This is a genomic window from Methylocystis silviterrae, from assembly GCF_013350005.1.
GTDB classification, from domain to species: Bacteria; Pseudomonadota; Alphaproteobacteria; order Rhizobiales; family Beijerinckiaceae; genus Methylocystis; species Methylocystis silviterrae.
The window spans coordinates 110074-167087 of the sequence record NZ_JABVWW010000002.1; the positions used below are offsets into that span (position 1 = coordinate 110074).

Consider the following 57014-nt stretch of genomic DNA (forward strand, 5'->3'; position numbering starts at 1 on the left):
ACGAAGCTGCTCAATCAGGCGCAGGCCGACGTCGCGGTCTTCGGCGAGAAGGATTACCAGCAGCTCCTGGTGATCAAGCGTCTCGCGCGCGATCTCGACATCGCGACCGAAATTGTCGGCGCGCCGACTCTGCGCGAGGCCGACGGCCTCGCCATGTCGTCGCGCAACGTCTATCTCTCCCGCGAGGACCGCCAGCGCGCAAAGCAATTGCACGGCGAAATGAGCGAAGCGGCCCGGCAAATCCTAAAGGGCGAGAACATCGGCGCTGCGACGGGCGCGGCGCGGGACGCCCTTACCGCTGCCGGATTCGAGGTCGACTATCTCGAAGCGCGGCATGCCGAGACGCTCGCCCCGGTCTCCTCTCTCGCGGATGGTCCCATTCGTCTGCTCGTCGCGGCGAAGCTCGGCGCGACGCGGCTCATCGACAATATCGCGGTTCAATCATGAGCGATCGGGAGACCATACGCCTTTTCATCGAAGGCCGGGTGCAGGGCGTCGGTTACCGCGCCTTTCTCGTCCGCGAGGCGCTCGCGCTCGATCTCACCGGCTGGGCGCGCAACCGGCGCGACGGCGCGGTCGAGTCGGTCGTCTCGGGGCCGCGCCCGGCGCTCGACGCGCTGATCGCTGCGGCGCGCCGGGGTCCACGGCTCGCGCGAGTCGACGCGCTGCGCGAGGAGCCGGCGGATGAAGCCGCGCTCGTCGTGTTTTGCGGCGCGGGATTTTCCGTCGCGCCTGACGCCTGAGCTGGAGATGAGAAGATGACGAACGGCCATCGCTTTGTTCTCGCCGGAGTCATGGGCTGGCCGATCGCGCATTCGCGCTCGCCGAAAATCCATAATCACTGGTTCGCGCAATATGGGATCGAGGGCTGCTACGCGCCGCTGCCGGTCGAGCCCGGCCGGCTGGAGGCGGCGTTGCGCGCCATGCCGGCGCTCGGCTTCGCCGGCTGCAATCTCACGATTCCGCATAAGGAGGCGGCGCTCCGTTTTCTCGATCATGTCGATGACTCGGCGGCGCGGATCGGGGCGGTCAACTGTATCGTCGTCGAAAAGAATGGCGCTTTGACCGGCCGCAATTACGACGGTTACGGTTTCATCGCGTCGCTTTATGAGGCGGCGCGCGCTTGGCGCCCTGAGAGCGCGCCCTGCGTCATCATCGGCGCCGGCGGCGGAGCGCGCGCGATCGTCCACGGCTTGCTTGAGGCGGGCGCGCGCGAGATTCGTCTGTTCAACCGCACACTGGCGCGCGCGGAAATTCTCGCCGCCGACTTTGGCCCGCGCGTGTCGGCCCTGCGCTGGGAAGAACGCGAGGCGGGGCTCGCCGGAGCGGGGCTTCTCGTCAATGCGACGAGCCAGGGCATGGTCGGCCAGCCGCCGCTGGATCTGTCGCTCGCGGCATTGCCGAAATCGGCGCTCGTCGCCGATATTGTTTATGCGCCGCTGGAGACGCGATTATTGGCGGCTGCCCGCAAACATGGCGCGACTCCCGTCGATGGGCTCGGCATGCTGTTGCATCAGGCGCGCCCGGCGTTCCGCGACTGGACCGGCGTGATGCCGGACGTGACGCCGGCGCTGCGCGCCAAGATCGTCGCAACGCTGTAAAAGATCGTCGCAACGCTATAAAGAAAGAGCGCCGCGACATCGCCCGCGGCGCTCTTCTTACATCAACTCAATTTTTGCGTTACGCCGCGCGCGCGCCGTAGATCGGCGCGATGGAAAAGTTCAGCAGACGTTGCGCGAGCGTCATCAATTCGGTCGACTGCCGCAGCAGCGCGTCAATCCGTTCGCTCACGAAACGCGACTGAAGAGTCGTCGCCTCGTCGATCGTCTTGGCGTTGGCGAGCCGCTCGGCGAAGTCGAGGAACGCAGTGGCGTTTTCCGCCCAGAGATCGATGGACTTCTGCTGCCAGAGGGCAGGGTCGAATCCTTCGGCCTCGCTTTCGGCGGGCTTTGGCGGTTCGGAGATCGCGAGGGCTGTAGACGGAGCCGCCACGACCACCGGCGTCTGCGTTTCAACAGGGGCGGGCGCCGGCTCTGCGCTGACAGCTTCGCTCACCGTCGGAGCCGTCTCAGTCCCCGGAACGCTGGGGGCCGGACGTTTCGTTTCGGGGACCTTTGGCTTGGGGGAAACGTTCTGCGGATTGGCCATTGAGCTTCTCCCCGTTAGGACTTCGTCGTCGTGCGCTGAAGGCTCGCGCCAAGCTCCGTAGTCTGCTCCTGGATCGCTCGCAGCTGCGCCTGCACGAACTCCGACTGAAGCTTGAAGACTTCCTGCGGGTCCTTGGCGTGGACGAGCTTCTGGGCCAGATCGAAGGCCGCGTTGACATTGGCCTCCGCAAAAGACAGGGCCTTGGCGCTAACGTCCTTGGCGCTCGGCAGCCCGAACGGCATGTCCGCCGAAGTGTCCAGCGCCTTCTGCGCGGCTCCGGCGAAACCTTCAAAGGCCTTGCGCGCCTGTTCGACGCTCTTCTCCGCAAAATCGCGGACTTCAGTGGGAATTTGATAGACAGCTTCGACCATGGCGCACCTCCGTGCGGTGAAAATCAAACAAGCCCCGCGCTAAACCATATGTAACCCGCGCCGCGCCCGGCCCCAACGACGATCCGGCGCTCAGTCATACTGCCCGATTTGATGTTGCAATGCAACAAATTTGTGCGCCGCAGCAGATCGAGGGCGGAAGCGCCGATCGGGGACGGAAGTGCTGGAAGCGTAGAAATACTAAGAAAAGCGCGCGACAATCATAGACCTTGCGCGCGGCGGCGACTAATTTGCTTTCATCCGTTAGCGTCGAGCCGACGAGACGCCTGGGAAGCGCGCGGCGAGCGAGACCGTCGGTTGAGGCGGTAGGCAATGGGCGGTTCGCAGCAGGACCTTGAGGAAGACGCGCGAGCAGCCGCTTGCGTGGCGGTGGATCCTGTTTTTTCCGCGCTCGACGCCTCCGGCGCGCCGATTATCGCTGCCAGCGGCGATCCCCTGCGCATTGCGTTTCTGAACGATCCGGCGCGCGCCGTCTTTGGCGAAGACGCCGGCGGGCTCGCCGAGCGGCTGTTTCTCGGCGACGATCCAGGCCCACGACGGCTGGCCGAGCTTGTCGGCGAACTGCGCCGCCGCCCAGGTCTTCGTCTTGAGCGGCTACGCTTTCGTGTTTCCGGGCAGGCGCAATCGGTCACCTTTCTCTGCCGCAGCCTCGCAGCGGAAAGCGGCGACTGTTTCGTTATCGCGGCGCTTGGCGTGCGCGCAGATTCGCCAGCTCAGGACCGGCGCGCGGCCGACGCTGCGGTTGAAGCGCGGGTCAGCGACGCGACGGCCGCCCTCCGCCGCAGGCTTGCGGCGCGACACGGCGCTCGTTCGCCGCGCTTTTTATGGAAGACCGACGCGGCAGGACGGTTCACCGACGTGACCCACACGCTCGCCGACGTGGTGGGCGAAAAGGCCGCCGACATCCTCGGCCGCTCAGTGCAGGATGCGACGCAGGCCCTTACGCTCGACGCCGCATTTGCCCGCGCCGTCGCCTCGCGCCGCGCGTGGAGCGGCGTCGAGGTCGAGTGGCCCTTGGAAGGCGATGCCGGATGTGTGCCGACGACGCTCGGCGCTCTGCAGATGACCGATTCCGCGGGGCGGTTTCTCGGCTATCAGGGCTATGGCGTGTTGCACATTGATCGCGGGCGAGTCGCCGAACCCGCAGCGGCGACGCGTTCCGGTTCGAGTTCTGAAGAGAAATCCTTCGAGCCGTCGCTCGACAATGTCGTGATGCTGCGCGCGCCGGCTTCGGCGCGCGTCGATGTGAGAGAGGCGCTCAGTTCGAGCGAACGCCTGGCGTTTGACGAAATCGCGCGGGCGCTCACGGAAGGCGATCTCGTCATCCCCGCAGCGGAGGCCGCCGCGCCGTCGGAGCCCGAGCCTGACGAGCAAGCGGCGCCGACACGTCGCAATCTCGAATTCATCGAGCCGGGCCCGGAGCAAAGCGCCCTGGCGCTCGCTCGCGCGCTCGAAGAAAAGCTTGCGCGGGCGAAGTCCGAGAACGCGCTGCTTGGCGCGGCTTTCGACCTCTCGCGCGCGCCGCTTGCGATCGTGGCGGCCGACGGGATGATCGTGAGAGCCAACGCGCAATTCGCGGCTTGCTTCGGGACGGAGGCGCCTGCGCTTGAGAGCCGCAACCTGACGTCATTTCTCAGTCCATCCGACGCGCAAATCCTCAGTCGGCGTTTTTCTGACGACCAGCCGCATGCTCACGCGCGAGTGTCGCTGACGACAGCGCCGCTGCGCGGGGGCGTCCCCGTCGATCTCATCCTGCGCCGGGTCTCCGTCGATGGAAAGCAGATGATGTTGGTTTCCGCCGAGCCTCGGGAGGCCGCATCCGCGGATGACCGCGCGCTTGAAGCGGCGCGTTTTGCCGCCGAAAGCGCCAATGCGGCGAAGTCCGATTTCCTGACCCGCGTATCGCATGAGATTCGCACCCCGTTGAACGCGATCATGGGCTTTGCGGAAGTGATGATGGAGGAGCGTCTCGGGCCGATCGGCTCTCCTCGCTACAAGGAATATTTGAAAGACATCCGCGCTTCCGGCGCGCATGTCTTATCCCTCGTCAACGATCTTTTGGATCTCTCGAAGATCGAAGCTGGCAAGATGGAGCTTTCCTTCTCGCGCGTTGACGCCAATGCAGCCATCGCCGAATGCGCTTCGATCATGCAGGCCCAGGCCAATCAGGGTCGCGTCGTCATGCGTCTCGCGCTTGCGGCGGGCCTGCCGCCGCTGCGCGCCGATGCGCGCTCGCTCAAACAGATTCTTCTCAATCTTCTGTCGAATGCGGTGAAGTTCAACGAGCCTGGTGGTCAGGTCATCGTGTCAAGCGCGCTGAACGACGCCGGCTCTGTCGTCATCCGCGTCAAAGACACTGGGGTCGGCATGTCGGAGGAGGATGTCGCAACCGCCTTGGAGCCGTTCCGGCAGGTCGGCGCTTCGCGTAAGGCGAGCGGAACGGGGCTTGGACTGCCGCTGACAAAGGCCTTGATCGAGGCGAATCACGCCTCATTCAGCATTAAGAGCCGTCACAATGAGGGCACGCTGATCGAAATCGCGTTTCCGTCGCCGCAAGCGCTCGCGGCGGAGTAGTCCGAAAGTCGATGGAAGAGGGGGTCGGAGGAAACGAGCTGAACCGGAGCAGCTCAGTCCGTTGGCGCAATAACGCCGGCGCTTACGCCAGGCCGCTGCCCGCCAACGGACCGTATAGGACGTAAAACGCCCTGATTTCTTGAGCTTACTTGCCGATCCGCATCGCGACGAGAGCGCCGCCGACAACGATAGCAAGCATAAGTCCCGGGATAAGATACTGCATTTTTATTTCCTCCCACGTTGCGCCAGCCAGTGGCTATTTTTTCCGGCTTCGCCGCGATACAGCTTCACCAAAGGGCACAGTCTTTGTCAAGCGCCGCCTTGCTCTATTCGTGCGGGTTGGGCCGATCTTCGCCGCGGCGGATCGCCCTTTTATAGGCCCGAAATCGAGGCGCTGAAGCCAGCAGGCGCGTCGAGGGCGGGCGCAGCGTGAGCATGGTTCGGATTGCCCGCGTGGCGCGGTTGCGCCAATCTCGCGGCCCCTCTTCAACGGCGACTCGCATTTCTCATGACTTCCGCCTCTCGCGCCATCGATCTTAACGCCGACCTCGGGGAAGGTTTCGGCCATTGGCGCATGGGCGACGACGACGCCATGCTCGACATCGTGACGAGCGCCAATGTCGCTTGCGGCTTCCACGCCGGCGACCCCGACATCATGGCGACGACATTTGCGCACGCCAAAGAAAAGGGAGTCGCCGTCGGCGCCCACGTCGCCTTTCCGGACCTCGCAGGTTTCGGGCGGCGCACTTTGCCGATGAGCGCGCGGGAGATCGAGCGCGCGGTCGCCTATCAGCTCGGCGCGGCGCAGGCGCTCGCGGCTTTGAGCGGACATCGGATCACCCATGTGAAGGCGCATGGCGCGCTCGCCAATATCGCCGAGCGCGACGCCGACGTCGCGAACGCCATCGCCCGCACGGTCCGCGGCGTCGATTCGTCGCTCGCGCTGCTCGCGATTGCGCTCTCCGAGCAAACGCTCGCCGGCGCGCGCGCGGGGCTGCGCGTCGTGAATGAAATTTTCGCCGACCGCGCCTATATGGACGACGGACGCCTGCAGCCGAGATCGCAAGAAGGCGCGGTTATCGAGGATATCGAACGAGCCAGCGCCCGCGTGCGCGACATGCTCGCCAGCGGCGGTCTGAGAACCATTAGCGGCGGACTCTTGCCGACGCAGATCGACTCGGTCTGCGTCCACGGCGATTCGCCGCTTGCGGTTGAAATGGCCCGGAGCCTGCGCGCGGCGCTCGAAGGCGACGGCTGGAAGCTGCGCGCCTTCGCAGGAGCATGATCGCGATGGACGATGAGACGCCGCGCTTTCTCGACTGCGGCGAGGCGGCGCTCTCAGTGGAATTTGGCGACAGCGTCGATCCCGCCGTCAATGCGCGCGTGCTGGCCCTCGACGAGCGTCTTCGCGCCGCGTCGCTGGCCGGCCTGCGCGAAACGACGCCCACCTACCGCGCGCTGTTCCTGCGCTACGAGCCGCTTGAAATTTCGCGCGCCGCGCTCATTGCGGCGATCGAAGCTCTGGTCGGGCCTGCGGGCGTTGAGGCGTCGCAGCCGGCCGTGCGCTGGACCATTCCCTGCTGCTATGATCCAGAGTTTGCTGAGGATATTGGCGAAGCCGCCGCGCTGCTCGGGCAAACGGCGCAATCGCTGGCGAAGCTGCACGCCGGCGCCGACTATCGCGCCTACATGTATGGTTTCGCGCCGGGGTGGTGCTATCTCGGCGGGCTGCCTCAGGCGCTCGCGATCCCGCGGCGCGTCAGCCCGCGCGGTCCGACGCCGCCGGGCGCCACGCTGATCGGCGGCGCGCTCTCTCTGATCGCCGCCAATCCCATGCCGACCGGTTGGTATGTCGTCGGGCGCACGCCTGAGCGCATGTTCGCGCTGAACCGCGCCCCGCCTTTTCTCGTCGCGCCGGGCGACGCCGTGCGCTTCGAGACGATCGACGCAAAGACATTTCTGGCGCTCGACGCGCGCGCTTGCGCCGGCGAGACGGTGGCGCGCCGGGAGACGCTGCTTTGAACGCGCGGCTCTTTATCGAGGCCGCCGGACCCGGCGTCACCATTCAGGACGAGGGGCGCTTCGGACTGTCGCGTTACGGCGTGACGCCGGCGGGGCCGATGGATCTTGGCGCTTATCTCGCCGCGACGCGCGCCGCCGGCGCCGACAGCGCAATCGAAGTTTCGCTCGGGGGCGTGACGCTTCGGGCGGAAGGCGCGACGCTTTGCGTCGCCGTGGCGGGCGGAGATTTCGACATCCGGCTCGACGGGCGGCCAATGCCGCCGGCGTGCCTGCTGCCGCTTGCCGAGGGCGCACGGCTCGCGCTGCGCGCGGGCCCCTCAGGGGCCTGGTGCTATGTCGCCGTCGGCGGAACGCTCGCTTTCGCGCCGACGCTGGGTTCGCGCGCCACGCACGCCCGGTCCGGCCTCGGTCCAAAGCCGCTCGCCGCCGACGACGCCTTGACGCTCGCCGAGACGGCGGCGCCGCCGCTCGAGCCGCTGGCCTTGGCGGCGCCTTGGCTTGCCGCAAGCGACGCGCCGATCCGCCTGGTTCTCGGGCCTCAGGCGGATTATTTCGCTTGCGATGAGATCGACGCCTTTCTGAACGCACGCTGGCGCATCGGCGCCCGCAGCGATCGCATGGCCTATCGGCTCGAGGGGCCGGCGATCCGCCATCGGCGTGGACATGACATCGTCTCCGACGGCGTCGCCATGGGCGCAATCCAGATTCCCGGCGACGGCGCGCCGCTCGCGCTGATGGCGGACCGACAGCCGACCGGCGGCTATCCGAAAATCGCGACGGTGATCGGGGCGGACCTCGGCCGGCTGGCGCAATTGCGTCCCGGCGAAGACCTGTCCTTCCGCGCCGTGGACTGGGAGGAGGCGGTCGCCGCCCGCCGCGCCTATTTTGCGGCCGTCGAGGCCGGCGCGACGCGCGAGCCTCTCGGCGCCGAGATGACCACCGAGTCGCTGCTGGCGGAAAATCTCGTCGGCGGCGTTGTCAACGCGCGAGACTGATTATTCCGCTGGCTCTTTGACCTCGGTGAGGAGAGCGACCGGCTCGGCCGGCTGCGGCGCCGCCGCGGCGAGGGCCGCCTTTGCCGCCGCTTTGCGCCGCTTCCACCATTTGATCAGCATCATCCACCACGGATCGCCGACGTGCAGGTGATAGCGCAGCGGCGTCTTGATGATGGCGAGCACGAGTCCGATCGAGAACAGACACCAGACCGCCGGCCATTCATTGATGTTGCTGGTCGTCAGGCCGGCAAGAAACGGTCCGGCAAGCCAGGAGAACAGGATGAAGCGCCAGCTGCCGAAGAGCGCTGGGATGTAGAAGGCCATCAGCGGATATTCGATGTAGCCGCGGCCGAGATAGGCGTTATCGACCATGGAATTGCCAAGGCCATTCGTCGGCAGCAGCCAAGCGATGTGCCATTCGCCGCGGACCGTGCACAGCATGTCGCCGCACAGCGGGCGTCCGGCGGCGCAGTGGCCAGCCCAGGCGAAGGGATAGAGCTGGAGCAGCATGGCGATAGCCGCGACGAAGCAGCCGAAATAGGCCCAGGGCGCGATGATGCGGGCGCTGTCCTTGGGCATGAAATAGAGCGCGACGGCGTTAATGAAGAAGGGCTGGAATGTGATGTGGAGATAACCAAACATGGTCATCAATTGGTTGAGCGGCGAGTCGCACTGATTCAAGACCGAATAGGCGACCGCCTGGAGCGACTCCATGCTGGCGAAGTAGAGAAGGCAGACCCAGAGGGCGAGCGGTTCGGGGTCCTTTTTGAGCGCCGAATAGGCCGCGCCGGCGATCCCCGCCGTCGCCAACACCGCTGACGCCTCTCCACTCCAACACATTCGGACATTTCCTCATTTTTATTGTCTGCGACCCGATACACTATCCGCCGGGTCGGTCAAAGCCCCCGATCGGCTGAAAAGCCCTTGAGTTCAGGCTGGAACGTCAGGGGAGAAGTCCGCCGGCGCCAGCTCGAAGCCGGCGAATTCAAAGCCCGGCGCGACCGTGCACCCGACGAGGGTCCATTCGCTCGCCCCCCGGCCGAGGCTTTTCGCCGACTGCCACACGCCCGCGGGGACGACGGCTTGCGGCCGCTCCCCCGCCGCGAGTTCGGCGCCCAGGCGCAAGACTTCGGTCGGGGCGCCCTGCGCCGCGATCTTAAGCTCCAGCGCCGCGCCCGCGTAAAAGTGCCAGACTTCGGCGGCGTCGACCCGATGCCAGTGGGAGACCCCGCCGCCAGGGAGCAGATAGTAGATCGCCGTCGAGGCGGCGCGGGGGCCGCCGATCGACCGGGGATCGCGAAAATTCTCGCGAAAGAAGCCACCTTCGGGATGGGGCGAGAGGTCGAGAAGCCGCACGACCTCCTGCGTCGAGAGCCCGTTGGTCATGCGGCGAAGCTGTTCTTGCGCTCGCGCATCGCCGCGAACACGGCGAAAGGATCGGCGCCCTTCATGCCCATCGCGGCCTTCACGCTCGGGTCCTCGACCCGCAGAAACGGGTTGGTGGCGTTTTCGAGCGCGATGGTCGTCGGCAGCGTGAATTTTCCGTCCTTGCGCAGCTCGGCGACCGTTTGCGCCCGTTCGCGCAGCACCGGATTGTCGGGATCGACAGTGAGCGCGAATTTGGCGTTAGCCTGCGTATATTCGTGTCCGCAATACACCTGTGTTTCGCCGGGCAGATTGGCGAGCGTTTCGAGCGTGAGGCGCATCATGTCCATGGTGCCCTCGAAAACGCGGCCGCAGCCGAGCGAGAACAGCGTGTCGCCAACAAACACAATTTCATCGTCGCCGAAATAATAGGCGATGTGTCCAAGCGTATGGCCGGGCGTTTCAATGACGCGCGCGCGCGCCTCGCCGACTTCCACGATATCGCCTTCCGAAACCGCGCGATCGAGCGGCGGCAGCCGATGCGCGTCCTTGGCCGCGCCGATCACCTTCATGTGCGGAAAGCGCGCCTTGAGCGTCTGCGTTCCCTGAACGTGATCGGCGTGGTGATGGGTCAGCAGCAAATGCGTCAGCGGCCAGCCGCGTCGCTCGGCCTCTTTGGCGATCGCTTCGCCGTCGGGCGCGTCGACGCTCGCGGTCGCGCCGAGCTCCGGCTCATGAGCGAGCAAGCCGAAATTATCGTTGAGGCAGATGAACTGCGCGACTTCCAATGCCATCGGGCTTGTCTCCTCGGGCGGTCCCTATCATAAACGCGCTTCGCCAAAAAACGCGACTGCAACGTGCGAATGATTGCAGCGTCTTGCGCCATTGCTCGATTGCGCCGATGATCCGCGCCATGCTCGACGTTGTCGAATTGCGCGCGTTTTACGATACGGCGCTGGGCGGGGTCGCCCGACGCCTTGTGTCGCGGCTGGTGCGCGCGCGCTGGCAGGACCACGCCGGCCTGCGCGTGCTCGGCCTTGGCTACGCGACCCCTTATCTCGACGGTTTTCGCGAGAAAGCGCAGCGGGTTCTTGCATTTATGCCGGCCACCCAGGGCGTCGTCCATTGGCCGCTCGACGGGCGCTCCGCCTCCGCTCTGGTCGAGCCGTCGATGACGCCGCTGCCCGACGCCAGCATGGATCGCATCCTGATCGTGCATGCGCTCGAGACCGACGAACACCCGCATGATCTACTCGAAGAGGTCTGGCGCATTCTTGCGCCGGGCGGCCGGGTGCTGATCGTCGCGCCGAGCCGCACGGGGCTTTGGGCGCGCGTCGACACGACGCCCTTTGGACAGGGCCACCCCTATTCGCGCGGCCAGCTGCAGCAATTGTTGCAGGCGGCGCAGTTTCTGCCGCTCTATTGGGACGAGGCGCTTTATGTGCCGCCGTTCCAGCGTGCTTCGCTGCTGCGCTCCGCGCCGGCCTTCGAGCGAATCGCCGGCCGCTTTTCGCTGCCCGGCGGCGGCGTGCATATCGTGGAGGCGACGAAGCAGCTCTATCGCCCGGTTATGCGCCGCGCCGTGCGTCGCCTGCCGATCGAACTTGAGCCGGCGATGGAGCCCGCCGGCGCCGAGGCGGGGCTGGAAGGAATAAGTTAGAGCGTTGCACCAAAACGCCGAGCCATCGCGCGCGACGATGCGATGGGCGACAATTGCGATCGGCGGCAATATCGTCTTCACGCGCCGATGGCGCCCGCCCCATAACTTCGCGCGTCAACGTCGGCGAAGTTCGACGGCGACGCCGAACGACTGCGCCAGGAACAGGGCGCCATGGATCAATCCGGTTTCGTCGATTCCATGGCCAAGCCGCGCCGAGAGGTGCCATTGGGTCGGCACGCCGGAGTCGGCAAGCGCATTGGCGGACATGAGCAGCGCCTCGACCGGGATCATTTCGTCTTCTTCGCCGTGAGCCAAAAGGACGGCCGGCGGTTTCTCATAGGCCAGCGGCGCTTCGTCCGCCTGCGCCGGCCCGAGCACATAGACTCCCGAATAGCCGAGAATCGCGCGCGGCGCGCGCTTGCGGCGCAGTCCCGTATGCAGCGCCATCATCGTGCCCTGGCTGAATCCGACCAGCGCCAGCGCGCGATCGTCGAACCCGCGCTTGGCGAGTTCGTCGTCCAGAAAGGCGTCGAGCGTCGGACGCGCCGCGACGCAGCCGCGCCAGCGCTCTTCGGGATCGCGCATGGTGAGCGGAAACCATTGTCGTCCGGTCGGCGATGCGGCGCATCGCTCAGGCGCATGCGGCGCGACGAAATCGGCGTCGGGAAGGAAGGCGCGCCATTGGCGGCCGATCTCGATGAGATCGGCGCCGTCGGCGCCGTAGCCGTGAAGAAAAACGACGAGCTGCTTTGGCTTGCCGGAACGCGCCTGCACTCTCGGACCATCAATCGCCGCCATGAACCTGCGCCCTTCCGTCGCATAGATGCGTGGCGAGGTTTATGCGCGAAGCGCGGCGCCGGCGCAACGGCGCGCGAAACTATAATGTCTTGACGAAAAATGAGACGATCTTGAACGCATAGATGCAAGCGGCGGCCAGCGTGCTGTGCTTGACCATGGTCATGGCGAGATAAATGTGATCAGGCCTCATGAAAACCCTCATAGTCGCGCGCAAACGCTGCGCGCCGGCGATCGCATCAGGAGCGATCCATTCAGTGGGACGGTTGCTTTGCAGAGCGTCGCGCGGCTTGCGTCTCGAACAGGTTCCCGCAAGAGCCGCGCCATGCGCCGTCGGTTCGATTGCGTCCGTTCGCCGCAGGCGATGTAATGACGTCGAACCCTTCGCCGGCACCTACACTTCGACGACGCGCCTGGTCAAGCGAAGCGCGCTGAGATTCCTGGGTTTGCGACAATGTGTCACCTGGAACGGCAATCGTGACAACGCGCCGGCGCTGCTGGCGATTTTCCCAAGACGCACGAAATAGCAATGATGGACGTCACCGATCAGCAACGTGATGAAAGGCTGACCCTATGGCCAAGTTTCTCATCATTGCAGGGCTCGTCATGGTCGGGTTCGGCCTTCTGTGGATGGTCGGCGAGAGATTCGGCCTCGGGCGCCTGCCAGGCGATATCGTCGTCGAGCGTGGCAATTTTAAATTCTATTTCCCGCTCGCCACGTCGCTCATTTTAAGCGTCGTCATCAGTCTGCTCATGTGGCTGTTCAGTCGATGAGCCTTTTGACAATGCTGACGCGGTCGTCTCCTAATGCCGCCGAAAAGGAGGCGCCGGTGCCGCAGTCGTTCAAAAGTTTGTCCGTCCCGCAAATGGCCGCTCTGTTCTGCCTCGGCTCGGTCGCCGTGACGTGGCTCGGCGTTTTTCTTTTCAATCGGCTCGCGCATCGGTGGATTCACGGGCGTCGCAACGCCAATGAAATGATCGGGCTGACGTTGGCCGCCTTTTCGACGCTTTACGGAATTTTGCTGGGATTGCTCGCAGTCGAAGCCTATCAGGATTTTTCTACCGTACAGGACATCCTCTCTAAGGAGGCGTTGACGATCGCCACGCTTCACCGAGATTTCGACGGCTTCCCGCAGCCGACGCGGGGCGCGCTTCAGGACAATCTGCGCAACTATGCGCGCGAGGCGATCGACGCTATCCATCCGCCGCCCAATGTTCCTCAGGACCCCCATTCGCGTTCGCCTGGATTGACGGCGCTCTTCGCGCAGGTGATGGGTTTTCAGGCCAAGCTGAAAAGCGAGGAAATCGTTCAGACCGAGACGTTCAGTCGCCTGAACACGCTTGTCGAGCATCGCCGCTATCTCATCGCCGCCGGCGCGAACGGCATTCCCAAGGAGCTGTGGCTGGTGGTCTGCCTCGGCGGCTTTTTGTTGCTTGGCCTGATATGCATCTTTGACATGGAGTTCCATGTCCATCTGATCCTGAGCGGCGCGATGGCGCTGTTTCTCGGCTCGGTGATCTTTCTGATCGCCGCGATGGACAATCCATTTAACGGCGGCATGACGGTCGATTCAGGGCCGCTTGAAGCGGTGCTGGCGACCTTCCCGGAGGCGCGCTGAGACCGCTCATCAATCGCTGCGCTTTTTTTCGAACCGCCATTCGTCCGCCAGCCGAGCGGCGGATGGGGCTTTGGAAGCCAAACGCAACAAGGCCGAAGAAGACGACAGAGCGCCCTGGTGGCGCAAGCGATTCGTGGCGCGGCGACGGTGATCTGATTCGGCGGCGTCGACGTTCCGCCGAATTCGCCGCAGCTCCATACGCCTCGACTGTTGGCCAGGGCGATTTACTGAAATCGGAAAGCCGCTTGAATAAATTGGAATTATTTGATTCGAATGAGGCTTCTCTGATATGGAGAGCCTGCCATAAAGCTGAGAACGGTCTTGCAGAACGTGCCCGATCCTCGCGGCAAGCAGGGGCAGGACTAACGCAGACCGCCTCGCTGTGATCATACACTCGGCGAATGCGTCAGGCCGGTTGGTTTCCGGAGTTCGTCTAGATTCCCCCGGCGGGCAACTTTACGAGGGGGTGAAGCTAGCGGATACTATACGCACCGCAAAAATCGCGACTGTTGTCCAGAACGGCGCAAGCTGTGCGTCAGCCTGCTTCGTGGCGTTCGCCGCTGGCGCTGAGAAATATGTCAGCTATCAGGCTTCGGTGGGCGTGCATGGCGCATCAGACCGCTCTTTCCCTTTGGCGATAACCCGATCTGGTTCAAGCTCCTGATCGTCTCCATCCGCCTTTATTTCCTCGGTCACTCCATGCGCAGCGAACGCTTTTACAAGATCGGAAGTTTCGTGCGCTCGTTGGGGATCATCGCATTACTTCTATCGGGGTTCGCCTTTCTTTTTTCGCTTACCTCCTTTTGACGCCGAGTGGCATGAACAATCCGGCCAACAACCCGATCAAGGCTCCTGTCGGCCCTGTGACGAAGGCAGATGTCATCGCGATCTCAAGATCCTTATCGTGCAGGTTGCCAGAGAAAAGCGAGACGAGGGCTGCTCCAAGGGCTGCTCCAGCGGCATACCCGGCCAGCAGGCCCAACATGGCGAAGATGACTCTACGCATTCTTGCTTTCTCCTCTGGCCTGCGTTCGATGGACGTCTCCAGCTATTAGATGAGCGCCGGCACGCGAGGGCGGCCGCAAAATCAGAATTGGGTTGCTGGTCATCATTCCGCCCGCCGACATGATCGTGTATCGCGCCGCGCGATCTGGGTTCGATCGCGAGCGTCGATTTACCCTGAGTTTCCGCTTTTAGCTTACCGAGCGCTTACCAGAAGGCGTGGCTTGTCAACTTGCTGGATTTTTCTGACTATAAGTTATTGATTGCATTGGCGGTCCCGAAGGGATTCGAACCCCTGACCTTCGGTTTAGGAAACCGCTGCTCTATCCTGCTGAGCTACGGGACCGTGCGAGCTTCTTTAGCACGGCGCGCGCTTTAAAAAAATTCCGTGCGTGCGCCGGCCGGCATTACTCCTCAGGAAATATTCCGCGCCACTTCCTCGAGCTGCGTAATGCATGCGCTCCAGCCATCGTAGAAGCCCAATTCTTCATGGCGTCGGCGTTCGGCGGCGTCCTTGTGCATGACGCGCGCAACGTAGCGCGTGCCGGAGCCCTCGTCGGCCATGGTCAGAATTGCCGTAAATGCGAGCCAGGGCGAGGCGGGACGCCAGCCGCCGACCAGCATCGAGGTGAAGACGATGCGCTCCTGTGGCGTGACGTCAAGGAAGCAGCCGGGATTGTCGCTTTCTCCGCCATCCGGCCCGCTCATGAACGTGTGGAAGCCGCCGCCGGGACGAAAGTCGAAGGCGCGAACCTCGGTTTTCCAGGGCCGCGGGCACCACCATTCCTTGAGGAGGGCCGGGTCGGTCCAAGCCTTCCAGACGCGCGCGCGAGGGGCGGCCACGAAGCGGGAAATTTCAAGATCCAGTTTTTGATCGCCCATCCTTAATCCTCGCTTTTCTCCAGGAACGCGTCCAAACGATCGAAGCGCGCCTCCCAATGCGCGCGTTGCCGCGCGAGCCACGCCTGCGCGGCGTCGAATCTTTTTGGCTGGATGCGGCAGGTGCGCACGCGCCCCGTCTTTCGGCTCGTCACAAGCCCGCTCCGCTCCAGAGTCTGCAGATGCTGCATCACCGCTGGAAGCGACATGTTGAGCGGCCCGGCCAATTCGCTGACATTCGCCGGCCCGCGCGCAAGGCGCTCGACCATGGCGCGTCGCGTCGGATCGGCGAGCGCCGAGAACATGCGATCGAGGCTCTCAGAACGCTTAGGCATGTGCTTAAGTATCATCGCGCAGCGTAAGCGGCGACAGAAACTTCACAAACCGCTTAAGTGTTGGACGGACGCATTCCTGCGCTGTATCAGCCGCCGCGCGCCATGAGGCGCTTTTCCCACTCCAGAGCTTGGCGAACGATCTCGTCGAGATTGTCATGCTGCGGCGTCCAACCGAGCGTCCGGCGGATTCTTTCGTTCGCCGCGACGATCGCGGCAGGGTCGCCTGGCCGGCGCGGGGCGATTTCGACGTCGAAATCGACGCCCGAAACCCGCTTCACCGATTCGATCACCTCGAGCACGGAAAAGCCGCGCTCATAGCCGCAATTGGCGGTGAGATTGGCGCCGCCGTCGCGCAGATAGCGCAAGGCGTCGAGATGGGCGCGCGAGAGATCGGTGACCTGGATATAGTCGCGCACGCATGTGCCGTCCGGCGTCGGGTAATCGTCGCCGAAGACCTGCAGCTTCGGGCGCAGGCCGAGCGCCGCCTGCACGGCGACCTTGATGAGATGCGTGGCCTCGGGCGTCGATTCCCCCGAACGCCCCTTCGGATCCGCGCCGGCGACGTTGAAATAGCGTAGAGCGACATAGGCAAGGCCGTGCGCGCGCGCCGTATCCTCCAACATCCACTCGACCATGAGCTTCGATCGCCCATAGGGCGAAACCGGCTTCAACGGCTCGTCCTCGCTGACCGGATTTTGCAGCGGGTCGCCGTAGACCGCGGCGGTCGAAGAAAAAATGAAGCGCTTGACGCGACGCGCCACCGACGTCGCGAGCAGGGTGCGCGCTTTCGCCGTATTGTTGAGATAATAGCCGAGAGGATCGGCGACGGAGTCAGGAACGACAAGCTTTGCGGCGAAGTGAATGATCTCATCGACGCCATGGCGCTCGATCAGATCGGCGACGAGATCCGCGTCGCCAAAATCGCCGACCACGAGCGGCGTCCCCTCTGGAACCGACCAGCGGAAGCCGGTCGAGAGATCGTCGAGCACGACGGGCGGACCTTCGCCGGCGTCGAGCAGTTCGAGAACCGTATGACTGCCGATATAGCCGGCGCCGCCCGTAACCAGAACCGTCATGCCACAACCTTCCTCTCGCATCTTCGACTGATGTTAACGCCGCAGTCCTGACGCCTCATGTCTTTTGCGCCGTTCGCGTCTCGAACTCTACGATCCAGCCAAATCGTGCTAAACGGCCCGGTTTCAAGAAGCCTTCCCTCGTTCACGCGGCGAGTCGCTTCCGGAACAATTCGCCGCTATCACCGCTTCGCCGTCTCACCTCTCAATGGGCCCATCCATGAGCAAACGCATTCGCAAGGCTGTTTTCCCCGTCGCCGGTCTCGGCACGCGCTTTCTGCCCGCCACCAAGGCCGTGCCGAAGGAGATGCTGACCGTCGTCGACCGCCCGGTCGTGCAGCATGTCGTGGACGAAGCGCGAGAAGCCGGAATAGAGCATTTCATTTTCGTCACCGGGCGCGGCAAGGGGGCCATCGAAGATCACTTCGACATGGCCTATGAGCTTGAGGACACGCTGCGCCGCCGCAACAAGACCAAGGAATATGAAGCGCTGATGTCGGACCTGCCGGCCGCGGGCGCGACGAGCTTCACCCGCCAGCAGGCGCCGCTTGGCCTCGGCCACGCCGTATGGTGCGCGCGCGACATCGTCGGCGACGAGCCCTTCGCGGTGCTCCTGCCCGACATGATCACGCTTCCCGCGCGAGGCAAAAGCGCGCGCTGTCTCGCAGAAGCGGTCGCGGCTTACGAAACACATGGCGGCAATATCATCGCGGTCGAGGAAGTGAAGCCGGAAGAGACGCATCAATACGGCATTGTGGCGCGCGGCAAGGATTACGGGGCGACGTTCGAAATCACCGGCATGGTCGAGAAGCCGCCGCAGGGGACGGCGCCGAGCAATTTCATCATTTCCGGTCGCTATATTCTGGAGCCGGAAATTTTCGGGCTGCTCGAAAAGCATGAACAAGGCGCTGGCGGCGAAATCCAGCTCACCGACGCCATGATCCATCTTGCGAAGACGCGGCCCTTCCACGCCGTACGCTTCGACGGACGCACCCATGACACGGGCTCGAAGCTTGGCTTTCTCGTGGCCAATGTGGCTTTTGGCCTGGCGCGGCCGGACGTCGCGGAGGGCCTGCGCGCCGAGCTGAAGAAGATGCTCGATTAGAGTGTATATCCAAAAAAAGACAGTGGTTTGTGGGCGTCTTGAGCGAACGGCGGCTTTTGTCTGCGTGCGGTCCCTCGTTTGACGCCGGCGCGCCAGTCATTAAACCTTCAAACGATTCTTAAGATCGGCGCGTGGCCGCGCGTGGTTGAAAGCAAGCAAGGGATTGAACACTGATGCCGCAACAAGGCGCCGCGCGCAGAATCGTCATTACCGGAATGGGCGCGGTGTCGGCCGCCGGCGTTGGCGCGACGCCGCTGTGGCGCGCGGCGCGTGACGGCGCGTCTTGCGTGCGCCCGCTGAGATCGGAGCGCCCCTATGTGGGGCGAATTAAGATCGCTGCGCAGGTCCCGGATTTCAATCCGGCGGCGCATATCGAAGCCGAACTGCTTCCCTACTGCGATCCCTTCACCCAATTTTCCATCGTCGCGGCCGACGAGGCGCTGGCGCAGGCGGGGTTTGAGCGCAAGGCGGTCGGCGGGCCGCGCACCGCGGTCATCATTGGCACCGGCATCGGCGGCGCCACGACCATCGATAACAACGCCTATCTTGAATATAAGCTCGACGGCCGTCCGGATACGCTGACCGTGCCGCGCCTGATACCGAGCGCCGCGCCGACGACTCTCGGCATGCGCTACGGCGCCAAGGGACCGACCTTCGCGCTCGCCTCCGCCTGTTCCTCGGCGGCGCAGGCCATCGGCGAAGCCTTTGAAATGCTGCGCGCCGGCCGCGCCGACCGGGCCATCGCCGGCGGGGCGGAAGCCTGCGTGATCAACGGTTCGATTCGTTCGTGGGAGGCGCTGCGCGTTCTCACGCCGGATCTCTGCCGCCCGTTCTCGCAAAAGCGCAACGGCATGACGCTTGGCGAAGGCGCCGCCGTCGTCATCCTGGAAACGCTGGAAGGCGCGCTGGCGCGCGGCGCGACACCGCTCTGCGAACTCGCCGGCTATGGCACGACGAGCGACGCTTTCGATCCGCTGCGCGCCGATGTCGAAGGCCCGTCGCGCTGCATGCGGCTTGCGCTCGAAAGCGCCGGACTGAATCCAGAAGACGTCGATTATCTCAACGCCCATGGCACCGCGACCTACGCCAATGACATCACCGAGTCGCAGGCGATGCGCGCCGTCTTCGGCGACACGCCGCCGCCGGTTTCGTCAACGAAACCCGTGCACGGCCATGCGCTCGGCGCGAGCGGCGGGCTGGAGCTCGTCGTGACGATTTCCGCGCTGCGCGATCAGATCGCGCCGCCGACGATCAATTTTCTTGAGCCAGACCCCAAATGCGCGGTCGACGCCATCCCCAATGTCGCGCGCGAAATGCCGATTCGCGTCGCGCTCTCGAATTCTTTCGCCTTTGGCGGCATCAACGCCACGCTCGCCGTGCGGGCGATGACTTGATCGGATAGGGCCCTAGAATTGCAGTAGTTTCGCAAGAAGGGCGGTCGACCGCGATGACAGGGAACGACGAGGAGGGCAGGGGCGGCGCCCCAAAAGGGGCGGATTTTAGCCCGAAGTCTAACGGCGAGCCGAAGAAGAAGGCGGCGCTTGCCGCCGCCTTGCGCGCCAATCTTGCCCGTCGCAAGGCGCGCGAACGCGCGCTGCGGAACCAGGCGCCAGCGAAAAACGGCGGGAACTCGAAAACCCACAGCGAGGGGTGATGGATAAGATCAAGATCGTCGGCGGGACCAGGCTGAATGGCGTGATTCCGATCTCCGGCGCGAAGAACGCCGCCTTGCCGCTGATGATCGCATCGCTCCTGACGCGCGAAACCGTGACGCTCGCCAATATGCCGCTCCTCGCGGACGTGATGCTTCTCGAGCGCATCCTTGGCAATCATGGCGTGGATTACGCCATTGCCGGCAAGCGCACCGGCGAGTCCGTCGACGCCGGCCGCACCGTTCATCTCACCGCGCGCGAAATCGTCGACACCACCGCGCCCTATGATCTCGTCTCGCGCATGCGCGCCAGCTTCTGGGTGCTCGCGCCGCTCGTCGCGCGTTGCGGAGAGGCGCGCGTGTCGCTGCCGGGCGGCTGCGCCATCGGCACGCGGCCCGTCGATCTGCTGCTCATGGCGCTGGAGAAGCTCGGCGCCAAACTCGACATCGAAAATGGTTACGTCGTCGCCTCGGCGAAGAACGGTCTGGTCGGCGCCGAGATCGACTTTCCCAAAGTCACGGTCGGCGGCACGCATACGGCGCTGATGGCGGCGTCGCTCGCGCGCGGAACCACCGTGCTGCGCAACGCCGCGCGCGAACCCGAAGTCGTCGATCTTGCCGACTGCCTCATAAAAATGGGCGCGCGCATCAAGGGCGCCGGCCAGTCGACGATCGAGATCGAGGGCGTGGGTTCGCTTTTCGGAGCCAGACATGCGGTCATGCCTGATCGCATTGAGGCTGGCACCTACGCCATGGCGGTGGCGATGACGGGGGGCGACGTTCTGCTCGCCGGCGCGCGCGCCGATCTTCTGCAGGCGGGGCTCGACGCCCTCGTGCAGGCCGGCGCCAGCATCACCGAGACGAATGAAGGACTGCGGGTGACGCGTAACGGCGCGGGCATTTCGCCGGTCAATGTCGCGACGGCGCCGTTCCCGGCTTTCCCGACCGATCTGCAGGCGCAGTTCATGGCGCTGATGACGCGCGCCAAGGGCGTTTCGCGCATCACCGAGACGATTTTCGAGAACCGCTTCATGCATGTGCAGGAGCTCGCGCGGCTTGGCGCCCGTATCAAGCTCGAAGGCGATACTGCGATCGTGACGGGAGCGGATCACCTCGATGGCGCGCCGGTGATGGCGACAGATCTGCGCGCTTCCGTCTCGCTCGTTATTGCGGCGCTCGCCGCGCGCGGCGAGACGACGATCAACCGCGTCTATCATCTCGATCGCGGTTTCGAGCGTCTGGAGAAGAAACTGCGCGGCTGCGGCGCCGAAATCGAGCGCATCAGCGCGACGGGTTGAGCGAGGCGTAGCAATTCGTTCGGGGCCTTCGAACTCAATCGATTCTCTTGAATCGAGGTTGCTCAGTCCGGCAGCGACCGTGTACGCGATGTTCCGGAGAACATCGTGGCGATCCACTGAGTTGACGGAAACTGCGCGCAGAGGGTGAGAAAAGCGATCGCCAGCGGGACCCCGATGAAGGCTCCTGGAAGGCCCCACAGAAAAGTCCACAGAACGACCGCAAATGTCACGACGGATGGTGAAATCGCCAACGCTGAACCCGAAAGCAGCGGCTCGAGATAGCTGCCAATGACAAATTGCATCACAGCGAGAGTCACGAACACGAACATCGCGGTTTGCCAGGATTCGAATTGAACAAGAGCAAACAACGCCGGTAAAACGGTAACGATTAACGCCCCGATATACGGTAGATAGTTAAGCGCGAAGGCCAGGATTCCCCAGGCGGCCGCAAGCTCAAGTCCCAGGAGCAGAGCAAAACCGCCGACCGCGACGCCCGTAACGACGCTCGCAATTGTGCGCACAATCATATATTTGCGGAATTTCCGCGCGATCGACTGGCTGGCCATCAACAAACGACGACTTGTTTCTTGGTCTTTCAACGTCGCGATATGATTTTGAAAATCTTCTGTTTCGACAAGGCCCATGACCAAGAAGATGAAGACCAGAAGAGAGAAGCCAACAAGAACGTTGATCCTTGTCGCGACTGCTCGCAGAAAGCCTATCAACCAAGCAGCATCGAAATTTTCCGTCACATGCGACATCACGAATATGTCGTGATCCTCCAGCCACTTCGTGGAGTTGCGGAATGTCGTTCCAATCTTCACGAGATTGTGACGTATCCAGTCCGCGATTTCGCCGGCGCCCCAGACGATCATCGACGTCAGCGCGACAACGACGCCAAGCGTCACGACAATGGTGATCAGGAGCGCCAAAGCTTTTGGCATTCTGGACGCGAGGGCTTTCTGCAGCGGCCATATCAGCGCGAAGATGAATATCGCAAAGATCACCGGCTCGAACACAACCTGAGCCATGGAAGACGCTGCAAGCACAACGAACGCTATGACGAGCCCGGCCATAATGCTCACGACTTTGTTGTCCATGGCGCACCGGTCAATGTTCAATCGCTAATTGGCGATCAATCTAGCGCTGCAACTGAGAACCATCTACTTCGATTCACGCATTTGGCGATTTTGCGCCTGCATGGGTTGAAACGACGGTTTCCCGGATATGTCCGTTCACTCGATCACAACCTTCACCGTGCGCGACGCGACCGGGGCGAGCGCCAGCCGCGCCTGAATGCGATGTCGGCCGGGCGTCATCGGCCAGAACACCGTCTCGTTCGCCTGCGCCGTGGCGAAAGGCTCGCCGTCGATCGTCCAGACGATCTGCGCATCTGCGCCTGTTGGCGCGAGCTTCAATGCGAGTCGGTTGAAGCGCTCCGGCTGCTCCGGGTTTCGCCAGATATGCGTGTTGTGCTCCGGCGTCGCGATCACGAGCGGCGTGGCGACTGTCGCCTGAGAGTCCGGCGCGGACGCCATGCTCTCGCCTTGAGCAGGACTCCTCTCATAGGTCTCGGCCTCTCGCCGTTCCGCCGGCTTCACCCATTCGCGCAACGTCTGCGCGCAGTCGGCGCCGCCGTCGGCGCGACAGAGATCGATGGCGATGCGTCCCGGCGGCGGCGCAAAAACTTCCGGCGCGATGTCTCCGGGCTTGGCGTCATGCAGCTTCGCCAGCACGGCGTGGGCGATCCGCGCCGCCGATGAAACGCCCGTCATCGAACGCATTGGGCCAGCATCGCCGCGCCCGAGCCACACGCCGACGATGAATTTATGCGAAAAGGCGATCGTCCAGGCGTCGCGATAGGCTTGCGACGTGCCGGTCTTCACGGCGACCGCGAACGGATATTCGAGCGCCCCGTAGCGTGGAAAAGAGGGAAGCCGCGCCTGCGGGTCGGAGAGCATCGAGGCGATCAGCCGCGCGCTGTCGACTGACAATACGCGCCGCGCCGGACGTCGCGCGTCGTCGCGGGTGAACGCAAGTTCGCGCATGATCCCGTCGTCGGCGAGCGCGGCATAGGCGCGCATCACGTCTTCAAGCCGCGCCGGCAAGGCGCCGATCGCCATCGAAATTCCGAAACTCTCCGCCGGCGTTTCGAGATCGTGCAGGCCGAGGTCGCGAAGGAAGTTGAAATTCGCCTCAAGCCCGACGCGCCGCAGCAGATTTGTCGCCGGCACGTTGCGCGAATTGGCGAGCGCCTGACGCGGCGTCAGCGGTCCAAGATAGAGCCCGTCGGCGTTCGATACGCCCGAGGCGCCTTCGGGAATGTCGTTTAAGAGGTCTGTGGTCTTGAGAACGCCGCGCTCGAACGCCAGCGCATAGATAAAGGGTTTTAGCGTCGAGCCGGGCGAACGCCGCACGCGAGTGAAATCGAATGCGCCTGCCTGCGGATCATTATAATCCGATGAGCCGACGTCGGCGATGACGGCGTTGGTTCCTCGCTCAATGACCATCACCGCGACCTGCCGTGCGCCGCGGCGGCGGAAGTTCGAAAGATAGCGGCGGGCGAGCCGCAGCACGTCCTGTTCGACCGCCAAATCGATCGTCGCATTGATGCGTCGGTCGCCCTCCGCGGCGGGCCGCGCCAAGCCCTCGCGCGCGAGCGTTTCATAGCGCAGCGCCAGATGCAGCGTCTCGGGACGACGCTTGGCGTCGAGCGGCCGCATATGATCGAGCTCGGCGCGCGCCAGCGCCGCCTGCGCGGCGTCGAGCGCGCCTTCCTTTTCGAGCCGGGCGATCGCATGCCGCGCGCGCGCCGTCGCCAGTGTCAGACCGCTCTCGCGAGAGATGTTCATCCGGCCCGGCGATTGCGGAATGGCGGCGAGCAGCGCCGCCTGCGCCCAGGAGAGGTCTTCGACAGGCTTGTCGAAATAAAAGCGCGCGGCATGGGCGACGCCATGGCCGTTCAATCCGTAAGGGGCGAGGCGCAGATAATGCGCCAGCGTCGCCTCATGTCCATTGCGCGCGACGATGGCGAGCGCCGTCGCCGCCTGCATCAGCTTTTCGGCGAATGAGCGCGGCCGCTCGCCTTGCATGCGCGCGACCTGCATCGCGATCGTCGAGGCGCCTTCGCGTCTGCCGCGCGTCGTCAGATTGCGCCATGCGGCGCGCAGCAGCGCGCGGACGTCAACGCCGGGATGATCATAAAAGCGGCGGTCTTCGAGAGCGAGCGTCGCGCGCGCCATGCGCTGCGGAATTGAGGCGAGCGGCCAATAGCCGTAATCGACGCGCGGGGTTTTGGTCGCAGGATCGCGCGTCTTCTCGCCGATCTGCGTGAGAAAGGCGCCGTTGCGATCGTAGACGATGGCGCTGGCGCGCGGAGAAATAAGCGCGGCGCGCGACAGCGCCTCATGCGAGAGCCAGGCGGCTCCTGCGATGAACGCTGCAGTGAGAGCGAGAAAAATTCCGCGCGCGAACCCTCTCCCGCACGCGGGAGAGGGTGGCCCCGCGAAGCGGGGTCGGGTGAGGGTGAACCAAGCGACCCTCATCCGTCATGCTCCGCATGACACCTTCTCCCGCGAGCGGGAGAAGGGGCGCGTCGGCGCAGCGTCACCAACAGTCATTACTTCCCAATCTCCACCCGCGCGCCGGCGCTCGTCGCCCGAAGACCTTTCTTGTACATCGCTTCGACAAGCGCCGGCGGCTGCGTATAGGCGCCCGCCGTTTGCGCGCGCAGGCGAAAGGCGAAGCGATAGGTTCCCTTCGGCAGCGAATCGTAGGCGTAGAACACCCGGTCGTCGCCATAAGAGACCCAGCTCGGCGGCAGCGTCGGCGCCATTGAGGGCTGCGCTTCGGCAGGCGCCGTGGCGAGATTGGGATTGAGCGGCTCGAAGCCCGCGGCGAGCGGAATCGAAATGGCGACATGGGTGCGATCCTCGGGATTGACCACTTCCGCCGTCTCTTCGACGAGGTCGCCCTGCTTCACCTGCAAAACGCCGTCGCGAACGTCGATCTTTTCCGGCGCCTTGCCGCTTTCGATGCGCCAGCCCTGCCGCGTGATCGTAAAGCCGTCGCTCGTCGGTTGCGCCTTTGCGCCAGGCTCGACCGGCATGTAGCTGGTCTCGATCATCGCGACGAGCGGCGCGTTGGAGCCGTTGACGATCTTCAGCGGCGCGTCGCTGCTGGAAACATGGCGGACGACCGGCGTATTGGCGTCGAGCGTCAGCGCGCGATCCTGTCCGCCATCATTGAAGGTCACGCCGATCGATGCGGTGGGCCGCCGCCACCCCTCGGCCAGCGCTTCGATGGCGGCGGCGTCGGCGTTGGTCGTTCCCCAGCCGTCGCCTTCGCCAAGCCGCAGCAGCGCATCGCGTAGCGCATTGGCGCGCGGATCGCCCGAGGCGGAAAGCGCCGCGGCGCGCACCATTTCGGCGACGCTGCGCGTTTCGGAAGGCAGAATGATCGGCGAGGCGCTCTCCGCCGCCTGTCCGGCATAGACCTGCACGCCATTGCGGCTGGCGAATTTCACGCGGCTCCACATCGTATCGATCAGCGCGGCGAGCGCGCGCTGATCGACATTGGGCAGAAGCGCGGCGGCGGAGGCCATCTGCGCGACGCTGATATTGGGCAGGAAGTCGGCGCGGCGCGAAAATTCCGCGACATAGGAATCGTCGAGCTTGCCGCCTTCCGCCAGCGCCGAAAGCGCCTCGACTCGTTCGCGCAATTCGTCGCCCGACAGCAGTCGCGGATAATCGGAGCGCAATGACAATTTGAGGATATTGGCGAGACGATCCAAAAGGGTCTTGTCGATCGGCTCTCCGGCGCGCTCCGCCCGCGCGAGGAAATCGTAAGACCAGGCGGTCAGCGAGACCGTGCCGCGCGAACGCGGCCAGAAGGCGACGAGCCCGTCGGCGTCGATCGATTGGTCGATGATCTGCTCCGTTGATTTGACGTTGGCGGAGACGCGATCCTCGAGCCCCGCCGCCGCGAGAATTGGCCCGAAGCTCTTCAGCGCCAGCCCGCCGCGCGCGAGCGACAGCCGTTGCTCGGTGCAGCCATAGGGATATTCGACGAGCGCATTCAATCCGGCGACGAGCCTTACGAGCGAGGGGTCGGCGGCGACGATCGCTTCGCGCGAGAAACTTCCCGGTCGCGCCTGCTCGCCAGCAGGAGCAAGCGTCTTCGTTTCGCCGGGCGCGATCTCAACCAATTCGAAGCGGCGCGTCGCCTCGCGATCCTCTTTCACCGGCAGAGCGATTTCGACCGCGTCTTTCGTGCGGTCGGCGTCGCGCTCGATGCGGAAGCCGAGCGTCGCTTCGCCGGCGAGTTGGGCCGGCGCTGCCGCGCGCAGATCGATGCGCACAGGCTTGTTCTGCGTCCATTCGATTTTGCGGCTCGTCTCGCCCGAGAGCGTCAGCGCCGGCGCCGTGATCGACGCCTTGCCGGCGCCGCCGGGTCCTTCGACGATCCGCGCGACAAGGCCGATGTCGAAGGAATCGCCTGGCCGAATGAAGCGTGGCAGCGCCGGCTGCGCGACGAGCGCCTGACGGATCAGCAATTCGCCGCCGGCCGCGCCGAAGCGATCCGGCCCGCTGACCGCCTTGGCGCGCAGCTTGAACACGGTCAGCGTATCGGGAAGCTGCACCTTGATTTTGGCGACGCCGTCGGGGCCGATCTTCACGCTCGGCAGATAGATCGGCACGGGCGTGAAATTCTTGCGCACGGAAATATTGTTCTCAGCGCCCCATTCCTGCAGTTCGTCGCCGTCGCCGCCGGCGATCTCTTCGAGCGGAATGACGCCAAACGCCATGTTGCGCGTGTCCCGCGCCGCCATTTTGGTTTCGCGCTCGACGATGAAGTCGGGCAACGGATCGAGCGGGCGTTCCTTTGCAAGCGACAGCACCGCCTGATCGACCATCCAGAAGGTCGCTTCGCCGGCGAGTGGCTTGCCGGCGTCGTCGGAAAGGCGTAGCGCGACCTCGATCGCGTCGCCGGGGCGCGCCTTGGCCGGATGTTCGATCTTCACATTGACGATGTTCTTGACCGGCGTCACCTCGATCCATTTCGTCGCTGCGATGGTGACAGGCTTGCCTTGGTCGAAACTCGCCGTCGGCTGCGGCGGCGCATCCTTCAGCCGTCCCCGCATGATCAGAAAATGCACGGCGAGCTTTGGCGTCTGCTCTTTTCTGACCGGCAGAGCATAGCGGCCGAAGCCATTGGCGATGTCGACGAACTCATAATCATAGACGCCGCTCGGCTGTTCGACGATGGCGAGCGCGCGCGCATTCTGGAATGGCGACTGGATAATCAGCGTCGCCGTTTCGCCCGGCGCATATTTGTCCTTGTCGGTCGTGATTGTCGCGGATTCGGCTGGCGGCCGCGCGAAAGTGACGGGCGTATCGCCGCCGACGAAGAAGTCGACGCTCACCTGCTGACGGCGCTTGAGCCTGTCATAGGCCTCAAGCTGCACGACATAGACGCCGGCGTCGCGCGTCGCCAATTCGAGTTTCTGCGCCTCCTTGGCGCTCGTCACCTTGCGTTCGATCAGAACGTCGTCCTGCGTCTGCGTGACATATTTCGCCGCGCCCTGCGCGAAGTCGGAGGCCTGCAGCGTCGAAATCCAGTTGCGTTTGATGAGCCGCAGCGTCATCTCGAGACCGACAACCGCGTCGCCCTTGCCGTCAATGGCGATGAACTCCGGCGTCACGGCGCCGGGACGCTCCACATAGCGCGGCGTCTTCACGCCGAGCACGAAAGGCGGCAGCGCGATGACGTTCTGCACATTGCGCACTTCTATGCCGTCGTCGCCGGTCACCGTCGCTTCGATGGAGTAGCGGCGCGGCTGCGCCGTCGGCTCGATCGCGGTGTCGAAGGTCATGCGGGCGGCGCCGCCGGCGTCGGTACGCTGATCGCGCTCCAGCACAGCCGTCGATTTGAACTTGCCGTCGCCGGAGAAGCGCGCGTCGGTCGAAAAGAGGAAGCCTTCGCGCCCCGGCGGCGTGAAGACATGCGGAAATTGCGCGGCCCGCCATTTGATGGGGCGCTCCGCCGCAAGTCCGCCAGCGAAATAACGGGCAAGGAGGTCGACGTCGAAGGTCCCGTCGAGCGCAACGGTCTGCGGCGCATTGAGCACGACCTCAAACGTCGGCAGTCGATAGGCTTCTTTCTTGAACGTGAACTGGCCGCAGGAAATGTCCTGAGTGGGCTCGGCCGCTTCGCTCTCTCCCTCGGCGGCTTCTTCCGTTTCGGTCTTCTGCGCTTCCGGCTTCTTCGCCTTTTTCGGCGTATCCGGCTCGAACCGCGCCGAATAGTCGCCGGTCGCCTGAGTTTGCGCGTCGAATTTGTGATAGAAGCCGCCGCTCGCGTCGAGCTTCACCGGAATGCGCCACTCCTGATTGGCGGGCCCTGTCACGACAAGCGTTCCGCCGGTCTTCGTCAGGCTCAGCGCCCCGCCGCGATAGCTGCGCACGAAGCCCTTGATGTGCGCGAATTCTTCCGGCCGATAGATCGGCCGCTCGGAGAAGAGATGGCAGAGCGTGCGCGGCTTTTCGGCGCGCGGCTGGTCAGCCTCGCTTGTCCAGGCGAGCCATTCCGACTCCGGCTTCGACCAGATTTCCCGCGAATATTCCGAGGGCGCGCTGTTGGGGTCGATGACGAGCGTATCGAGCCCCTTGTTCACGACGACGCGGCGCGCTTCGCCGGCGCCGCGCTTGTCGGGCGTCCACGAAAAGAAGCCCGAAGCGTCGGTGGTTCCGCTCGCGAGCGTGACGAATTTTTCGTCCTTGATCCCTTCGACGCGGATTTGAGCGCCGCTCAGGGGCTGCGTCGTCGACAGCGAAGTGACGGTGAAGCGCACCCGCGTCGGCTCTTCGATGGCGGACAGCGAGAGATCGGTGATCTGCACGCGCAGCCAGCGGCGCTTGTCGTCATCGACCGCGCGCAGGCCGACGAGATAGGTCCCCGGTTGGTCGCGGCCGCTGACTTTGGCGAAATCTTCTTTGAGGTCGACGCCGAATTTCGCGTCGGGGCCATTGCGGCGGATCGGCAGATCGACGAGTCGCGACACCGCGGGAGATCCGAGCGATTTGATGCGCTGCTTGATCGCCTCAGCCTCGATGTTTGCGGTCTCGCTCCACGACTTTGGCTCGTTGCCGGGCAGGGGCGGCGCGTCGGAATCGCTCGTTTCGACGCCATGCGCCGGGAAGGGAAAGAAGTCGCGCGACAGCGGATCGATGGCGTGGATGCGGATGTCGGCGCGGTCATAGCCGCGGCCGCGCAGCGGCAGAAGCTGCGGACCGAGCCGTTCGGCGACGCCATAGCCCGCGTCCCATTGCAGCGCCGGCGCGTCGCGGGTGAAGGCGAAGCGCTGCGAGAAGGCGCTCGCCAGCGCGCGTCCTTGCGAGTCTTTCAGCGCGCCTTGCGCGATGGAGAGTTCGTAAATCTGGTCCGACAGGAATTTCGCGACCATGCGCACTCGCCTGCCGTCGGTTTCGACGGCAAGATCGTCGACGGGCGGCGTGATGCGCAGCGCCTCGCGCGCACGCAGAATGTCGATCGTCTCGGGCGTCGCGTTGAAAGAGAGCGTAAGCTGGCGCTTGCTCGCCGGCGCATAGGGGATGGCGGCGGCTTCGCCTTCCTCGTCGCCGCTCTCCGGGGACATGAGATAGGACGCGCAACGCAACACGTTTTCGCCGCGGTCGTCGCTCCAGCCACGGCCGCAGCTCGCCTCAGTCGCCGCGAAGGGCGGCGCGGTGCGCAGCCGCAATTCATAGGTCTGGTCGTCGAGTCCGGCTTCGTCGGAAAGGCGAAGCCGCAGGATCGCGACGCGGCCGTCGGCGATCCGTTCACGGAAACGGATGACGTAGGTCTGTTCCTCGGCGCGCTCGCCCCGCTCCAGCGCGCGGATCTCATAGGCCGAAGCGCTGAGCATTTGTCCGCCCTGCGGCGAGACGCCGGGAGAGGGACGAATTTCGATCGACAGCAGCCGCGCCAGCGCGGCGACGTCGACCGGCTCGGCGAAGGTGAGGGCGATCTGCGTCAGTTCGAGCTGCGGATCGGCGCCTTCGGCGGGATTGGTGGAACGCGGCGTCGGCAGCAGCGCGACGAGTCTGGTCTCCGCCGCGCCGAGTTTCACGCTCACGCGCGACAGCGGCTTCCAGGCGTCGGCGGGACGAAATTGCAGCGCGCGCGGACCGAGCCAGCGCCATTCGCCGGCAGGCTGCGGGGTCATCGTCACATATTTTTGCGGCGTGTCTTCCGCTCCGCCGGCCTTCGGCCCCGTGTCGCTAGAGAAGAAGACCGTCACCGGATCATAAGCGCGCAAAAACCTATCCGGCGCGACGCGCGCGCCGTCGGCGCGTTGCGCGCGATCGAACACGGGCGGGGCCTCGGCGCGCAGCGGCGCCGCTGCGCCAAGAAACGCGCCAAGAAATGCGCAAAGAGAGAGAAGCAGAAGTTTTTTCATCGCCGCGCCTTTCGCAATCATTGCGCCTTGCTTTTCTTCATGCCGGCCTTGTCGAGCAGCTCGGCGACGATCTCCGCCGGCGGCGCGTTCACAGGCGGCGACAGCCCGACGATCGCGACGCGGACCGTCGTCGCCGGCGCGTCGGCGGGCGTTCGCGCCTCGATAAAATAGCGGCCGGGCGAAAGCGTCATCGTCTGCGCGACGCCTTCACCGAGCGTCTTGCCTTGCGCATCCATCAGCCGCGCACTGATGCGGTCGGGTTCCGCGCGCAGGCCGAGGCCGATGTTGCGCGCGTCCTTCACCTCGAAGCTGAAGAGCGCGCTTGCGCCGGGCGAAACCGCCACCGCGTCATTCACGCCTTCATGCGCCTCAGTAACGGGCTGCGTCGAAATATCGAGCATGCCGGACAGCGCGCCGTCATAAGGCGCGTAAATGTCGAGCGTCGCTTCGCCCGGCGTCATGTAGCGATGAAGATCGACGCCATTGGCGAAAGCGAGCGTCTCCCGCCTGCCATTTTGCGTGAAACCGACGATCGCCGGCGCGCCGCCCGTCGCTCTCAACAGCGCGGGCTTATCGCTCTTGATCGAAAAGCGCATCGCCGCGCCCTCCAGCGCGGCGCGCTGCGGTAGATTGAGCGCGCGCGCCGTGGCCGCAGGCCAGGGCGAAACGCCGGCGCGCTCGATCCATAAGGCGACAAGCCCGGGTCCATGTTTGATGATCGCTTCGCCCGCGCCGTCCAGCGCAATGTTCTCGCCGCGCGTGATCCGGCCGCTGTTCGCAATGACGGTCGCCTGCGCGCCGCTGACGATCAGCCTGTCATTCTTCTGCGCGTCGAGCGGCTGCGAAATCTGTCCGGCCGCGGGGAAGAACCGCGTGAATGCGCGCGTTGCGTCGAGCCGTCTGTTCTCGCCAGTCTCGCGCGCGATGCGCGCCGGCAGCGGCGCTTGCGTCAGATTGACGAGAAGCACGCGCGATTTGACGCCGTGCAGAATGCGCGACGTGGCGGCGCCATCGCTAAAGACGACGCGCGGCTGCGCAAAAGCGGCGAGCCCTCCGGCGAGGTCGAGCGCGAGCGGCCCTGCGGCGTCATCCATGTCGACAGGCTGCGCGCTCATCGGCGCGATGATCCCCGAAAACAGCGCGCCGCCTTTCACCGCCGGCAGTGTCTCGACGTCGATCGCGCTCAGCGCGACGCGCATCGCCGCGCTTCCTTCACCGTTCCAGAGCGCAAGCGGCGTATCGCCAGCGAGCGCCAGCGCCGCGCCCTTTGCCACGCCGACGCCGTGTCCGCCGTCGAGCGCCGGCTGCGCGAAGGCGGACCGGGCGAGCCACAGCCGCAACTTGCCGGCGGCTGGCGCGAGCGGAACGAGATGAGCGCGCTCGCCTTCGCCGATGTCGAGCGAAATCTCGGCGCCCTTCCAGTCGAAAGCGGCGACCCCGGCCCGGGAGGCGCAGTCGCCGCGCCCCATCAGCCACAGTTCCTGCGCTTGCGGCGCGAGCGGTCCGGAGCGCGCCGCGCGCAATAATGTCCCCGCCATCGAGCCGGCGGCGATATTCTCTTGCGTCGCCAGCGTCACGAGGGCCGCGTCGGGTGTTGCAACCTTGGCGACGCAGACTCCTGCGACGCCGTCGACCGGATCAAGGGCGACTTCGCCAAGCCTGCGCGCGCGCCGTTCGACCGCGCGGGCGGCGAGCGTGATCGGCGTGTCTTCACCGCCGATCGCCCAGACCACCGCGCGCAGTTCGCCGTCGTTGGCCGCTGGCCATGCCGCGACGGGCGAGCGTCCGCGCTCGACGCCGATCGCGCGCCATTGGCCGTTGGGCTCGCGCCGCTCGATTGAGATGGCGACGTCGCCTTCGGAGCGCGCCGCGATCAGCGCGAGACTCCCGGCGGGCGCCGGCGCGAGGGAAAGAACATGCGCGCCGGCGCCGTTCAGCGTCTTCTCGCCCGAGAACGTCAGCGCGCCGTCATTCTTCTCAACGGGCAGCGCCAGGCGAAGCTCGACGCCGCTGAGAGGCGCGTCCTCGCTTTCCGCGGCTTCTCCTTCATTGGAAACGTCTTCGGTTTCCTCGCTGGGCGCTTCTTCAACCTCCGCAGGGGCGCGCGGCTCAGCGCCAAGCTTTTCGAGTTCCAGCCGGTAATTTCCCGCTGGCAGGCGTCGCGACAACGCGACGTTCCAATCATCGGCGCGCGGCTGCAGGCGCTCGATCACATCGCCCCCGCCGTCTTTCAGCACGCCGATCGTTTCGATGTCCCCGAAGCTCGAAAGGTCGACGACGCTGTCCTTCGCCAGCGAAAAATCGACGCGAGTCGGAGGTTCGACGACGCGCCGCGCATCGGGCTGCAACTCTTTCGAGTCGAGCGAAACTTCGTAGTCGAGACGGTCGTCATGGGCGAGGCTTCGCGCCTCGATCCGATATTCGCCGGCGGTCAGTTTCGACTTGAACGGCCTGCCCGCAGCGACTTTGCCGACGCTGTCCTTCTCGCCTTTGAAGATTTCGCCAATCATGCCTTCGCCGATCGAAAGATCGATCTTTGCGTCGCCATAGAGCGCGAAGCGCCAGACATCGGGCGTGCGCGGCGCATCGCGCGCCTGCGGTTCGCGCCATTGCAGCCTCTGCGCTTTGCCGAAGGGCAGGGGATGCGGACCATGCCCTTCCAGCGCCTTCGCGGCGACGACTGGCGTCAGTCGGGCCGCCATGCGCGCTTCGACGTCTCTCGGCAGGACGACCAGCCGATAGACGCCTTTCTCGAACCGCCGCGTGACTCGCTGCATTTCGCCCGGCGCCGCGAGCGGCCAGCCGTCGGCGTCCTCCAATCTCGCGCGCCATTTCTGCTTCAGGCCGAGAAGTTCGATACGATATTCGCCGTAGCGGGTGATCTCGATCGGCACGATCGCGCCCTTGCCGGAATCGAGCGTCGCCCGCGCGATTCCCGCATCGACAAGTTTCGCCGTCGGCGCGAGAGTCGCAGGCGAAACGGCAAGGCCCAAATGGCCGGAAGAGTCCTTCGCGGTGACGGCCGCGCGATAGCCGCCGGCGCGCAGAAATGCCGTCACCAGCGCATTGTCGCCGGGTCCATTCGCGTCGCCTTCGCCAAGCCGCGGCGAAACAGTCGCGCCGACGCGCAGCGCCGTCTTCATGCGCCCGAGCGTTTCGACCCGGTAGAGCCCGCCTTGCGGCACGTCGAAGCGCATGCGTTTCGTTTCGTCGCGGCCAAGATCAAAAAAAGCCGGACGCGCGAGCGTGGCGGAAAGCGCCGTTGGCGCGGGCTTGCCTGCTTCATCCACCTTTGCCGGCGTCGGTTCGGGAACGAAGATGAGTCCCAGCGCGCGCGGTTTTTCCGACGCCGCGATCTTTATTGTCGCGAGACGCTGCGCGTTCTCTTCCTTTTGATCGGCGAGGGTCAGCGCGACATCGGCGTTATGCCAGTCGCGTGCAATCGCCTTGCCGGTCTTGGGAAGCCGCACCGGCAACGTGACGTCCTTGCCTGCATCCTGCCAGAGCGCCAATGGCGCCTTGTCGAGTTCAATGGGCAGCGCGACGACGCGCGGCCCGGTTAGGAGTTGCGGCGCGACATTCGTCAGGATGAGATAGGAGCCGTCCCGTTCGAGAGTCTGCGTCCCGAAGGCAATTGTGGGGCGCGAAGGCGCCGCCGCAGGCGCTGATACAGAGAGTCCGGGCGGGCCGAGCGTCACGTCGATCACGCCGCCGGAATCGCCCTTCGGCTCGAGCTTGAGAAAATAATAGCCTGCCTGGAGATCGTAGCGCGCCGGGTTCTTTCCGTCCGCGCGGGGCGCCAGCGCGCCAAGCGCCGGTTCGATCGAAGCGTCGACCTTGACGCCTTTAGCATCGATCGCGACGAGTCCGTCGCGCGTCGCCTCGAAGAGAATCGACGTCGGCCCGAACAGGTTGAATTTTCCGCGCCACGCTTTTCCGGCGCCGATGCGCGGCGCGTCCGAGGCGATCACCCGCGCCTTGCCATCCTTCTCTATGCGCGCGAAGAGCGCCGTGGCAGGGGCTTCGTCGCCGCCGTCGCCAGCAAGATCGACGCCGACAAGATGCGGTCCAGACGCTTCGAATGTTTCGCGGTCCGACTGACGCAGACCGCGCAGCGTGAACGCCTGACCCTCGTAGCCGGAGACTTCAAGATGCGCGTTCGTCTTGCCGTCGGACGCGAGCCGAAGGTTCGCGGAGGGCGTGCGGCTGTTCTTCGAGATCGTCGCGATCTCTTTCGATGCGTTGCGCCGCGCTTCAAGCCGCGCCGGCGTCGTCTCCGCGAGGTCAAGACGGAAAGCGTCATAGCTTGCCGGCGCGTCAAAGCGCGCGGCGCCAAAGGGGCCGATCACGCCCTCGGCGACGCCCGCCGCGAGCAGCGCCGGCTGTTCGAGCCGCAGCAAGAAGGGCTGCGCCGCATCGCCTTGCGCCCAGACCAGCTTCTCGCCGCCATAGGCGGTGACGACATAGCGCCCGGGCTCCAGCGCGCCTTCAACACGCAGCCGATTCATCGCGCGGCCCGGCTTTGTTTCGACCGTCTCCTGCTCGAAGGCGAGATCGACGAGTTCGCCGTCGCTACGCCAGACGCGCAGGTCGCTGAGCGCCCGGCCGATCGCTTCAAGGCTCACGCGACCCTCGGCGCCGACGTCGAAGGAATAGGAGCGTTGCTGCAGATCGCCGAGTTCGCCGCTTTGGATGCGCCCTGGCGCGAGCGTCGGCTTTGACGGGCTGGCTTCGACGAACGCCTGCGCGGAGAGCGCGGTCTTGCCGCTCGCGCCTTTCACGCCGAAAACCCGTATCTTGTAGACGCCCTTATCGAGCAACGCGTCGATGCGTCCGTCGCGCAGGCCGGGCGCGCCGCTTGAGTCAAGCGGGCCGGCGATCATGTCGACGAGTTCGATGCGCGCGCCGGAGGGACTTTTTGCACGAATCGCATAGCGGCCTGGCGCCGGCACGGCGATGAGGCTCGCGCCGTCGCGATCCGCGGCCAACTCGCCTGGCGTAATGCTGATCGAGCTTGGTTTGGCTCTTGTTTCGGCGATTGCGTTCTGTGTGGCGCGCCACAACGGCTGCGCAAAATACGCCGCAAAGGCGGCGACAAGAGAAAACGCGATCCGCCGCATGAGCGCACCGTAAGCCGGCGGCGGACTTGCCGGAAAGGCCGCGCCGCCGCTGGAGGCAAGCATAGGCCGCGCGCCGCGCCTGAGTCGAGAGCCACGCGCCTCTCGTTGCGCCGACGATTCGTCCATGCCGCTGTCCCATGCGCTTGTTTGGCCGACGCCATTTGGAGCCGGCGGGAATATCTTTTAGGCTAGGTTCTGCGTCTGGGGATTGCGCGAGCGCACATCAAAACCAGGGAAGTCGGCATGCGTCGGTCGCTATTTGCCTTTGTTCTTTTCGGCGCGCTCTCCTGCGGTCAGCAGGCGGCGGCGATAAAGCTGACGCTCGCCTACCCGGCGGTGCTGCGCGCCGGTCCAGAGGAGAATTACGCGGCGATCACGACCGCGCCGGCGGGAACAGAAGTCAAAATCTTGCGCGACGATCCAAGCTGGACGCGCATCGCCATCGACAAGAGGCGTTTTTTCGTCGCGACCCTAGAGCTTGTGTTCATGTCGTCTAGGGTCACCCAGACGTCCGGCTGCGATTTCGGCTATCCCTATTCGGGCAGCAGCCAATATTTCGCCTCGCCGTTAGCGGAGTTGCGCCACAGCTGGCCGCTTGGCGACCTGCTCGGCTATCATAACCGCTTTCCTTGCTAGATCACAGGCTATCGCCGGCGCGGGCCAGTTCGACTTGTGGCGACCGCGTTCCCGTATCCTCGAACTTCGCCCGATAGACGACGAAATTCTCCATCACCCGCTGCACGTAATTGCGCGTTTCGGTGATCGGAATCCGCTCGACCCAGTCGATCGGATCGACATTGGGCTTGCGTGGATCGCCATAGGCGTCGATCCATTGCTTCACCCGACCGCCGCCAGCGTTGTAGGCGGCGAAGGTGAGGAGATAGGCGCCCCGATATTCGCCCAGCAGAATGCCGAGGTGCGCCGCGCCGAGCTGGGCGTTGAAGGGCGGGTCGCTCAGCATCCGCGACATGTCGAAGCTGATGCCGCGCATATAGGCGGTGTGCCGCGCCGTCGAGGCGATCATCTGCATCAGGCCCATGGCGCCGGCGGAGGAGACGGCCTTGGGATCGAAGGCGCTTTCCTGGCGTGCGACGGCGAAGACCATCGAACGGGACGCGGAGCCTGGAAGCGCGTTGAAATCCGGAACGCCATAGGCGGGGAAGGCGACGTCATCGAGCGCGATTCCCCTATAGGAGGCGGCCTTGCCGTAAATGAGCGAGAGTTTCGCGTCGCCCTGGCGCGCAATGACTTCTCCGAGCGCTGCGACCTGCGCCTCGTCCTGCAAGTATTTTGCGCTGTCGAGCGCAAGCGGCGCCGCGACCTGCTTCTCGCCCACGGCGAACAGAAGCTCCGCAACGCGAACCGCTTCGGCTCGGCTGTCGTCGGAGGCGGCTGTCGGTGGCCGGCGAAGCGGGCGCTCGTCGGCGCCGAGGCGGGAATTGGCGAGCTGCCCGTAGAACGTCGTCGAATGCGTGGCCGCCTGGAGATAGAAATTGCGCGCTTTGGAGTCATCCTCGGCGTGCGCGGATTCCGCCGCGCGTCCCAGCCAATAATACGCGCGAGACTTTTGCAGCGGAGTCTCGGCGACCTGTGCGAGCCGCGTGAAATGGCGCTCGGCCTTGATCGGGTCGTTCAAGAACCGCAGAGCAATCCAGCCGGCGTTGAATTCGGCGTCGACCTTGTTGCTGGTCTTGGCGGCGGCATGATCCGCGCAAAGCTTGTATGCGGTCTGCGGATCTCCCTGGTCGAGAAGCTTGCGGGCGACGATGCGCCGCTCCTCCCACCAGGCGTCGCCGTCAACGACCTGCTCGATGTCGCGCGGCGCATTGCGCAGCAGCGCGCCCGCTTCAGCGAATTTCTTGTCGTTGCGCAGCTTGTGCACGCGTCCGTAAAGCAGTCCGGGATCGTTCTGCACAGACGCCGGCAAAGCGGCCGCCAGCTTTTCGACGCCGGAAATGCGCGCGCGGGCGAGCAGCGCGACGTCCTTGCCGGCGAGCTCGGCGCTGCGCAAAGCGAGCGTATTCTTTCCGGCATAGAGCAGACGAGCGGCGCGGAACTTGTGATCGGCCGGCGTCAGAAACTCGCCGAGCTCCTTGTTGAAGATCGTATCGAACCCCTGTCCGATATCGTCGCTGCGCCAAGCGTCGCGCGCCAGCGCCGCCGCCGATTCGAAATCGCCTTCGCGTGCGATCGCCCGCGCCAGGGCATATTTGCCAAAGCCGGTGAGCGGCTTGTTGTCCGCGAACCAGGCCAGCACGCTCTTGTCGGCGTGGCGCTCGGCGACGAGCGCCTGCTCGGCGCGACGGCGCAACCAGTCGCCGGCGGGCCAGTCCGGGTGATCCGCAAGGAATTCGGCGATCCGCCTGAACCCGGCTTCGCGGGGATGCAGCCGAAGGCCAGTCCATCGCGCGGCGTCGGCAAGCGGCGTACGGAGCCGCGACGCGGCCTCGTCGCCTTGAGCGAAATCTCCGGACCTGTATGCAGCGATCGCCTGAGTGAAAACCTCCGCGTCGTCTCCTAGCAGGGCGGCGGCGGGATCAGCGGCCACCTCGCCGTTGAGCCAGTCCTGCGCAGGGGCATAGGCGACGATCGGCGAGAGCACGCCTTCATCGGCGGCAAAGAGCGAATTTTCGAGAGGATGCGCCGCCTCGTCGTCAGCGTGTTTGCGGTCGACGAACTCGTGCACAGTCTCCTGCAACGTGCCGACCCGCGAGCGCCAAGCGCCGAGACTGAAAGGAATAGAAGGCGTCCAGCGCCAGGAGGCCTTGCGCTTCGCCTCTCCGTCGCCAAGACGGTCAAGGCCGGTGAAAGCTGGCGCGGCGATCACGAGGGCGGCGATGCCGACCGTCAGTTTGAACCGCGTCGCGACACGTCGAGGCAACATCATCACCGCGTTCCCCTACTGGTGTGAGAAAGCTGCGCTCATTTGGTTTACGAAGGATCAACTTCGCGCGCCGGCTGTCTTCGAGCTCTGGCGTCTCCCATTATAGCGTGGGGCTTTATAGCACAGCGTGGGGCTTTCCTCGACGCAGCCCAAAGGCTATGAAGGGCGATCAATCTTAGCGACGCGATTACGGCGGCTCTGAGGCGTAGGGAAAGCATTGATTCTATGAGCGTAAAGCCGATTTTTCATGGGTCGATGACGGCCCTGGTCACGCCGTTTTCCCATGGAGAGGTCGATTATGACGCACTACGCGCGCTGATTGATTGGCAGATTGAAAATGGAACGCACGGCCTCGTTCCTGTTGGCACGACGGGCGAGAGCCCGACGCTGACCCACGAGGAGCATGGGCGGGTCATCACCGAGACGATCCGCGCCGCGCGGGGGCGGGCGCCGGTCGTCGCGGGCGCAGGCTCGAACAATACCCGCGAGGCGATCGCCATCGCCGGCCACGCGGAACGCGCCGGCGCCGACGGGCTCCTCATCGTCACGCCCTACTACAATAAGCCTAACCAGGAAGGGCTTTATCTGCACTTCAAGGCGATCAACGACGCCGTCTCTATTCCCATCATCATCTACAATATCCCGCCGCGCTCGGTCATCGACATGAGCGTCGAGACCATGAAGCGCTGCGCCGAGTTGAGGAATGTCGTCGGCGTGAAAGACGCGACCGGCAACATCGGGCGCATTTCGCTCCAACGTGAGGCGATGGGGCCGGAGTTCATCCAGCTTTCGGGCGACGATCTCACGGCGCTCGCTTGCATGGCGGCGGGCGCGCATGGATGCATCTCGGTCGTCGCCAACATCGCGCCGCGGCTTTGCGCCGATTTGCAGAACGCCTGTCTCGCTGGCGACTACGCCAAAGCGCTGGAGATCCAGGACAGGCTGACGCCGCTGCATGTCGCGACTTTTCTTGAGGCCGGCGTCACGGGCGCGAAATACGGGTTGTCGCTTCTCGGCAAGGCTGAGGAAGAGGTGCGTCTTCCTCTGGTGCCGTGCACGCAACCGACTAAGGATCGCATACGCGCGGCGATGATCCACGCCGGCGTGCTCCCCGCCTAAGGCGCCAGTTTCGCGTCTCTCCTTTGTCGAGACGCTTTGAGGAAAATCAGTGGCCGCAAAGCCGGATCCGAATTTCAAGGTCGTCGCCGATAATCGCAAGGCGCGCTACAATTACGAAATCGGCGAAATTTTCGAAGCAGGGCTGGCGCTGACGGGCACGGAGGTGAAGTCGCTGCGCACGGGCAAGGCGACGATCGCCGAAAGCTACGCCCATGTCGATCGGCAAGGCGAGGCATGGCTCGTCAACGCCAACATTCCCGAATATCTCGCCGGCAACCGCTTCAACCATCCGCCGAAGCGGCCGCGCAAACTGCTGCTCAAGTCGCGGGAGATCGCCAAGCTGTCGCAGGCTATTGAGCGCGAGGGTATGACGATCGTGCCGCTGAAGCTCTATTTCAACGCCAAGGGCAGGGCCAAGCTGCAAATCGCCCTAGGAAAGGGCAAGAAGCTGCACGACAAACGTGAAGTCGAAAAGAAGCGCGACTGGAGCCGCGAAAAAGGCCGCCTGTTGCGCGCGCGCGGCTGACCCCGACCTCCCTAAGGTTCGGCGCCCTGAAGTCGAGGCGCCGACCATCTGCTTTCCGTCAGGGCCGCGCCGTTACTCGCCGTCTTCTTCTTCGGCGTGAGCCGCTTGTGGCGTGGGACGAGGACGCTCCTGATACCGCTGCATGCGCTCTGCGCGTTCGCCCGGATCACGGCCGATCTTACCCACAAGATGAATAAGGTCGATGAATTCGTCGGCCTGGCGACGCAATTCGTCAGCGATCATCGGCGGCTGGGTGGTGATCGTCGAAATGACCGAAACCCGAACGCCGCGCCGCTGCACGGACTCGACCAGCGACCGGAAGTCGCCGTCGCCCGAGAACAGGACCATGTGGTCGATATGCCCGGCCATTTCCATGGCGTCGACCGCCAGCTCGATGTCCATATTGCCTTTAACTTTGCGACGGCCGAGCGAATCGACGAACTCCTTCGTCGGCTTGGTCACGACCGCATAGCCGTTGTAGTCCAGCCAATCGATCAGAGGACGGATTGACGAATACTCTTGATCCTCGATCAACGCAGTGTAATAGAACGCGCGGATCAGACGGCCTTTGCCCTGAAATTCGCGGAGCAAGCGCTTATAATCAATATCGAATCCAAGTGATTTCGCGGTCGCGTATAAGTTCGCGCCGTCAATAAACAACGCAGTTCGTTCGATATCTGCCATCTTAGTCTCACGGTCGGGTTAAGGTGTTAAACGCGGGCGTCGCCGGCTAACGCCGTCAACCCGCAGTTCGGCGTTTCGCTCAATCGTCCAATGTCCGGCGCCCAAATTAACAAATAGCGATTGCGCCGTTCTCGCTGCATTCGCCGGCTATTCACGCCATCTCTAAAAAGCGCCGCACACATCTCAAGCAAATACATCGCCTCTCCATGTCACAGCGTCAAGAGGAACTGCGTTTTTTTACGGGGCGATGATTGGGCATTTTCTAGAAAAAATCCCCAAGGCAGCGTCAAAAAAAATCGCCCGCGCGTCTAGAACCAAGAGATTATTGCCTAATTTTTCTAATTGGCGTATCAGCGCTACTCCCGAACCGAATGGAGCTTGACAGCAGATGGCGCGCGTTACTGTCGAAGATTGCGTCGACAAGATCGAAAATCGCTTCGACCTCGTCCTTCTCGCGGCGCATCGGGCGCGGAACATCTCGTCGGGTCAGCCGATCCTTGTGGATCGCGACCGCGACAAAAATCCGGTGGTCGCCCTGCGCGAGATCGCTGAATCGGCGCTCGCCCCGGAAGACCTTTCCGAGGATTTCATCCACTCGTTGCAGCATCACGTCGAGGTCGACGAGCCGGAGGCCGAAGCGGCGCCTGCCCTGACCCCTGCGGTCGCCGGCGAACTCGAAGTCGAAGGCCCATTCGACCGGATGACGGAAGAAGACCTGCTGCGCGGTCTCGAAGGGCTGGTTCCGCCCGCCGAGGTCGAGGACGAAGCGGAGTAGGTTCGACCCGATCCCCGCGCTGGCGGGGCGTCCGCGATACGCCTCCGCCAGAGCCGCGCCTTTGCATCGCCGCCGTTGGTCATCGCCGCCGTTGGTCATGGCGGCCGGCCTGCGCTATTCTCGCTCGACACACTCGCTGCTCCGGTGCCGCTCGCTTGCCCGTTGCGTGGAACTTACGCATGGGCGGCGGCCGGGTCGGCGCATAACCGGTCCTTGGCGCCACGCGCATGATGCGTCAGTACGAGCTTGTCGAACGCGTGCGGAAGTATAACCCGCGCGTCGACGAGGATTTGTTAAACCGGGCTTATGTGTACGCGATGAAGGCGCATGGGGCGCAAACCCGCGCCTCCGGCGACCCTTATTTTTCCCACCCGCTCGAAGTCGCGGCGATCCTCACCGATCTGAAGCTCGACGACGCGACGATCGTGGCGGCCGTTCTGCACGATACGCTCGAAGACACCGACGCCACGCGCGAAGAGATCGATCGGCTGTTTGGCGAACAGATCGGCAAACTCGTCGAGGGTCTGACCAAGATCGAGAAGCTCGATCTGGTCACCAAACAGGCGCGGCAGGGCGAGAATTTCCGCAAATTGCTGCTCGCTGTCGCCGAAGACGTGCGCGTGCTGCTCGTCAAGCTCGCCGACCGCCTGCACAATATGCGCACGCTGCATTTCGTCCCACAGGAAAAGCGCGCGCGCATCGCTCAGGAGACGCTCGACATCTATGCGCCGCTCGCCGGCCGCATGGGCATGCAGCGTCTGCGCGAGGAGCTGGAGGGCCTCGCCTTTCGGCATTTAATGCCGGAAGCGCATCAGACCATCGAGCAGCGACTGCACGATCTGCGCGCGAAGAACGGACGCATCATCAAGCGCATCGAGGACGAACTCACCAAGGAGTTTGAGGCGCGCGGCATCACCGCGGCGGTCACCGGACGCCAGAAGACGACCTTTTCGGTGTGGCGCAAGATGGAGCGCAAGTCGATCTCCTTCGAGCAGCTGTCCGACATCTTCGGCTTTCGGATCATCGTCGGGGCGGTGGAGGATTGCTATCGCGCGCTCGGCGTCGTGCATACCAAGTGGCCCAACGTTCCCGGCCGCTTCAAGGATTACATCTCGACGCCGAAACAGAACGACTATCGCTCGATCCACACGACGGTGATCGGTCCCGGCCACCAGCGCGTCGAACTTCAGATTCGCACCGCCGAAATGCACGAGATCGCGCGCTTCGGCATCGCCGCGCACGCGCTCTACAAGGATGCGGTCGGCGCGCATGGCCGCGAGCAGCTCGCCAAGGAAAGCCGCGCCTTCCGCTGGCTGCAGGAAACGCTCGATCTCCTCGCGCATGGCGACAATCCCGAGGAGTTTCTCGAGCATACGCGCCTCGAACTCTTTCAAGATCAGGTGTTCTGCTTCACGCCGAAAGGCGGATTGATCGCGCTGCCGCGCGGCGCGACGCCGATCGATTTCGCCTACGCGGTGCACACGAAGCTCGGCGATTCAGCCGTTGGCGCGAAGATCAACGGGCGCGTCGGCCCGGTGTTGTCGCAGCTGAAAAACGGCGACGAGGTCGAGATCATCCGCGCCGAAGGGCATGTGCCCCCGGCCGCCTGGGAGGGCGCGGTCGCGACCGGCAAGGCGCGCGCCGCGATCCGACGCGCGACGCGCGACGCGGTGCGCCAGCAATATGCCGGGCTCGGCCGCCAGATCGTCGAACGCGCCTTCGAGCGCGCCGGCCGCGTCTGGAGCGAAGAGAAACTGAAGGCGGCGCTGACCAGGCTCGCGCGGCCATCGGTCGAGGACGCGCTCGCCGCCGTCGGCCGCGGCGAAATCTATTCGGGCGACGTCGTCAAAGCGGTCTATCCGGATTTCAGCGAAGAGCGCAAAGCCGCGCCCACCGCCATCGGTCCTGGGGAGCCGGGCTGGTTCGGCGTCAAGGCGAACGCCAATGTGGTCTTCAAAGCGCCCGGCGCGAAAGAGGGCAGCGGCGCCATTCCGATTCGTGGGCTGCGCGGCGACGCGCCGGTGCGATTCGCGCCCGACGGCGGCGCCGTGCCGGGCGACCGCATCGTCGGCATTTTCACGCCGGGCGAAGGCATCACCATCTATCCGATCCAGTCGCCGTCGCTCACCGCCTTCGACGACCAGCCCGAACGCTGGCTCGACGTGCGCTGGGATATCGAAGCCGGCTCTTCGGCGCTGTTTCCCGTCCGCATCGTCGTGACGGCGATCAACGAGCCGGGCACGCTCGGCGCGTTGGCGACGCTGATCGGCGAGACCGGCGCCAATATCGACAACATCAGCTTCAAGGCGCATTCGCCGGATTTCCGCGAAATGACCTTCGATCTCGAAGTCGCCGATCTGAAACATTTGAACGGCGTCGTTACACGGCTGCGCGCGAGCGCTTTGGTGAGCAAGGTCGAGCGGATGATTGGGTAGGGGGCCAGCGAACGTGCATGGAAACAGGTTCCACGATGGGAGGTTATGCGATGAAATCGCGCTCAGTCCATTCCTCATCCCGCTCCAGGCGATCCGCGTCTATCTCAATCCCCGTCTCGTGGAGAATAGCGCCACGCATGATGGCGGCTCCTTTTTCAGTTACCATCCGACGTGAGATTCGGCTCTCATCATTCGTCACACCATAGAGTTTCACATTGTAAACTATGATTTTTTTCATTTTGGCCTCAGTCACTTCCGCAGTTTTTCAATTGGAATCCAGCGGTCACTATCCGGTTTCTTGATTTCCCAATAACCCCAACCGTCCAAAGATACGGGAGTCCCCTTTTTTGATCGGGCGACGCCGCCAGCAGCCGCTGAGGGCGTACGATAGATTGCGCCGCCGACATGCCACGCGCCTTGCACAATTTCGCCGCTATGGGTTTGGCCGTTGTAACTCATCCGCAGTTTTGTTCCGTTCGGCAGCGTGACACCCTTCCATGACCAGCCGCCATGATCGCTGCCATTGCCGGTGCTGTTCTGCGGCGCTGACGCCGTAGATTTGAGACCCGCGACCGCACGGAGAATATCGTTGTGGCTCTGGGTGAAGGATGTGCGGCGGCTCTCAAGAAACCGATACACGTCCACGTCAATTTCAATAGGCCGCAGCTGCATGAGACACTCCCTTAAAAACCATATTTTCCATATTTAAAATATTAATGCCAGTTTTACAAGGCTTTATATGGCGGCGGCCAATCGCCGCACAGAAAGGAGGACTGTGCAAAAAAATCAAGACCTTGCGCAAACGACTGATGCTTGATTTTTAACGGTTTTTCTTATGCAGAAGATACGTGCGAAAAGTGGTCGCCGGCCGGTCCCTGCCTCATTGACAAACGTCTCGTCTCTGCCTGTGCGCTAATTGAAACGCATGACCACCAATCCCCTGAGTGTTGGCGTCAACGTCGAACCTCGCGACTGTCCACAATACGCGGGTCAGGCGGAGCGCGTTTTCTTGGGTGGCCGGCAGCCTTACATCTTTGACAGCTTTTGCAGCTTGAGCAGGTCGAGGGCGAGAGTCGGGGCCTCCCCTGGCAGGCGGGTGAATCCGTGATGCAGGTAAAAGGCTTCGGCGGCGGGCGAGATCGCATGGACGATCACCAGCCGCGCCGAGACCTCCGCCCCCGCCCGCAGCGAGCGCCGCACCGCATCGGCAAGCAGCGCGCGTCCCAATCCCTTCCCCTGCCATGCGCGATCGATCGCCAGACGCCCGAGCGTCACCGCGGGAATCTGTCTCGGCATGTTCCGGCGCATGGAGCCTTTGACGTCCTGCGAGAGGATTTGCCCCATGCTCAAGGCGAAATAGCCGACAATCCGGCCCGACCCGGCGGGGCAAATCACATAGGTGCGGCTGGCCGCGAATTGCATATTGTCCCATGCGCGATTGCGGAGCCAGTCATCGAGCACGGGTTCGCCACAGTCGAACGATGCCGCATCATGCGCTTGCGTCAATAAAACGGGCGGACCGAATAAAGGCGCTGCGTCAGTCACTCTGCCACGGGGCTTTGGATTGAAGGATGCGCTTCATACCTGCCGCCTCGTCTTGCGTCGCTTCGGCATCCATCCAGTCCATGATTTTTTGGAAAGTTTTCGCATCTGCGTAGATGGTCGACTGGTCGAGCAGAATGTTTTTGGCCTCTTTGAGCGCCGAGGCCATCATGAATTGCGAACGGTTCGACCCCACCAGTTCCGCAGCCTGGTCGATCAGCTTCTTGTCCCGAGCGCGGGCGCGCAGGTGAATGTTGACTTCGGCGGATGGGCGGGGGCGACTGCTCATTGTCACAACATATCGAGATGTGTTGACAACTACAACACAGTGTCGTTGTGGATTTTTGCAGCCGGCCTGCGGCGTTGGCGAGCGCGCCATCCGCGCGCTATGAGAGCGGTATGACCACGAAACCCCTCCGCCTCGGCGTCAACGTCGATCATGTCGCCACCGTCCGCAACGCGCGCGGCGGTCCGCGGCCCGACCCCGTTCGCGCCGCGCTGCTCGCCATCGAGGCCGGCGCCGACGGCGTCACCGCGCATTTGCGTGAGGATCGCCGCCACATCCACGACGACGACATGGCGCGGCTGAAGGCGGCGATTTCGAAGCCGCTCAATTTCGAAATGGCGGCGACCGAGCAGATGCTCGACATCGCCGTCGCGACAGCGCCGCACGCCGTCTGTCTCGTGCCGGAAAAGCGCACCGAGCGCACGACTGAGGGCGGCCTCGACGTCGTCGGCCAGCACGACTACCTGCTGCCTTACGTCGATCAGTTGACGCGGGAAGGCGTGCGCGTCTCGCTGTTCATCGAGCCGTCGGCAGAGGCGATTGACGCGGCCGTCTCCATCAAGGCGCCGGTCGTGGAGCTCCATACGGGCGCCTGGTGCCACGCCGTCGAGGTTGGCGATATGGGCCGAGCCGAGGCGGAATTCACGCGGGTCGCCGAAGCCGCCGCCTATGGCGCCGCCCTCGGCCTCGAAATTCACGCCGGGCACGGCCTCGATTATGAGACGGCGCGCCGCGTCAGCGCCTTGCCGCAGATCGTCGAACTCAACATCGGCCATTTTCTCATCGGCGAGGCGATATTCGTCGGGCTCCCGGAGGCGATCCGGCGGATGCGTGAGGCGATGGAGCAGGGCCGGGCGCTAGCCTTCTAGGGCCAGGGCGCGGCGCGGCGGATCGCAAGCGCGGGCGTTAGCGTTAATCCCGATCGGACGGAGACGCGCTCGCCGAGCGCGCTAAGGTGGCGGGCGGTCATCCATTTGAAGCCGGCCCGGGACTATCTTTGGCTCGGGCGAAGGTTCTCATGGAAGCTGTAGCGTGTTAAGCCGGGCGGCCGGGCGGGCCGACGCCGCCCCAATGCATGAGGAGTGAGTCGGCTTGAGCAGGAACGTTCCGGTGGCTGAAAAACGCGAAGAGGGCGGGGTTCTCGAAACCATCAAGGTCATCCTTCAGGCGCTGGCGATCGCGCTTGTCATCCGCACGCTGCTCTTTCAGCCGTTCAATATTCCTTCGGGCTCGATGATCCCGACGCTGCTGATCGGAGATTATGTTTTCGTGTCGAAATACGCCTACGGCTATTCGAATTACTCGATGCCGTTCGGCCCCGACATTTTCTCCGGCCGCATTCTGGCTTCGCCCCCCAACCGCGGCGACGTCATCGTCTTCAAACTGCCGCGGGACAATGAGACCGACTATATCAAGCGCGTCATTGGCCTTCCCGGCGACCGCATCCAGGTCATCGACGGCCGGCTCTATATCAATGGCGTCATCGTGCCCCGCACCCCGCTCGAAAAGGAAGTGACGGAGAATCGCGAAGGCCGCGAAGTCCCCGTGACGACCTATGAGGAAACCCTCCCCGGCAACGGCGATCATCCCGCGGTCGAACATACGATCATCGAAATCGAGGGCGATCACGGCATCAACGACAACACCGAGCTGTTCGTGGTGCCGCCCGACCACTATTTCATGATGGGTGATAATCGCGACAACTCCACCGATTCGCGCATCGCGCCAGAGCTTGGCGGCGTCGGCTTCGTGCCCTTCGTCAATCTCGTGGGCCGCGCCGAGATCATCTTCTTCTCGGTCAGGAAGGACGAATCGGCGCTCGCCTTCTGGCGCTGGCCGTGGTCCGTGCGGTGGGACCGGCTGTTCCGGCCCGTTCATTGATCGGACGCACAGGCGTGACATGACGCGCGGCCGCGAGAAGGGGCTCGCTGATCTCGAGGCGCGTATCGGACATGACTTCGCCGATCCGGCGCTGCTCGGCCGGGCGCTGACGCATGTCAGCGCGTCGCCAGCCCGGCGCGATTCATACGAACGGCTGGAGTTTTTGGGCGACCGCGTGCTCGGCCTCGCCGTGGCGCACATGCTCTATGACGCCTTTCCAAACGAGAGCGAAGGCGAACTGTCGCGCCGCCTCGCGGCGCTGGTGCGCAAGGAGACCTGCGCCGAGGTGGCCGAAGTCTGGGGCGTTGGCGCGGCGATGCGGCTCGGCGAGGGCGAGGCCCAGACCGGCGGACGCGGCAAACGCGCCTTGCTCGGCGACATTTGCGAAGCGATCATCGGCGCAGCCTTTCTCGACGGGGGCGCCGCTGCGGCCGAACATATCGTTCGCAAGGCGTTCAGCGACCGTATGGCGGCGAGCGGCCAGGATTTGCGCGACGCGAAGACCGCCTTGCAGGAATGGGCTCAGGCGCGCGGCCTCGCCACGCCGCGCTACCAGCTCGTCGCCCGCAGCGGACCGGATCACGCGCCCTTCTTCGAGGTCGTCGTGGAGGTGCAAGGATTTGCGGCGGCGCCCGGATCGGGCGCCTCGAAACGGGTCGCGGAACAGGCTGCTGCGGCGGCATTTCTGGCCCGCGAAGACGCGGCCAAAGGAAAGGGCGACACATGAGCGGCGACGACGAATTGGCGCCGGAAGGCACGCGCTGCGGCTTCGCGGCGCTGGTCGGCGCGCCCAACGCCGGCAAGTCGACGCTGCTGAATCAACTCGTCGGCGCCAAGGTCTCGATCGTGTCGCGCAAGGCGCAGACGACGCGGGCGCTGGTTCGCGGCATCGCCATCGAGGGCGCGGCGCAGATCATCCTTGTCGACACGCCGGGCATCTTCAAGCCCAAGCGGCGGCTCGATCGCGCCATGGTCGCGAGCGCGCTCTCGGGCGCCGCCGACGCCGACGTGATCGCGCTGCTGATCGACTCCCGCAAGGGGATCGACGAAGAAGTGGACGCGATACTGGGGCAGCTTCAGCACGCCAAGGCGCCCAAGCTCCTTGTCCTGAACAAGATCGATCTCATTCCCCGCGAAAGGCTGCTGGCGCTGGCGCAAACGCTGAACGCGCGCGAGAAATTCGACGAAACGTTCATGATCTCGGCGCTGAAAGGCGACGGCGTCGACGATCTGCGCCAGGCGCTGGCGCAGCGCATGAGGCCCTCGCCCTGGCTCTATCCCGAGGATCAGCTCTCGGACGCGCCGCTGCGGCTGCTCGCCGCGGAAATCACCCGCGAGCAGATCTACGAGCGGCTGCACGACGAATTGCCCTATCAGTCGACGGTCGAGACGGACTCCTGGACCAATCAGAAGGACGGCTCGGCGCGCATCGAGCAGACGATCTTTGTCGCGCGCGACAGCCAGAAGAAGATCGTCATCGGCGAAGGCGGCCGCACCATCAAGGCCATCGGTCAGGCGGCGCGCCGCGAGATCGCCGAGGCCGCCGAACAGCCGGTGCATCTCTTCCTGTTCGTGAAGGTCCGGGAAAATTGGGCCGATGACCCAGAGCGCTATCGCGAGATGCGCCTGGATTTCCCCAAGGGCAAATAATATCGGCCAAGGTCGGGTGATTCGCGCGGCGCTGGAGAATCGAATGTCGGACGTACGCAAGGCGATGACCGCCTATCGTTTTCTCACCGGGCCGGACGACGCGGCGTTTTGCCATCGCGTCACAGAAGCGTTGAGCCTCGGCTGGCGACTCCACGGATCGCCGTCGCTCACCTTCGACCCGACGCAAAACCGGGTGATTTGCGGCCAGGCTTTGATCAAGGATGTCGAAGGCTTAGAGTACAGGCCGGATATGAAGCTTTCCGAAGTGTGAGCCTGACATGGAATGGCGCGACGACGCTCTCATCCTCGGCGCGCGTCGGCATGGCGAAACTTCCGTCATCCTCGAGGTGATGACGCGCGGACACGGCCGCCATCTTGGTCTCGTGCGCGGCGGTCGCTCGCGCCGGCTCCGTCCGATTCTGCAGCCCGGCAATCTCGTCGCGGCGCAGTGGCGCGCGCGTCTTGAGGACCATCTCGGCGCCTTGACGGTCGAGCCGCTCGCCGCCCGCGCCGCCTATTTCCTCGACCGCGCCGCGGCGCTCCATGGCGTCGTCTCGCTCTGCGCGCTGCTGCGCCTGCTGCCGGAGCGCGACCCCCATGAGGAATTGTTTGAAATGGCCGACGCCATTGCGGCGCTGTTCGGCGACATTCGCGCCGGCGAAGGCGCCGCGACGATGTTGGCGCGATTCGAGCTTGCGCTGCTCGGCGCGCTCGGCTTCGGCCTCGATCTCAACGCCTGCGCGCTGACCGGCGCGAGAGACGATCTCGCCTATGTGTCGCCGAAATCCGGCCGCGCGGTGAGTCGCGCCGCCGGCGCGCCGTGGCGCGACAAACTCCTGCCCTATCCCGACTTTCTTCAGCATGAGAGCATTGTGGCGGAACAGGCCGATCTCATCGCCGCGTTCCGTTTGACCGGATATTTCCTGACGCGCGACGTGCTCAAGCCGCGCGGCGTCGCGCTGCCGGCGGCGCGCGAACTTTACGTCGGCGCTCTTTTGCGCGTGGCGTGAGGAAAAAACAGGGGACGCGTCGGCGAATCGCTTAGAGCGCTTCCCGGGCACATGGAATCATGTGATCGGAAAGAAATCGCTCAAAATCAAAATGTTGGAGCAGGTTCTCATCGAAAAAGCCTGTCAACTTTTTTGGAACCTGGTCTAGCGGCCCTTGTCGCCGCAAATATAGCGCGATTCATGGCTGCTGACGCCGTAGCCCTGATCGATGTCGACGAGCACCTCGCGGCAGAGCGCCTGCATCTCTTCGTCAGCGTCGCGCGCCTGAGGCGCGCGGTCCTGCGCGGCGACCGTCGAGCCGGCGACCGTCATTTGCGATCTATCCAAGGCGAACGAGGCGGATGTTACGAGCAGCGCGGCGATGAGCGACGAAAGCAGTTTCTTCATGGACGCCATGTTTTGAAAGCCGCGGAAAACCGGCGAAAATTCGACCGCGCCGATCCGCGCCATCGCTTCGCAAGCCTTCTAAAGGACGAAACGCGGCGTCTGCAATACCTTATTTGCTACGATTCCGCACAAAACGCAGCCGATGCGTCGACGACGCCCTTTCAGAGTTAAAGAGCCGCCTCGAAATCCTTCGCTTGCGCCGACGCCCCCGCGGCCATAGTACCGATCACAAAGGCAGAATCGGGTTTTTGAAATGGCGCAAAAAGGCGGCGGGGGAAGCGGAAAAGCCAAGGGCGCAAGCGACGTTAGCGTGATTGCGCCGGTCGATCTGCGTGAGGCGCTCGAAGAGCGCTATCTGCGTTACGCGCTTTCGACGATCACCGGCCGCGCGCTGCCCGACGCCCGCGACGGGCTTAAACCCGTGCATCGACGCATACTTTACGGCATGCATATTCTTCGCCTCGACCCCGGCGCGCCGTTCAAGAAATGCGCAAAGATCGTCGGCGACGTGATGGGCTCGTTCCACCCGCATGGCGATCAGGCGATCTATGATGCGCTGGTGCGCCTGGCGCAGGATTTCTCCTCGCGCTATCCGCTCGTCGACGGGCAGGGCAATTTCGGCAATGTCGACGGCGATTCGGCGGCCGCCTATCGCTACACCGAGGCGCGCATGACGGCGGTCGCGCGCTCTCTTCTTGAAGGCATCGACGAAGACGCGATCGACTTCATCCCCAACTATTCCGGCGAGGAGAAGGAGCCGGTGGTGCTGCCGTCGGCGCTGCCCAATCTGCTCGCCAATGGCGCGCAGGGGATCGCCGTCGGCATGGCGACGTCGATCCCGCCGCATAATCTCGCCGAGCTGTGTGATGCGGCGCTCTATCTCATCTCTCACCGCAAGGCGACCGCCGAACAGCTGCTGACCTTTATGCAGGGGCCGGATTTTCCGACCGGCGGAATCGTCGTCGATAAGCGCGACGAGATCATCGAGACCTATCGCACCGGGCGCGGCTCCTTTCGTGTGCGCGCGCGCTGGATGAAAGAGGAGCTGCCGCGCGGCGGATGGGTCGTCGTCGTCACGGAAATCCCCTACGGCGTACAGAAGTCGCGCCTCATCGAACGGCTCGCCGAACTCATCTCTGAGCGCAAACTGCCGCTCGTCGCCGATGTGCGCGATGAATCGGCGGAAGACGTGCGCATCGTTTTTGAGCCGCGCGCGCGCACGGTCGATCCGGCGCTGATGATGGAGACGCTGTTCAAGCTCTCCGAACTCGAAACGCGCTTCACGATGAACATGAATGTGCTCGTCGACGGCGTGACGCCCCGCGTCGTTTCACTCGACGAGGCCTTGAGGCAATGGCTCGACCATCGCCGGACCGTGCTGCAGCGCCGCTCGCGCCATCGCCTCGCCGCGATCGTTCGGCGCATCGAGCAGTTGGAAGGCATGGTCATCGTCTTCCTCAATCTCGATGAGGTGATCCGCATCATCCGCGAAGAGGACGACGCCAAGGGGGAATTGAAAAAGGCGTTCAAGCTGACCGACCTGCAGGTCGAATACATCCTCGACACGCGGCTGCGCGCTCTGCGCCGGCTCGAAGAAATGGAGCTGAAGAAGGAGCTCAGCGAGCTCTCGGCCGAGCGCAAGGAGATCGAGTTGCTGCTCGCCGATGAGGACAAGCAGTGGAAGACCATCGCCTGGCAGGTGCGCGAACTCAAAAAAACCTATGGTCCGCAGACGCCGAAGGGCAAGCGGCGCACGACATTTGAGGACGCGCCCGAGGCGATCGATCTCGACCTCGCCGAAGCGATGATCGAACGCGAGCCGGTGACCATCGTCGTCTCGAAGAAGGGCTGGATTCGCGCGCTCAAGGGTCATGTGCAGGATCTCTCGACGCTGCAATTCAAGGGCGACGATGAACTCGGCGCCTCCTTCTTCGCGCAGACGACGTCGAAAATCTTGGCGCTCGCGTCGAACGGCAAGGCCTATACGCTCGATGCTTCAAAACTTCCGGGCGGGCGCGGACATGGCGAGCCGATCCGGCTCTTCGCCGAGATCGAGGAAGGCGCCGATGTCGTCGCCGTTCTGCCGCATGTCGCGGGCGCCGCGCTGCTGCTCGTCACGAATGACGGGCGCGGCTTCGTCGTGAGCGAAGACGATCTCTTATCGTCGACGCGCAAGGGGCGCGCGGCGCTCAATGTCGAGCCGCCCTCTATATTGAAGATCGTGACGCACGCGGAGGGCGATCATATCGCCATCATCGGCGAGAACCGGAAGCTGCTGGTGTTTCCCTTGAGCGAAGCGCCGCGCATGGCGCGCGGCAAGGGCGTGCGCATGCAGCGCTACAAGGACGGCGGCGTCGCGGACGCGAAGGTCTTTGCGCTGAAGGACGGCCTGACATGGACCGACGCCTCGAACCGCGTCTTCACGATCGACAAGGCGGAACTCAAGGACTGGATCGGCCACCGCGCCGAAGCGGGACGACTGCCGCCGAGAGGATTTCCGCGGAATAATCGGTTTGGGTGAGGGCAATTTGTGTTGGCCCACTCCTCTGACGATGATGTGAGTGGATAATGGACCGCCCCAGTCAGCGCCTCATTTCGTGGCGGCCGCCAGTCCGGCTGCGGCTATGTCATGCGAGATTGCAGAGACATCCATCTGGTAAGCGCCGGAGCGCAGCAGCCCGATCAATTCGATCGTAGATTCTCGCCATGTAAGAGTCGCAACGCGAGGCGGCCGTTTCTCGTCTGAGAGCGCTTGCATGAGGGCGTCTGCGAGGCTCGCCGAATCGAGGAGATCGAAATAGCGCACATCCGAGCCGCCAAGTTCACGAAATTGGGGGATGTCGCTGGCGATGATGGGGGCGCCGCATTGTGCGGCCTCCACCAAGGGCAAACCAAAGCCTTCGGCGAAGGTCGTGAACACGGCCGCGCACGTCTCGCGGTAAAGGTGGCGCAAATCCGCATCACTCGCGTCGTCTAGCCAGAACAGACGCCGTCCCTTTTCCTCATGCTGCCGCAAGCGCTGTTCAAACGCCCGGGCGTTCCACCCGGGTCTGCCAACAATGACAAGGTTGACGTCTATGTTGTCGGCCCAAAGACGTTCGAAAGCCTCGATCGCGACCGGATAGCCTTTGCGCGTCTCGACTGTGCCGACGCAGAGAAAAAATGGGCCTTGCGTCGCGATTTCGATTGCGGCCGCGGCTGGTTCTCTGGAGGGTTCAGCCGATAGATTGGCGCCCAGCCGCCACCAGCCGATTTTTTGGCTCCTGCACCATTTGTATCGCATCATCGCATACTCGGCATAGCACTTCGCGGAACTCCGAGAAATTGCAACGACCGCATCACTCCGGGAGACGACTTCGCTGAGCCAGGTCTCAAAGGCGATCACGAGTTCGGGTCCGTATAACGTCGGATAGAGGACTGGAAAAAGATCATAAACGCCAGCTACGACAGCGCCGCCTTGTTCTCTGAAGGAGCTGATGGCGTGCGCATAATTGTCCACATTGTTCCAGCCAGCGTCTAGCAACAGGAGTATATCGCCAGGGCGCGCTTCGATCCTGCCCATCACTCCGTCTATTTCGGCTAGGATAAGTCCCCCGCGAATCTGGACCGGTTGGCCGTTTCCCAGTTCCGTGACGTAATGAGCGGTCTCGCTGACAACGCGTTGAATGCCCGTCACTTTGTCAAAAAATTTAGTGTCTGTGACATCAACGTATATGCATGGCTGGTCCCCGGGCGCGATCGTAATGAGCGGGAACTGTTGCTGCGGGGCCGGCCGTGGGGCTTCCTCTTCACGTTGGGCCGCGGGCGCCGCGCGGCGTTGCGGAGCAAGCACTCGTGACAATGTCCAGTACAGCTCCAGCATCCTACGATAGGCGCCGCGCGTAAACGGATCGACATCATACGTCGTGTCTGCTTTTTGAGCCTCGAGCTTATAGAGCCTTTCCGCTTCAATCTGACTGCGCAAATAGCCAACAACTTTGCGGTGATCACGTTGCGCAACTGTCACGCTGGCCTCAAACATCCGGGTTAAACCTGACAAAGCGAACGAGAAACTATTGATCGTTTCTGCGTTCATCTGACTTCTGAAGCGACAGTCTTGATGCCAACTTAAGCGACGTCTAATCGTTCCGGAGTCGAGACCGGAACGATTTGGCCAGCGCCGTGTAGGTTTTCTAAAGTAGTGACCTTAGTTGTCCTTTAGGGGCAACTCCTGCGGATACAATGCCGCTCTCTATAGATCCGCTATCGGTAAATCAATCCATGACTGGCGAAAATGATGATTCTTGGCGCGGTTGGGAAAAAGTCCCGACGCGCGGCTTAGTCGAAGATCCACGCATCTTCATGACGCGCGCAATTTGCTCCCTCTCCTGCGCGAAGCGCGGGGGAGGGTTGGGGGAGGGGGCTTTTCCTGAAAGCTTCCGCAGGAAGTTCAATCCGTCTTCGAAAAATCCGGAATCTTGAATCCGAGCTTGCCCTGGCGCCACAGCGTGAAGGCGACGCCGCCGGCCACGACGACGAAAACGGCGAAGGCGATATAGAGATAGAATTCCTCGTCGGTGACGAGGCCGACCGAGAACGGGTGCCGGCCTTCAAAGCGCTTGGCGCCGTCGTCGCTCGTCAGGCGCGCATAGAGCACGTATTCGCCGGGCTCCTTAAAATTCTGGTCGAAATTCACCATGCCGTTGCGAAATTTCTGCACCGGCAGGCGGCCGACGATGTCGGCTTCGGGGTCGGCGTCGCCGTTCGGCCCGTTGCCGCGCAGGATGCGGATGTCCCAATTCATGTCGCGCAATTCAGTGTCGGCGGCGTCGAGCACGATGACGCTCGGGCCGACGTCCGGCAGCGTGATGCATTCCCGATCGACGTTCTTCTTGGGCTGCATGGCGACGAATTTCATCGATTTGCCGCCAAGATCGATCGGACATTCCGGATCGTAATAATGCCAACCGGCGGCTGTCGCGGCGCATGGAGACAGCAACGACGCCGCGATAACGACGAGCGCAAAGCCCAGTAGAATTCTGCTCAAGGTCAACCTCGCCCCTCACATGCCGGCGTCGAGATAGGCCAGCATCTGATCCATGGCAAGCGCCGGCTCGGCGCAGCGCGCGTCGCCGACGATTCTGGCCGGCACGCCGGCGACGGTCTTGTTGGCGGGCACCGGGTCGAGCACCACGGAGCCGGCGGCGATCATGGCGCAGCGGCCGATTTCGATATTGCCGAGGATTTTCGCGCCGGCGCCGATCAGCACGCCGCGCCTGACCTTGGGATGACGGTCGCCGCGCGCCTTGCCGGTGCCCCCTAACGTCACGCCATGCAGCATCGACACTTCGTCTTCGACGACGCTGGTCGCGCCGATGACGACGCCGGTCGCGTGATCGATGAAAACGCTCTTGCCGATCACGGCGGCGGGGTGGATGTCGACCTGGAAGGTCTGCGACGAGAGGCTCTGCAGGATCAGGGCGAAGTCGCTGCGGCCGTTCTTCCACGCCCAATGCGCCAGCCGGTAGGTCTGCAGCGCATGGAAGCCTTTGAAATAAAGCGCCGGCTCGATCAGCCTTGTGCAGGCGGGGTCGCGCTCGAGCACGGCGAGCAGGTCGGCGCGGAAGGCCTCGACCAGTCCAGGCTCGCGCGCGGCGCATTCTTCGAACGCCTGGCGGATGGCGATATAGGGGGCCTCCGGCCGGTCGAGGCGCTGCGCCACGCGATGCGCGACGACGCCCAGGACGCCGTTCTGCGAAAGGATCGCCGGATGCAGGAAGCCGCCGAGCTCCGGCTCGCGGCGCAGCACGTCCTCCGCCTCCGCGCGCAGCCGCGCGAACAACGGATCGTTCTGGGCGAAGTCGATGATTTTCGCGCCATATTCGCGCGTTTCGGCGCCCATCCGCCCCTCCTTGGTCAGGCAATAATATAGCGGAGCGCTCGGACAATAGCACGGGCGCCCGCCCGCGAGCGTTAAGGCCGCGTGTCCAGGAACTCCAGCACCGCCTGCTTGTAGATCCTGTCGCCGACAGCCCGGTTGTGGTCGCGGCCGGGAATATCGACCACGCGGGCGTTGGGGAAGAACTCGGCGAGCGGGAGCGGGTCGCCGGCGACGTCATCGCGCGTGCCGACGCAGATCAGCACCGGCGCGGTGATGCGCGCGAGCAACTCAGGCTCGACGGACTTGCGGGCGCCGCGGACGCAGGCGGCGAGGGCGGCGAGGTCGCTGCGGGTGGATTCGGCGAAGCCGCGGAATATCTTGAGCGTCGAATCGTCGATGTCCTCGATGCGCTCAATCTCCATGGCTTCGGCAAGGCCGCGCGGTAGGCCGGAGTTCTCGATGAGATTTTCGCCGATGCCGCCGAG

General features: G+C 64.0%; 50 protein-coding genes and 1 tRNA gene (2 of these 51 only partly in view). 25 read left to right on the forward strand and 26 right to left on the reverse strand.

The annotated features are described in order from the left end of the window. The 3 genes in view from panC to HUN39_RS02420 are tightly spaced (at most 15 nt apart) and all read left to right on the forward strand, a layout consistent with a single transcriptional unit that may run on beyond the window. On the forward strand, positions 1-447 hold the 3' portion of the coding sequence (gene panC / locus HUN39_RS02410; protein ID WP_175092923.1) for a pantoate--beta-alanine ligase. It extends 411 nt beyond the left edge of the window; the window shows 447 of its 858 coding nt (coding positions 412-858); the start codon falls outside the window, past its left edge; it ends in the stop codon at positions 445-447. Further along, a complete protein-coding gene (locus tag HUN39_RS02415; RefSeq protein WP_175092924.1) occupies positions 444-743 on the forward strand; it encodes an acylphosphatase in 300 nt (99 codons plus the stop codon). Before panC ends, HUN39_RS02415 begins: the two co-directional genes overlap by 4 nt. Positions 744-758: 15 nt before the next feature. Then, entirely contained in the window at positions 759-1601 is an 843-nt protein-coding gene (locus HUN39_RS02420) for a shikimate dehydrogenase (RefSeq protein ID WP_175092925.1), read from the forward strand. 79 nt (positions 1602-1680) lie between these two features. On the opposite strand, the gene HUN39_RS02425 is transcribed toward HUN39_RS02420, so the two are convergent. Continuing rightward, on the reverse strand, positions 1681-2055 hold the full coding sequence (locus tag HUN39_RS02425; protein ID WP_332310710.1) for a phasin family protein: 375 nt from the start codon (positions 2053-2055) through the stop codon (positions 1681-1683). A 107-nt stretch (positions 2056-2162) separates the two neighbouring features. Beyond that, positions 2163-2519, reverse strand: coding sequence for a phasin (locus HUN39_RS02430; protein WP_175092927.1), 357 nt, complete (start codon positions 2517-2519; stop codon positions 2163-2165). Between the two features lie 330 nt (positions 2520-2849). Between HUN39_RS02430 and HUN39_RS02435 the strand changes: the two genes are divergently transcribed. From HUN39_RS02435 to HUN39_RS02450, 4 genes are all read left to right on the forward strand, one after another. Beyond that, entirely contained in the window at positions 2850-5111 is a 2262-nt protein-coding gene (locus HUN39_RS02435; protein ID WP_175092928.1) for a sensor histidine kinase, read from the forward strand. Between the two features lie 508 nt (positions 5112-5619). Next, the gene (locus HUN39_RS02440; RefSeq protein WP_175092929.1) at positions 5620-6396 is read left to right on the forward strand and encodes a LamB/YcsF family protein; all 777 of its coding nucleotides are present in this window, start codon (positions 5620-5622) and stop codon (positions 6394-6396) included. A 5-nt stretch (positions 6397-6401) separates the two neighbouring features. Further along, entirely contained in the window at positions 6402-7133 is a 732-nt protein-coding gene (locus tag HUN39_RS02445) for a 5-oxoprolinase subunit B family protein (RefSeq protein WP_175092930.1), read from the forward strand. After that, the gene (locus HUN39_RS02450) at positions 7130-8128 is read left to right on the forward strand and encodes a 5-oxoprolinase subunit C family protein (protein WP_175092931.1); all 999 of its coding nucleotides are present in this window, start codon (positions 7130-7132) and stop codon (positions 8126-8128) included. The genes HUN39_RS02445 and HUN39_RS02450 overlap by 4 nt, the downstream gene beginning before the upstream one ends. On the opposite strand, the gene HUN39_RS02455 is transcribed toward HUN39_RS02450, so the two are convergent. From HUN39_RS02455 to gloB, 3 genes are all read right to left on the reverse strand, one after another. Then, positions 8129-8968, reverse strand: coding sequence for a DUF5765 domain-containing protein (locus HUN39_RS02455; protein WP_026223206.1), 840 nt, complete (start codon positions 8966-8968; stop codon positions 8129-8131). Positions 8969-9058: 90 nt separating this feature from the next. Next, complete coding sequence (locus tag HUN39_RS02460; RefSeq protein ID WP_175092932.1) at positions 9059-9514, reverse strand: cupin domain-containing protein; 456 nt, start codon at positions 9512-9514, stop codon at positions 9059-9061. Then, a complete protein-coding gene (gene gloB, locus HUN39_RS02465; protein ID WP_175092933.1) occupies positions 9511-10287 on the reverse strand; it encodes a hydroxyacylglutathione hydrolase in 777 nt (258 codons plus the stop codon). Before gloB ends, HUN39_RS02460 begins: the two co-directional genes overlap by 4 nt. Before the next feature lie 107 nt (positions 10288-10394). On the opposite strand from gloB, the gene HUN39_RS02470 reads away from it, so the two are divergent. Next, complete coding sequence (locus tag HUN39_RS02470) at positions 10395-11153, forward strand: class I SAM-dependent methyltransferase (RefSeq protein ID WP_175092934.1); 759 nt, start codon at positions 10395-10397, stop codon at positions 11151-11153. 114 nt (positions 11154-11267) lie between these two features. Here HUN39_RS02470 and HUN39_RS02475 read toward each other — a convergent pair whose 3' ends face one another. Continuing rightward, on the reverse strand, positions 11268-11951 hold the full coding sequence (locus HUN39_RS02475) for an alpha/beta hydrolase (RefSeq protein ID WP_175092935.1): 684 nt from the start codon (positions 11949-11951) through the stop codon (positions 11268-11270). Positions 11952-12521: 570 nt separating this feature from the next. On the opposite strand from HUN39_RS02475, the gene HUN39_RS02480 reads away from it, so the two are divergent. Then, positions 12522-12722 carry a DUF2905 domain-containing protein gene (locus tag HUN39_RS02480; protein WP_175092936.1) on the forward strand — a complete coding sequence of 67 codons (201 nt, stop codon included), beginning with the start codon at positions 12522-12524 and terminating at the stop codon, positions 12720-12722. Further along, on the forward strand, positions 12719-13567 hold the full coding sequence (locus HUN39_RS02485) for a bestrophin-like domain (protein ID WP_232365861.1): 849 nt from the start codon (positions 12719-12721) through the stop codon (positions 13565-13567). The genes HUN39_RS02480 and HUN39_RS02485 overlap by 4 nt, the downstream gene beginning before the upstream one ends. 793 nt (positions 13568-14360) lie before the next feature. Here HUN39_RS02485 and HUN39_RS02495 read toward each other — a convergent pair. The 5 genes from HUN39_RS02495 to galE form a co-directional block, all read right to left on the reverse strand. Then, entirely contained in the window at positions 14361-14573 is a 213-nt protein-coding gene (locus tag HUN39_RS02495) for a hypothetical protein (protein WP_175092938.1), read from the reverse strand. 265 nt (positions 14574-14838) lie between these two features. Beyond that, positions 14839-14915 (reverse strand) — tRNA-Arg (locus HUN39_RS02500). Between the two features lie 68 nt (positions 14916-14983). Continuing rightward, the gene (locus HUN39_RS02505; RefSeq protein WP_175092939.1) at positions 14984-15451 is read right to left on the reverse strand and encodes an SRPBCC family protein; all 468 of its coding nucleotides are present in this window, start codon (positions 15449-15451) and stop codon (positions 14984-14986) included. A 2-nt stretch (positions 15452-15453) separates the two neighbouring features. Next, positions 15454-15783, reverse strand: coding sequence for an ArsR/SmtB family transcription factor (locus tag HUN39_RS02510; protein WP_175092940.1), 330 nt, complete (start codon positions 15781-15783; stop codon positions 15454-15456). Positions 15784-15869: 86 nt separating this feature from the next. Then, a complete protein-coding gene (galE, locus tag HUN39_RS02515) occupies positions 15870-16859 on the reverse strand; it encodes a UDP-glucose 4-epimerase GalE (RefSeq protein WP_175092941.1) in 990 nt (329 codons plus the stop codon). A 217-nt stretch (positions 16860-17076) separates the two neighbouring features. On the opposite strand from galE, the gene HUN39_RS02520 reads away from it, so the two are divergent. From HUN39_RS02520 to murA, 3 genes are all read left to right on the forward strand, one after another. Continuing rightward, a complete protein-coding gene (locus tag HUN39_RS02520; protein ID WP_175092942.1) occupies positions 17077-17961 on the forward strand; it encodes a UTP--glucose-1-phosphate uridylyltransferase in 885 nt (294 codons plus the stop codon). A 173-nt stretch (positions 17962-18134) separates the two neighbouring features. Then, positions 18135-19355, forward strand: a complete 1221-nt coding sequence (locus tag HUN39_RS02525; RefSeq protein ID WP_175092943.1) for a beta-ketoacyl-[acyl-carrier-protein] synthase family protein — start codon at positions 18135-18137, stop codon at positions 19353-19355. A gap of 259 nt (positions 19356-19614) precedes the next feature. Beyond that, the gene (gene murA, locus HUN39_RS02530; RefSeq protein ID WP_175092944.1) at positions 19615-20910 is read left to right on the forward strand and encodes a UDP-N-acetylglucosamine 1-carboxyvinyltransferase; all 1296 of its coding nucleotides are present in this window, start codon (positions 19615-19617) and stop codon (positions 20908-20910) included. A gap of 62 nt (positions 20911-20972) precedes the next feature. On the opposite strand, the gene HUN39_RS02535 is transcribed toward murA, so the two are convergent. From HUN39_RS02535 to HUN39_RS02550, 4 genes are all read right to left on the reverse strand, one after another. Continuing rightward, the gene (locus HUN39_RS02535; RefSeq protein WP_175092945.1) at positions 20973-22010 is read right to left on the reverse strand and encodes an AI-2E family transporter; all 1038 of its coding nucleotides are present in this window, start codon (positions 22008-22010) and stop codon (positions 20973-20975) included. A 135-nt stretch (positions 22011-22145) separates the two neighbouring features. Further along, entirely contained in the window at positions 22146-24455 is a 2310-nt protein-coding gene (locus tag HUN39_RS02540) for a transglycosylase domain-containing protein (RefSeq protein ID WP_175092946.1), read from the reverse strand. Between the two features lie 74 nt (positions 24456-24529). Further along, positions 24530-30391, reverse strand: a complete 5862-nt coding sequence (locus tag HUN39_RS02545) for an alpha-2-macroglobulin family protein (protein WP_175092947.1) — start codon at positions 30389-30391, stop codon at positions 24530-24532. Next, positions 30388-35553: a hypothetical protein gene (locus HUN39_RS02550; RefSeq protein WP_232365863.1), complete on the reverse strand. Its 5166-nt coding sequence runs from the start codon at positions 35551-35553 to the stop codon at positions 30388-30390. Before HUN39_RS02550 ends, HUN39_RS02545 begins: the two co-directional genes overlap by 4 nt. Before the next feature lie 180 nt (positions 35554-35733). Here HUN39_RS02550 and HUN39_RS02555 point away from each other — a divergent pair, with 180 nt between their 5' ends. Continuing rightward, complete coding sequence (locus HUN39_RS02555; RefSeq protein ID WP_175092949.1) at positions 35734-36126, forward strand: SH3 domain-containing protein; 393 nt, start codon at positions 35734-35736, stop codon at positions 36124-36126. A gap of 1 nt (position 36127) precedes the next feature. Here the strand turns inward: HUN39_RS02555 and HUN39_RS19400 are convergent, their stop codons facing one another. Continuing rightward, the gene (locus HUN39_RS19400; protein ID WP_269750293.1) at positions 36128-38374 is read right to left on the reverse strand and encodes a lytic transglycosylase domain-containing protein; all 2247 of its coding nucleotides are present in this window, start codon (positions 38372-38374) and stop codon (positions 36128-36130) included. A gap of 225 nt (positions 38375-38599) precedes the next feature. Between HUN39_RS19400 and dapA the strand changes: the two genes are divergently transcribed. Then, complete coding sequence (gene dapA, locus HUN39_RS02565; RefSeq protein ID WP_175092951.1) at positions 38600-39493, forward strand: 4-hydroxy-tetrahydrodipicolinate synthase; 894 nt, start codon at positions 38600-38602, stop codon at positions 39491-39493. Between the two features lie 49 nt (positions 39494-39542). Beyond that, entirely contained in the window at positions 39543-40019 is a 477-nt protein-coding gene (gene smpB, locus HUN39_RS02570) for an SsrA-binding protein SmpB (RefSeq protein WP_018409713.1), read from the forward strand. Positions 40020-40091: 72 nt separating this feature from the next. On the opposite strand, the gene HUN39_RS02575 is transcribed toward smpB, so the two are convergent. Further along, positions 40092-40703, reverse strand: coding sequence for a LabA-like NYN domain-containing protein (locus HUN39_RS02575; protein WP_014890560.1), 612 nt, complete (start codon positions 40701-40703; stop codon positions 40092-40094). A 388-nt stretch (positions 40704-41091) separates the two neighbouring features. Here HUN39_RS02575 and rpoZ point away from each other — a divergent pair, with 388 nt between their 5' ends. Beyond that, complete coding sequence (gene rpoZ / locus HUN39_RS02580; protein WP_018409711.1) at positions 41092-41478, forward strand: DNA-directed RNA polymerase subunit omega; 387 nt, start codon at positions 41092-41094, stop codon at positions 41476-41478. 227 nt (positions 41479-41705) lie between these two features. After that, entirely contained in the window at positions 41706-43913 is a 2208-nt protein-coding gene (locus tag HUN39_RS02585; protein WP_175092952.1) for a RelA/SpoT family protein, read from the forward strand. A gap of 43 nt (positions 43914-43956) precedes the next feature. Here the strand turns inward: HUN39_RS02585 and HUN39_RS02590 are convergent, their stop codons facing one another. From HUN39_RS02590 to HUN39_RS02605, 4 genes are all read right to left on the reverse strand, one after another. Then, on the reverse strand, positions 43957-44151 hold the full coding sequence (locus HUN39_RS02590; RefSeq protein WP_175092953.1) for a hypothetical protein: 195 nt from the start codon (positions 44149-44151) through the stop codon (positions 43957-43959). An 11-nt stretch (positions 44152-44162) separates the two neighbouring features. After that, on the reverse strand, positions 44163-44585 hold the full coding sequence (locus HUN39_RS02595) for a hypothetical protein (protein ID WP_175092954.1): 423 nt from the start codon (positions 44583-44585) through the stop codon (positions 44163-44165). Positions 44586-44939: 354 nt separating this feature from the next. Next, complete coding sequence (locus tag HUN39_RS02600) at positions 44940-45458, reverse strand: GNAT family N-acetyltransferase (RefSeq protein WP_175092955.1); 519 nt, start codon at positions 45456-45458, stop codon at positions 44940-44942. After that, a complete protein-coding gene (locus HUN39_RS02605; RefSeq protein WP_232365864.1) occupies positions 45451-45834 on the reverse strand; it encodes a type II toxin-antitoxin system TacA family antitoxin in 384 nt (127 codons plus the stop codon). The genes HUN39_RS02600 and HUN39_RS02605 overlap by 8 nt, the downstream gene beginning before the upstream one ends. A gap of 20 nt (positions 45835-45854) precedes the next feature. Between HUN39_RS02605 and HUN39_RS02610 the strand changes: the two genes are divergently transcribed. The 6 genes from HUN39_RS02610 (at position 45855) to recO (ending at position 50282) form a co-directional block, all read left to right on the forward strand. Continuing rightward, positions 45855-46610, forward strand: coding sequence for a pyridoxine 5'-phosphate synthase (locus tag HUN39_RS02610; RefSeq protein ID WP_175092956.1), 756 nt, complete (start codon positions 45855-45857; stop codon positions 46608-46610). Between the two features lie 241 nt (positions 46611-46851). After that, entirely contained in the window at positions 46852-47622 is a 771-nt protein-coding gene (gene lepB, locus HUN39_RS02615) for a signal peptidase I (RefSeq protein ID WP_029652039.1), read from the forward strand. A gap of 19 nt (positions 47623-47641) precedes the next feature. Beyond that, positions 47642-48349 (forward strand): ribonuclease III, encoded by a 708-nt coding sequence (gene rnc / locus HUN39_RS02620; RefSeq protein ID WP_175092957.1) that lies wholly within the window; start codon positions 47642-47644, stop codon positions 48347-48349. Next, on the forward strand, positions 48346-49272 hold the full coding sequence (gene era, locus HUN39_RS02625; protein WP_175092958.1) for a GTPase Era: 927 nt from the start codon (positions 48346-48348) through the stop codon (positions 49270-49272). The genes rnc and era overlap by 4 nt, the downstream gene beginning before the upstream one ends. Before the next feature lie 64 nt (positions 49273-49336). Next, entirely contained in the window at positions 49337-49543 is a 207-nt protein-coding gene (locus tag HUN39_RS02630; protein ID WP_109026617.1) for a DUF1737 domain-containing protein, read from the forward strand. 7 nt (positions 49544-49550) lie between these two features. Then, positions 49551-50282: a DNA repair protein RecO gene (gene recO / locus HUN39_RS02635; protein WP_175092959.1), complete on the forward strand. Its 732-nt coding sequence runs from the start codon at positions 49551-49553 to the stop codon at positions 50280-50282. Between the two features lie 144 nt (positions 50283-50426). On the opposite strand, the gene HUN39_RS02640 is transcribed toward recO, so the two are convergent. Then, on the reverse strand, positions 50427-50732 hold the full coding sequence (locus HUN39_RS02640; RefSeq protein WP_175092960.1) for a hypothetical protein: 306 nt from the start codon (positions 50730-50732) through the stop codon (positions 50427-50429). Between the two features lie 190 nt (positions 50733-50922). Here HUN39_RS02640 and parC point away from each other — a divergent pair, with 190 nt between their 5' ends. Continuing rightward, the gene (parC, locus tag HUN39_RS02645) at positions 50923-53190 is read left to right on the forward strand and encodes a DNA topoisomerase IV subunit A (protein ID WP_175092961.1); all 2268 of its coding nucleotides are present in this window, start codon (positions 50923-50925) and stop codon (positions 53188-53190) included. A gap of 69 nt (positions 53191-53259) precedes the next feature. Here parC and HUN39_RS02650 read toward each other — a convergent pair whose 3' ends face one another. From HUN39_RS02650 to HUN39_RS02665, 4 genes are all read right to left on the reverse strand, one after another. After that, positions 53260-54744, reverse strand: coding sequence for a glycosyltransferase family 4 protein (locus tag HUN39_RS02650; RefSeq protein WP_175092962.1), 1485 nt, complete (start codon positions 54742-54744; stop codon positions 53260-53262). Positions 54745-55098: 354 nt separating this feature from the next. Next, positions 55099-55695 carry a hypothetical protein gene (locus HUN39_RS02655; RefSeq protein ID WP_232365865.1) on the reverse strand — a complete coding sequence of 199 codons (597 nt, stop codon included), beginning with the start codon at positions 55693-55695 and terminating at the stop codon, positions 55099-55101. Positions 55696-55710: 15 nt separating this feature from the next. Next, a complete protein-coding gene (gene cysE, locus HUN39_RS02660; RefSeq protein ID WP_175092964.1) occupies positions 55711-56550 on the reverse strand; it encodes a serine O-acetyltransferase in 840 nt (279 codons plus the stop codon). Between the two features lie 71 nt (positions 56551-56621). After that, on the reverse strand, positions 56622-57014 hold the 3' portion of the coding sequence (locus HUN39_RS02665) for an alpha/beta fold hydrolase (protein ID WP_175092965.1). It continues 375 nt past the right edge of the window; 393 of the gene's 768 nt are visible here — the last part of the coding sequence; its start codon lies off the right edge, out of view — the gene reads right to left on this strand; the stop codon is at positions 56622-56624.

Bases quoted from the DNA above. Each gene is read 5' to 3' on its own strand.
- rnc (WP_175092957.1), top strand. From the start codon at position 47,642: ATGACGCGCGGCCGCGAGAAGGGGCTCGCTGATCTCGAGGCGCGTATC.
- HUN39_RS02520 (WP_175092942.1), top strand. From the start codon at position 17,077: ATGAGCAAACGCATTCGCAAGGCTGTTTTCCCCGTCGCCGGTCTCGGC.
- HUN39_RS02420 (WP_175092925.1), top strand. From the start codon at position 759: ATGACGAACGGCCATCGCTTTGTTCTCGCCGGAGTCATGGGCTGGCCG.
- HUN39_RS02510 (WP_175092940.1), bottom strand. From the start codon at position 15,783: ATGCCTAAGCGTTCTGAGAGCCTCGATCGCATGTTCTCGGCGCTCGCC.
- dapA (WP_175092951.1), top strand. From the start codon at position 38,600: ATGAGCGTAAAGCCGATTTTTCATGGGTCGATGACGGCCCTGGTCACG.
- HUN39_RS02495 (WP_175092938.1), bottom strand. From the start codon at position 14,573: ATGCGTAGAGTCATCTTCGCCATGTTGGGCCTGCTGGCCGGGTATGCC.
- HUN39_RS02505 (WP_175092939.1), bottom strand. From the start codon at position 15,451: ATGGGCGATCAAAAACTGGATCTTGAAATTTCCCGCTTCGTGGCCGCC.
- era (WP_175092958.1), top strand. From the start codon at position 48,346: ATGAGCGGCGACGACGAATTGGCGCCGGAAGGCACGCGCTGCGGCTTC.
- parC (WP_175092961.1), top strand. From the start codon at position 50,923: ATGGCGCAAAAAGGCGGCGGGGGAAGCGGAAAAGCCAAGGGCGCAAGC.
- gloB (WP_175092933.1), bottom strand. From the start codon at position 10,287: ATGGCATTGGAAGTCGCGCAGTTCATCTGCCTCAACGATAATTTCGGC.
- recO (WP_175092959.1), top strand. From the start codon at position 49,551: ATGGAATGGCGCGACGACGCTCTCATCCTCGGCGCGCGTCGGCATGGC.
- HUN39_RS02470 (WP_175092934.1), top strand. From the start codon at position 10,395: ATGATCCGCGCCATGCTCGACGTTGTCGAATTGCGCGCGTTTTACGAT.
- HUN39_RS02460 (WP_175092932.1), bottom strand. From the start codon at position 9,514: ATGACCAACGGGCTCTCGACGCAGGAGGTCGTGCGGCTTCTCGACCTC.
- HUN39_RS02610 (WP_175092956.1), top strand. From the start codon at position 45,855: ATGACCACGAAACCCCTCCGCCTCGGCGTCAACGTCGATCATGTCGCC.
- HUN39_RS02605 (WP_232365864.1), bottom strand. From the start codon at position 45,834: ATGGCGCGCTCGCCAACGCCGCAGGCCGGCTGCAAAAATCCACAACGA.
- HUN39_RS02440 (WP_175092929.1), top strand. From the start codon at position 5,620: ATGACTTCCGCCTCTCGCGCCATCGATCTTAACGCCGACCTCGGGGAA.
- HUN39_RS02485 (WP_232365861.1), top strand. From the start codon at position 12,719: ATGAGCCTTTTGACAATGCTGACGCGGTCGTCTCCTAATGCCGCCGAA.
- HUN39_RS02445 (WP_175092930.1), top strand. From the start codon at position 6,402: ATGGACGATGAGACGCCGCGCTTTCTCGACTGCGGCGAGGCGGCGCTC.
- HUN39_RS02640 (WP_175092960.1), bottom strand. From the start codon at position 50,732: ATGGCGCGGATCGGCGCGGTCGAATTTTCGCCGGTTTTCCGCGGCTTT.
- HUN39_RS02540 (WP_175092946.1), bottom strand. From the start codon at position 24,455: ATGAGGGTCGCTTGGTTCACCCTCACCCGACCCCGCTTCGCGGGGCCA.
- HUN39_RS02545 (WP_175092947.1), bottom strand. From the start codon at position 30,391: ATGATTGCGAAAGGCGCGGCGATGAAAAAACTTCTGCTTCTCTCTCTT.
- murA (WP_175092944.1), top strand. From the start codon at position 19,615: ATGGATAAGATCAAGATCGTCGGCGGGACCAGGCTGAATGGCGTGATT.
- HUN39_RS02575 (WP_014890560.1), bottom strand. From the start codon at position 40,703: ATGGCAGATATCGAACGAACTGCGTTGTTTATTGACGGCGCGAACTTA.
- HUN39_RS19400 (WP_269750293.1), bottom strand. From the start codon at position 38,374: ATGTTGCCTCGACGTGTCGCGACGCGGTTCAAACTGACGGTCGGCATC.
- HUN39_RS02550 (WP_232365863.1), bottom strand. From the start codon at position 35,553: ATGCTTGCCTCCAGCGGCGGCGCGGCCTTTCCGGCAAGTCCGCCGCCG.
- HUN39_RS02455 (WP_026223206.1), bottom strand. From the start codon at position 8,968: ATGTGTTGGAGTGGAGAGGCGTCAGCGGTGTTGGCGACGGCGGGGATC.
- HUN39_RS02630 (WP_109026617.1), top strand. From the start codon at position 49,337: ATGACCGCCTATCGTTTTCTCACCGGGCCGGACGACGCGGCGTTTTGC.
- galE (WP_175092941.1), bottom strand. From the start codon at position 16,859: ATGACGGTTCTGGTTACGGGCGGCGCCGGCTATATCGGCAGTCATACG.
- HUN39_RS02415 (WP_175092924.1), top strand. From the start codon at position 444: ATGAGCGATCGGGAGACCATACGCCTTTTCATCGAAGGCCGGGTGCAG.
- HUN39_RS02430 (WP_175092927.1), bottom strand. From the start codon at position 2,519: ATGGTCGAAGCTGTCTATCAAATTCCCACTGAAGTCCGCGATTTTGCG.
- HUN39_RS02480 (WP_175092936.1), top strand. From the start codon at position 12,522: ATGGCCAAGTTTCTCATCATTGCAGGGCTCGTCATGGTCGGGTTCGGC.
- HUN39_RS02555 (WP_175092949.1), top strand. From the start codon at position 35,734: ATGCGTCGGTCGCTATTTGCCTTTGTTCTTTTCGGCGCGCTCTCCTGC.
- HUN39_RS02535 (WP_175092945.1), bottom strand. From the start codon at position 22,010: ATGGACAACAAAGTCGTGAGCATTATGGCCGGGCTCGTCATAGCGTTC.
- HUN39_RS02475 (WP_175092935.1), bottom strand. From the start codon at position 11,951: ATGGCGGCGATTGATGGTCCGAGAGTGCAGGCGCGTTCCGGCAAGCCA.
- HUN39_RS02435 (WP_175092928.1), top strand. From the start codon at position 2,850: ATGGGCGGTTCGCAGCAGGACCTTGAGGAAGACGCGCGAGCAGCCGCT.
- HUN39_RS02595 (WP_175092954.1), bottom strand. From the start codon at position 44,585: ATGCAGCTGCGGCCTATTGAAATTGACGTGGACGTGTATCGGTTTCTT.
- HUN39_RS02650 (WP_175092962.1), bottom strand. From the start codon at position 54,744: ATGAACGCAGAAACGATCAATAGTTTCTCGTTCGCTTTGTCAGGTTTA.
- cysE (WP_175092964.1), bottom strand. From the start codon at position 56,550: ATGGGCGCCGAAACGCGCGAATATGGCGCGAAAATCATCGACTTCGCC.
- HUN39_RS02590 (WP_175092953.1), bottom strand. From the start codon at position 44,151: ATGAAAAAAATCATAGTTTACAATGTGAAACTCTATGGTGTGACGAAT.
- HUN39_RS02585 (WP_175092952.1), top strand. From the start codon at position 41,706: ATGATGCGTCAGTACGAGCTTGTCGAACGCGTGCGGAAGTATAACCCG.
- HUN39_RS02525 (WP_175092943.1), top strand. From the start codon at position 18,135: ATGCCGCAACAAGGCGCCGCGCGCAGAATCGTCATTACCGGAATGGGC.
- rpoZ (WP_018409711.1), top strand. From the start codon at position 41,092: ATGGCGCGCGTTACTGTCGAAGATTGCGTCGACAAGATCGAAAATCGC.